55 protein-coding genes and 2 tRNA genes (1 of these 57 cut by a window edge) are annotated in these 56,665 nt (G+C 49.6%); 23 read left to right on the top strand and 34 right to left on the bottom strand.

Translation table 11 applies throughout. The annotated features are described in order from the left end of the window. Nucleotides 1-534, bottom strand: partial view of a sensor histidine kinase gene (locus ACQKLP_RS23995; RefSeq protein ID WP_427325579.1) — the 5' portion only. The gene continues 1,287 nt to the left of window position 1, outside the view; 534 of the gene's 1,821 nt are visible here — the first part of the coding sequence; it begins with the start codon at nt 532-534; the stop codon falls past the left edge of the window. 237 nt (nt 535-771) lie between these two features. On the opposite strand from ACQKLP_RS23995, the gene ACQKLP_RS23990 reads away from it, so the two are divergent. Together ACQKLP_RS23990 and ACQKLP_RS23985 are read left to right on the top strand one after the other, a co-directional pair. Next, a complete protein-coding gene (locus ACQKLP_RS23990) occupies nt 772-1,470 on the top strand; it encodes a hypothetical protein (RefSeq protein ID WP_427325577.1) in 699 nt (232 codons plus the stop codon). A gap of 69 nt (nt 1,471-1,539) precedes the next feature. Continuing rightward, nucleotides 1,540-2,535: a glycosyltransferase family 61 protein gene (locus ACQKLP_RS23985; RefSeq protein WP_427325575.1), complete on the top strand. Its 996-nt coding sequence runs from the start codon at nt 1,540-1,542 to the stop codon at nt 2,533-2,535. Nucleotides 2,536-2,651: 116 nt separating this feature from the next. Here the strand turns inward: ACQKLP_RS23985 and ACQKLP_RS23980 are convergent, their stop codons facing one another. The 8 genes from ACQKLP_RS23980 to ACQKLP_RS23945 form a co-directional block, all read right to left on the bottom strand. Further along, nucleotides 2,652-3,269 carry a DUF4291 domain-containing protein gene (locus tag ACQKLP_RS23980; protein WP_427325573.1) on the bottom strand — a complete coding sequence of 206 codons (618 nt, stop codon included), beginning with the start codon at nt 3,267-3,269 and terminating at the stop codon, nt 2,652-2,654. Between the two features lie 124 nt (nt 3,270-3,393). Then, nucleotides 3,394-4,287, bottom strand: coding sequence for an AraC family transcriptional regulator (locus tag ACQKLP_RS23975; RefSeq protein WP_427325572.1), 894 nt, complete (start codon nt 4,285-4,287; stop codon nt 3,394-3,396). Nucleotides 4,288-4,373: 86 nt separating this feature from the next. After that, complete coding sequence (locus tag ACQKLP_RS23970) at nt 4,374-5,618, bottom strand: NAD(P)/FAD-dependent oxidoreductase (RefSeq protein ID WP_427325570.1); 1,245 nt, start codon at nt 5,616-5,618, stop codon at nt 4,374-4,376. Between the two features lie 9 nt (nt 5,619-5,627). Next, nucleotides 5,628-6,632 (bottom strand): 4-hydroxyproline epimerase, encoded by a 1,005-nt coding sequence (locus ACQKLP_RS23965; RefSeq protein WP_427325568.1) that lies wholly within the window; start codon nt 6,630-6,632, stop codon nt 5,628-5,630. Continuing rightward, nucleotides 6,629-8,164 (bottom strand): aldehyde dehydrogenase (NADP(+)), encoded by a 1,536-nt coding sequence (locus tag ACQKLP_RS23960; RefSeq protein ID WP_427325566.1) that lies wholly within the window; start codon nt 8,162-8,164, stop codon nt 6,629-6,631. Before ACQKLP_RS23960 ends, ACQKLP_RS23965 begins: the two co-directional genes overlap by 4 nt. Then, complete coding sequence (locus ACQKLP_RS23955) at nt 8,148-9,080, bottom strand: dihydrodipicolinate synthase family protein (RefSeq protein ID WP_427325564.1); 933 nt, start codon at nt 9,078-9,080, stop codon at nt 8,148-8,150. Before ACQKLP_RS23955 ends, ACQKLP_RS23960 begins: the two co-directional genes overlap by 17 nt. A 150-nt stretch (nt 9,081-9,230) precedes the next feature. Further along, complete coding sequence (locus ACQKLP_RS23950; RefSeq protein WP_427325562.1) at nt 9,231-10,859, bottom strand: sodium/sugar symporter; 1,629 nt, start codon at nt 10,857-10,859, stop codon at nt 9,231-9,233. Between the two features lie 34 nt (nt 10,860-10,893). Beyond that, complete coding sequence (locus tag ACQKLP_RS23945; protein ID WP_427325560.1) at nt 10,894-11,781, bottom strand: inositol oxygenase family protein; 888 nt, start codon at nt 11,779-11,781, stop codon at nt 10,894-10,896. 112 nt (nt 11,782-11,893) lie between these two features. Between ACQKLP_RS23945 and ACQKLP_RS23940 the strand changes: the two genes are divergently transcribed. Next, nucleotides 11,894-12,913 (top strand): LacI family DNA-binding transcriptional regulator, encoded by a 1,020-nt coding sequence (locus ACQKLP_RS23940; RefSeq protein ID WP_427325558.1) that lies wholly within the window; start codon nt 11,894-11,896, stop codon nt 12,911-12,913. Between the two features lie 12 nt (nt 12,914-12,925). On the opposite strand, the gene ACQKLP_RS23935 is transcribed toward ACQKLP_RS23940, so the two are convergent. From ACQKLP_RS23935 to ACQKLP_RS23915, 5 genes are all read right to left on the bottom strand, one after another. Next, nucleotides 12,926-14,065: a Wadjet anti-phage system protein JetD domain-containing protein gene (locus ACQKLP_RS23935; RefSeq protein ID WP_427325556.1), complete on the bottom strand. Its 1,140-nt coding sequence runs from the start codon at nt 14,063-14,065 to the stop codon at nt 12,926-12,928. A gap of 5 nt (nt 14,066-14,070) precedes the next feature. Continuing rightward, on the bottom strand, nt 14,071-17,475 hold the full coding sequence (locus tag ACQKLP_RS23930; RefSeq protein WP_427325554.1) for an ATP-binding protein: 3,405 nt from the start codon (nt 17,473-17,475) through the stop codon (nt 14,071-14,073). Between the two features lie 14 nt (nt 17,476-17,489). Beyond that, nucleotides 17,490-18,113: a DUF4194 domain-containing protein gene (locus ACQKLP_RS23925; protein WP_427325553.1), complete on the bottom strand. Its 624-nt coding sequence runs from the start codon at nt 18,111-18,113 to the stop codon at nt 17,490-17,492. Nucleotides 18,114-18,116: 3 nt separating this feature from the next. Then, nucleotides 18,117-19,583, bottom strand: a complete 1,467-nt coding sequence (locus ACQKLP_RS23920; RefSeq protein ID WP_427325552.1) for a DUF3375 domain-containing protein — start codon at nt 19,581-19,583, stop codon at nt 18,117-18,119. Between the two features lie 149 nt (nt 19,584-19,732). Next, nucleotides 19,733-20,701 (bottom strand): hypothetical protein, encoded by a 969-nt coding sequence (locus ACQKLP_RS23915; protein WP_427325551.1) that lies wholly within the window; start codon nt 20,699-20,701, stop codon nt 19,733-19,735. Between the two features lie 362 nt (nt 20,702-21,063). Between ACQKLP_RS23915 and ACQKLP_RS23910 the strand changes: the two genes are divergently transcribed. The 9 genes from ACQKLP_RS23910 (at nt 21,064) to ACQKLP_RS23870 (ending at nt 27,704) form a co-directional block, all read left to right on the top strand. Next, nucleotides 21,064-21,213 (top strand): hypothetical protein, encoded by a 150-nt coding sequence (locus tag ACQKLP_RS23910; RefSeq protein ID WP_427325550.1) that lies wholly within the window; start codon nt 21,064-21,066, stop codon nt 21,211-21,213. A 106-nt stretch (nt 21,214-21,319) separates the two neighbouring features. Next, the gene (locus tag ACQKLP_RS23905) at nt 21,320-22,999 is read left to right on the top strand and encodes a tetratricopeptide repeat-containing sensor histidine kinase (RefSeq protein WP_427325548.1); all 1,680 of its coding nucleotides are present in this window, start codon (nt 21,320-21,322) and stop codon (nt 22,997-22,999) included. Next, complete coding sequence (locus tag ACQKLP_RS23900; protein WP_427325547.1) at nt 22,996-23,661, top strand: response regulator; 666 nt, start codon at nt 22,996-22,998, stop codon at nt 23,659-23,661. Before ACQKLP_RS23905 ends, ACQKLP_RS23900 begins: the two co-directional genes overlap by 4 nt. A 98-nt stretch (nt 23,662-23,759) precedes the next feature. Next, entirely contained in the window at nt 23,760-23,969 is a 210-nt protein-coding gene (locus ACQKLP_RS23895) for a hypothetical protein (protein WP_427325546.1), read from the top strand. Between the two features lie 295 nt (nt 23,970-24,264). Continuing rightward, nucleotides 24,265-24,672 (top strand): HNH endonuclease, encoded by a 408-nt coding sequence (locus tag ACQKLP_RS23890; RefSeq protein ID WP_427325544.1) that lies wholly within the window; start codon nt 24,265-24,267, stop codon nt 24,670-24,672. 6 nt (nt 24,673-24,678) lie between these two features. Beyond that, on the top strand, nt 24,679-25,245 hold the full coding sequence (locus tag ACQKLP_RS23885) for a hypothetical protein (RefSeq protein WP_427325542.1): 567 nt from the start codon (nt 24,679-24,681) through the stop codon (nt 25,243-25,245). Nucleotides 25,246-25,255: 10 nt separating this feature from the next. Then, nucleotides 25,256-26,248: a DUF4407 domain-containing protein gene (locus ACQKLP_RS23880; protein WP_427325541.1), complete on the top strand. Its 993-nt coding sequence runs from the start codon at nt 25,256-25,258 to the stop codon at nt 26,246-26,248. A gap of 39 nt (nt 26,249-26,287) precedes the next feature. Then, entirely contained in the window at nt 26,288-27,382 is a 1,095-nt protein-coding gene (locus tag ACQKLP_RS23875) for a type I restriction endonuclease (protein ID WP_427325539.1), read from the top strand. Between the two features lie 55 nt (nt 27,383-27,437). Further along, on the top strand, nt 27,438-27,704 hold the full coding sequence (locus ACQKLP_RS23870; protein ID WP_427325537.1) for a DUF3892 domain-containing protein: 267 nt from the start codon (nt 27,438-27,440) through the stop codon (nt 27,702-27,704). 1,123 nt (nt 27,705-28,827) lie between these two features. Here ACQKLP_RS23870 and ACQKLP_RS23865 read toward each other — a convergent pair. The 10 genes from ACQKLP_RS23865 to ACQKLP_RS23820 all read right to left on the bottom strand — a co-directional run bounded on the left by ACQKLP_RS23865 (nt 28,828) and on the right by ACQKLP_RS23820 (nt 40,541). After that, nucleotides 28,828-30,240, bottom strand: a complete 1,413-nt coding sequence (locus ACQKLP_RS23865) for a hypothetical protein (RefSeq protein WP_427325536.1) — start codon at nt 30,238-30,240, stop codon at nt 28,828-28,830. A gap of 70 nt (nt 30,241-30,310) precedes the next feature. Continuing rightward, nucleotides 30,311-31,969, bottom strand: a complete 1,659-nt coding sequence (locus ACQKLP_RS23860) for a RagB/SusD family nutrient uptake outer membrane protein (protein WP_427325534.1) — start codon at nt 31,967-31,969, stop codon at nt 30,311-30,313. Nucleotides 31,970-31,972: 3 nt separating this feature from the next. Then, a complete protein-coding gene (locus ACQKLP_RS23855) occupies nt 31,973-33,250 on the bottom strand; it encodes a 6-bladed beta-propeller (RefSeq protein ID WP_427325532.1) in 1,278 nt (425 codons plus the stop codon). Beyond that, the gene (locus ACQKLP_RS23850) at nt 33,247-33,777 is read right to left on the bottom strand and encodes a hypothetical protein (protein ID WP_427325530.1); all 531 of its coding nucleotides are present in this window, start codon (nt 33,775-33,777) and stop codon (nt 33,247-33,249) included. Before ACQKLP_RS23850 ends, ACQKLP_RS23855 begins: the two co-directional genes overlap by 4 nt. Nucleotides 33,778-33,787: 10 nt before the next feature. Then, entirely contained in the window at nt 33,788-34,891 is a 1,104-nt protein-coding gene (locus ACQKLP_RS23845) for a BF3164 family lipoprotein (protein WP_427325528.1), read from the bottom strand. Between the two features lie 102 nt (nt 34,892-34,993). Then, nucleotides 34,994-35,254: a hypothetical protein gene (locus ACQKLP_RS23840; protein WP_427325526.1), complete on the bottom strand. Its 261-nt coding sequence runs from the start codon at nt 35,252-35,254 to the stop codon at nt 34,994-34,996. Nucleotides 35,255-35,265: 11 nt separating this feature from the next. Further along, nucleotides 35,266-35,487, bottom strand: a complete 222-nt coding sequence (locus ACQKLP_RS23835) for a hypothetical protein (RefSeq protein ID WP_427325524.1) — start codon at nt 35,485-35,487, stop codon at nt 35,266-35,268. Nucleotides 35,488-35,626: 139 nt separating this feature from the next. Next, nucleotides 35,627-37,414, bottom strand: a complete 1,788-nt coding sequence (locus ACQKLP_RS23830; RefSeq protein WP_427325522.1) for an O-antigen ligase family protein — start codon at nt 37,412-37,414, stop codon at nt 35,627-35,629. A 10-nt stretch (nt 37,415-37,424) separates the two neighbouring features. Next, complete coding sequence (locus tag ACQKLP_RS23825; RefSeq protein WP_427325520.1) at nt 37,425-40,145, bottom strand: outer membrane beta-barrel protein; 2,721 nt, start codon at nt 40,143-40,145, stop codon at nt 37,425-37,427. Between the two features lie 144 nt (nt 40,146-40,289). Then, entirely contained in the window at nt 40,290-40,541 is a 252-nt protein-coding gene (locus ACQKLP_RS23820; protein WP_427325519.1) for an HTH domain-containing protein, read from the bottom strand. An 833-nt stretch (nt 40,542-41,374) separates the two neighbouring features. On the opposite strand from ACQKLP_RS23820, the gene ACQKLP_RS23815 reads away from it, so the two are divergent. Continuing rightward, nucleotides 41,375-43,729, top strand: a complete 2,355-nt coding sequence (locus ACQKLP_RS23815) for a hypothetical protein (RefSeq protein WP_427325517.1) — start codon at nt 41,375-41,377, stop codon at nt 43,727-43,729. An 11-nt stretch (nt 43,730-43,740) separates the two neighbouring features. Here ACQKLP_RS23815 and ACQKLP_RS23810 read toward each other — a convergent pair whose 3' ends face one another. From ACQKLP_RS23810 to ACQKLP_RS23795, 4 genes are all read right to left on the bottom strand, one after another. Further along, complete coding sequence (locus tag ACQKLP_RS23810; protein ID WP_427325516.1) at nt 43,741-44,988, bottom strand: hypothetical protein; 1,248 nt, start codon at nt 44,986-44,988, stop codon at nt 43,741-43,743. 96 nt (nt 44,989-45,084) lie between these two features. Continuing rightward, nucleotides 45,085-45,747, bottom strand: coding sequence for a hypothetical protein (locus ACQKLP_RS23805; RefSeq protein WP_427325514.1), 663 nt, complete (start codon nt 45,745-45,747; stop codon nt 45,085-45,087). Next, nucleotides 45,722-46,615, bottom strand: coding sequence for a DUF4747 family protein (locus ACQKLP_RS23800; RefSeq protein WP_427325512.1), 894 nt, complete (start codon nt 46,613-46,615; stop codon nt 45,722-45,724). The genes ACQKLP_RS23805 and ACQKLP_RS23800 overlap by 26 nt, the downstream gene beginning before the upstream one ends. A gap of 169 nt (nt 46,616-46,784) precedes the next feature. Beyond that, nucleotides 46,785-47,057: a helix-turn-helix domain-containing protein gene (locus ACQKLP_RS23795; protein WP_427325510.1), complete on the bottom strand. Its 273-nt coding sequence runs from the start codon at nt 47,055-47,057 to the stop codon at nt 46,785-46,787. Nucleotides 47,058-47,426: 369 nt separating this feature from the next. Here ACQKLP_RS23795 and ACQKLP_RS23790 point away from each other — a divergent pair, with 369 nt between their 5' ends. The 3 genes from ACQKLP_RS23790 to ACQKLP_RS23780 all read left to right on the top strand — a co-directional run bounded on the left by ACQKLP_RS23790 (nt 47,427) and on the right by ACQKLP_RS23780 (nt 49,678). Continuing rightward, nucleotides 47,427-47,741: a hypothetical protein gene (locus ACQKLP_RS23790; protein WP_427325508.1), complete on the top strand. Its 315-nt coding sequence runs from the start codon at nt 47,427-47,429 to the stop codon at nt 47,739-47,741. Then, the gene (locus ACQKLP_RS23785; RefSeq protein ID WP_427325506.1) at nt 47,722-47,970 is read left to right on the top strand and encodes a hypothetical protein; all 249 of its coding nucleotides are present in this window, start codon (nt 47,722-47,724) and stop codon (nt 47,968-47,970) included. The genes ACQKLP_RS23790 and ACQKLP_RS23785 overlap by 20 nt, the downstream gene beginning before the upstream one ends. A gap of 430 nt (nt 47,971-48,400) precedes the next feature. Next, a complete protein-coding gene (locus tag ACQKLP_RS23780; protein ID WP_427325504.1) occupies nt 48,401-49,678 on the top strand; it encodes a recombinase family protein in 1,278 nt (425 codons plus the stop codon). A gap of 296 nt (nt 49,679-49,974) precedes the next feature. Here ACQKLP_RS23780 and ACQKLP_RS23775 read toward each other — a convergent pair. Beyond that, a tRNA-Asp gene (locus ACQKLP_RS23775) sits at nt 49,975-50,048 on the bottom strand. Between the two features lie 62 nt (nt 50,049-50,110). Here ACQKLP_RS23775 and ACQKLP_RS23770 point away from each other — a divergent pair. After that, entirely contained in the window at nt 50,111-51,034 is a 924-nt protein-coding gene (locus ACQKLP_RS23770; protein WP_427325502.1) for a glutamate--tRNA ligase family protein, read from the top strand. On the opposite strand, the gene ACQKLP_RS23765 is transcribed toward ACQKLP_RS23770, so the two are convergent. Beyond that, a complete protein-coding gene (locus ACQKLP_RS23765; protein ID WP_427325500.1) occupies nt 51,027-51,647 on the bottom strand; it encodes a GyrI-like domain-containing protein in 621 nt (206 codons plus the stop codon). The two genes, ACQKLP_RS23770 and ACQKLP_RS23765, sit on opposite strands and share 8 nt — an antisense overlap. 106 nt (nt 51,648-51,753) lie before the next feature. Between ACQKLP_RS23765 and ACQKLP_RS23760 the strand changes: the two genes are divergently transcribed. Together ACQKLP_RS23760 and ACQKLP_RS23755 are read left to right on the top strand one after the other, a co-directional pair. Further along, complete coding sequence (locus ACQKLP_RS23760) at nt 51,754-52,089, top strand: YegP family protein (protein ID WP_427325498.1); 336 nt, start codon at nt 51,754-51,756, stop codon at nt 52,087-52,089. Between the two features lie 142 nt (nt 52,090-52,231). Continuing rightward, nucleotides 52,232-53,164: a Dyp-type peroxidase gene (locus tag ACQKLP_RS23755; RefSeq protein ID WP_427325496.1), complete on the top strand. Its 933-nt coding sequence runs from the start codon at nt 52,232-52,234 to the stop codon at nt 53,162-53,164. 88 nt (nt 53,165-53,252) lie between these two features. Here ACQKLP_RS23755 and ACQKLP_RS23750 read toward each other — a convergent pair. The 4 genes from ACQKLP_RS23750 to ACQKLP_RS23735 all read right to left on the bottom strand — a co-directional run bounded on the left by ACQKLP_RS23750 (nt 53,253) and on the right by ACQKLP_RS23735 (nt 55,124). Continuing rightward, nucleotides 53,253-53,375: transfer RNA gene (locus tag ACQKLP_RS23750), tRNA-Ser, on the bottom strand. Nucleotides 53,376-53,420: 45 nt separating this feature from the next. Beyond that, nucleotides 53,421-53,918: a hypothetical protein gene (locus ACQKLP_RS23745; RefSeq protein WP_427325494.1), complete on the bottom strand. Its 498-nt coding sequence runs from the start codon at nt 53,916-53,918 to the stop codon at nt 53,421-53,423. A gap of 26 nt (nt 53,919-53,944) precedes the next feature. Then, complete coding sequence (locus ACQKLP_RS23740) at nt 53,945-54,499, bottom strand: DUF4468 domain-containing protein (protein WP_427325492.1); 555 nt, start codon at nt 54,497-54,499, stop codon at nt 53,945-53,947. A 136-nt stretch (nt 54,500-54,635) separates the two neighbouring features. Then, the gene (locus ACQKLP_RS23735) at nt 54,636-55,124 is read right to left on the bottom strand and encodes a helix-turn-helix domain-containing protein (protein ID WP_427325490.1); all 489 of its coding nucleotides are present in this window, start codon (nt 55,122-55,124) and stop codon (nt 54,636-54,638) included. Between the two features lie 165 nt (nt 55,125-55,289). On the opposite strand from ACQKLP_RS23735, the gene ACQKLP_RS23730 reads away from it, so the two are divergent. From ACQKLP_RS23730 to ACQKLP_RS23715, 4 genes are all read left to right on the top strand, one after another. Then, nucleotides 55,290-55,496 carry a hypothetical protein gene (locus tag ACQKLP_RS23730; RefSeq protein WP_427325488.1) on the top strand — a complete coding sequence of 69 codons (207 nt, stop codon included), beginning with the start codon at nt 55,290-55,292 and terminating at the stop codon, nt 55,494-55,496. Nucleotides 55,497-55,499: 3 nt separating this feature from the next. Further along, nucleotides 55,500-55,721 (top strand): hypothetical protein, encoded by a 222-nt coding sequence (locus tag ACQKLP_RS23725; protein ID WP_427325486.1) that lies wholly within the window; start codon nt 55,500-55,502, stop codon nt 55,719-55,721. Continuing rightward, nucleotides 55,718-56,005, top strand: a complete 288-nt coding sequence (locus tag ACQKLP_RS23720) for a hypothetical protein (protein ID WP_427325484.1) — start codon at nt 55,718-55,720, stop codon at nt 56,003-56,005. The genes ACQKLP_RS23725 and ACQKLP_RS23720 overlap by 4 nt, the downstream gene beginning before the upstream one ends. 49 nt (nt 56,006-56,054) lie before the next feature. Next, a partial coding sequence (locus ACQKLP_RS23715; protein WP_427325482.1) for a hypothetical protein occupies nt 56,055-56,665 on the top strand: 611 nt, incomplete at its 3' end.

Genomic DNA, 56,665 nt, shown 5'->3' with positions numbered 1-56,665 from the left:
GATGAAATCGTCTTCGTGCTGTGTTTCGAGGTGATATTCAATGGCGGCGACTTCCATGCGCAGGCGCATCACGGCGTTGCCGGTTACCCGGAGATAATAGGTGGTGCGTTTTGCCGGCGGCGCGTGCATGGGTAAAAGGGGCATGTTGGACTGGATGATGCGCCCGTCGCCCGCAGCGCCCGAACGGTAGCGGACGTTACTGAATTGCCCGGGAATGGTTTCATGGTAAAGATCGATCTCCTGCAGTCCTGCCGAAGCGATGGAAAGATACAGCGTTTCATCCACCGGGTTCTCGACGTCGAACTTCACCCACCATGCCGAGGAAGTGGCGCCGGGAATGGCTACCGCATCCGCAGACCGCCTGAAATCCCCGCTGCGCGCCACTACGTCGCCGATCGTGAGCTGCTTCCCCGGATCTTCCAGCAGCAAAGGATACGCGATCTTTTGCGGCGGGATTCCCGGGCGCGGTGCGTCCGAAAAAACGGGGTGGAAAAAAAGCAATCCCGGCAGGAGGAAAAATAAGCTGCGCAACATGTTGAGGCAAAATTACGATTGGTGTGTACAGGGGCTATAGGTATTGCTACCCATAAGTTGCAAAGGTAAGCCGGGCGGGAAGGAAAAGGAAATACTTGTATCGTGTTGAAAATCAATTATTAATGGCTCAAGGTGGATTTCGGGCCTGGCCGCCGTCGGACCCGGATTGACGGCTAATGATTATCTTGCCGGAAATTCGATCTCCCTGTGCCTGAATTCAAAGTAAATCCTCCCGCCATGCAAGCCATGGCCCGGAAAATGTCTCTCCGGTTTATCGGCATCCTGTCGGTAGCGTTATTGTTTGCTTTCTGTATGATGTACTTCACGGACCATGCCGCCGATCCGGAAGTATTCCGGACAGAGCTGGTCATATTTCCCGTGTTGGCGGTAGCGATGGTCGTCTGGCACCGGATGCGGCTGAAAAAAGCGCTGGCGCCCATGGCGTCGCTGACGATCGTCATCACCGACACGATGATCATCCGCGAGATGGACGGGATGGAGATGCAGGGGATTTATCACCGCGAAATCCAGTCGATCAGCAAAATGAAGCAGGGGCATTTCGTGGTCCGTGGAAAATCTGCTACCGATACGCTGTACATACCTAATTACCTCGAGAACCTCCCTGAACTGGAATCGGCGCTCCAGGCACTGCATCCCATCGATGCCGGCGCACCTGTGAAGACGATGCAGGCGGGCGCGCTGGGGATCATGGCGCTGCTCTTCGTATCGATGATGGGGACGGTTGTACTGTCCGATCCCTGGCTGGCGGTGCCCTGCGCCATCGTTTTCGTGGCCGTGGGCATCCGGGGGATCAATTGGATCAGGAAAAATAAAAACATCCCTGAAAAGACGCGGAAACGAGCGTGGTGGATGCTGTTGCTGATCGTGATGTTGCTATTGAATATGGTGACACGCATCTGGCTCCTCAAATCATAACTTATTATGATATGATTCTTTGGCCGTACCAGCCGGCAGTCGTATTTTTACGGTATGGAAACCATCAGCATGCTGAAACAATCCCGCCCTGCCGGGACCATTACTGTTACCCGGAAAATCCCCCGCAACTACGATGAAAAAGACCGGGCGTTGTTCGAAGGCGCGTTCACCCTGGAAATCCCCCAGCGGAAAACCCTCGTGCTCCGCAACGCCTCCGTTATCAAGCACGCGGTTTTTAACCCGTCGGAATTCCGTTTTGCCAACGATTACACCCACATCCGCCCGTTTTCCAGGTTTTCGCAGTTCAAGAAACTGTATTTGTATGCCCTGCCCGGCAAGCGTGTGGAAAAAGCCATCTGGATCACCGACGAATGGAGCGCGGAGTATTACCACTGGCTGTCTGACGCTCTCACGCGGCTCCTGGCGGTAGAAGGATTGAAAAGCTCGCACGTGGTGTTGCTGCCGGAGCGTTACCGCGAGAAGCCGTACGTGGAAGCATCGCTGCGCATGCTCGGTTTCCGGTGGGAGTACTACAGCATCCGCCGCATCGTTCGTACAAAGGAAATGGTACTGCCTGCGCACACCGCTCCCACGGGTCATTTCAGCGAGTCGGCCATCAATAGTCTGCGCAACCGGTTTGTGCAACCGGGAGCAACACCGTTCCGGAAAATTTTCATCAGCCGGAAAAAAGCCATCCGCCGCAGGATCCTCAACGAAGCCGAAGTAACCGTCCTCATGGACAAACACGGATATGAAGTGCATTATTTCGAAGATTACGATTTCGCCACGCAAATCCGTTTGATGTCAGAAACGAAAATTCTGTTGGGCCTCCACGGCGCAGGGCTCACCAATATGCTGTTCATGCAACCGGGTACCAAACTGCTGGAAATCCGCAACGAAGGCGAATCGCACCTCAACTGTTTCTTCAACCAGGCCTCTGCCCTGGATATCGAATATTACTACATGCTAAGCCAGGCCACCAGCGCGGAAACACATACGGCCGATTTTACGGTAGACGTTGATAAGCTCGAAGCGGCGATGATGGCGATGGAGAACGATGTGTGATGAAAAGCATGCGCTGCCTTGCCTGGCGGAACCATTGCGAACGCCGATCGGAGTAAGGGAATAATTAATCAGAAATAATCGTTGAAGCCTGTGCCGCCGCACGGGCTTCTTCATTTTCAGAACGCGCCGATGATGGATTTTGTGGCCGGCGGCAAATCGTACGGCATTTCTGCGGGAAGCATGGCCGCAGCAGCTTCCGCTTGCCCGGCCGTCAGCGTTTCCCGGATAGTCTGGCAATACGCCGTAATATCTTCCACCCCCACGATCCATTCATTGACATACGAACGCACGGCCGAGCCGGACAGCCCGATCTGGATGGAGCGGTACGAAAGTTCTTGGAGGTGGATGTTTTTCTCGGGGTCCCATTGCACGCGGACTTCCGTATGCTTCACCAGCGATTGCCATTGCTCATGGTCGCGGTGAACATTGGCGTCGAAGTGCGACAGGCAGGCGTTTTCCAGCGCGCGCTCGAAGCCGCTTCTTTTGAGCCGGATGGCGAGGATGCGCTCCTGGTTTTCTTTGGTGGCCCATCCGGAGCGGTACATCATCCATAGGAAAGACGGTTTGATCCACGTCATGCGCTCCACTTTGAACGGGGAAACGAAGGTCTGGTGGCGAACGGCAGCCTGCGCGATGGCCGGGTTGTAAGCCTGGTAAACGGTGATGGTAGATTCGTCGAACCGGGCGCGGATTTGTCTGGATGGGATGGTTGGGTTGATAATGTTGATGTTCATGTTGTGTTGGTTTGCAGGAGTAGGGTTAATCAAATTTATATCGCGGCAAAGATAGGGCGTATTTCGATGGGCAGGTGCGGGGATGAGTGCGCTTCGTCAGCGGGAACGGCGTTTTCGTCAGAATTTATAGTCCCTGGTACGTATTGACGGATTGGAATTCGGCGAGGTAGGCGCGCGGCGAACGGCCTTTCACGCTTTTGAACACCCGGTTGAAATTGGTGATGCTGTTGAAGCCCGCCTTGTAAGCCGCTTCGGAGATGCCGTCGGGGTTCACGGTCTGGGTGAGGCTTTTGCAGGCTTCGTTGATGCGCACTTCGTTGAGGAACGTCACGAAACTGCGGCCCGTATGTCTTTTGAAATATCTGCAGAACGCCTGCGGCGTCATGTAGGCAACGGCCGCTACTTCGTCGAGCGTAACGTGGGTATGATAGCGCTGCATGACGAAATGGAGGATCCTCCCCAGCCGCATCCCCTCGCTTTCAGACAGGTCCGCAGAATAATCCGCAGGGCACAGCCGCTCGGTGTGCCGCAGGTTTTGCAGCGAGGTGAATACGTCGAGAAAGCGATGCAACGCATCGAGCCCAACGGCATCGTGCACCGATTTTATCAGCTTCGGCAATTCCGGGCAGTGCGCAATGTCGGTCTTAAAACCATGCTGGTTCGCCTGGAGCCAGGTTTTCAGCATTTTCATTTCCGGCAGGTTGAAAAGCCCGCCAATCGTGCCTTTGATGTTAAAGTACAACGACGATGCCTTGATGGATTTTCCACTGTCTGCCGCAAAAAATTCAGGATTGCTTTTGAACAGGTGGGGCAGGTTGCTGCCGATAAGGAAAACATCGCCGGCTTTGAAGGCATGCATATTGTTCCCGGCCAGCAGCATGCCTTCGCCCCGTTCCACGAGCGTGAGCTGGTACTCGTCGTGCCGGTGGAGGTGCGGATAAAAATGCGGCTGCTCGATCCGCTCTGCGATCACGCTTTTGTTATCTGGATAGAGTATGGTGAATGGTAATACTTTCATAGCCGGAATGCGTCCCTTAATTTACGCTTTTTACCCCATCCCTGGATTTGCAAACCCCATTCAGGTTAAAATCCGGTAAATTATGGTCAAAATCGGTCGGGCGAGAAGGCGGAAAGATCGATGTCGGCGGGTTGTTCCGAGATCAATCGACTGACAATCAATCCCGTAGCCGGGCCGAGGCTCAGCCCCATCATGCCGTGGCCCGTTGCCAGCACGAGGTTTTTCAGTTTTCTGCTAAACCCGATGTAAGGCAGCCCGTCGGGCGAAGAAGGCCTGAATCCATGCCAGACATCCGCGGCAGCGGGCATTTTCACGTTCAGGTTGGGGAAATAAGCGGGGATGGAAGACACGATGCCTTCCACGCGTTTCATGTTTATTTTGTCGTTCATCCGCCCGAGCTCCATCGTTCCCCCGAAGCGGATACGGCCGTCCATCGGCGTAATGGCCACCCTTGCTTCGCAAAGCAGCGCCGGCACTTCCACGATCCCGTTAGGGTTTTGCTGTAAAAAAGAGTAACCTTTTCCCGGCATGAGCGAAACGCCGATGCCCATGGTTTTCGCCACCTCCGGCGACCACGACCCGGCCGCCAGTACGAACCGGTCGGCCGTAAACTTCCTTCCACCTGCCAGTACCGATTTCAACACGCCCTTTTCCATTTCCACGCCGTCGACTTCGTGGTGTTTCAGGATGGTAACGCCATTTTCCGTGAGGTGTTTTTGCAGCGCGTCCATGAGCGTCATGGGCGTGAGGTGGCTGTCGCAGCGGTAATGAACGGCGCCCAGTACGTCCAGTTCGAGCCCGGGCTGGAGGGCTTTGCATTCCGCGGGGTTCAGCACGGCCATGTCCAAACCCAATGCCCTGGCGTCTTCCACGAGGTGCGATTCCTCTTCTCCGGTTTTTTCCGTTTTGAAGAATGCGAGAATGCCCCGGTGCCGCAACCCCATATCGAAACCGGGTTGCGCCGCGAGCTCGGTATACAGCCGGTGGCTCAGCAGCGACAGGTCGCGAAGGGGTGCGGCGGAACGTTTCACATGCTTCACATTCGCATGTCTCATAAATTGTAACCCCCAGCCGATCAGCTCCCGGCTGAACGACGGTCTCACGTAAAAAGGACTTTTGCTGTCGAACATCCAGCGGATGCCGCGGTTGATCATGCCGGGCGAAGCCAGCGGCACGAAGTGGCTGGGCACGATCATGCCGGCGTTGCCGTAGGAGCAGTTGCCGGTAATGTCTCCCTTGTCGAGCACGGTAACGCGGTGGCCGTCTTTGTGGAGATAATACGCCGAGCACAGCCCAACGATGCCTCCGCCGATGATAACGATATCTGCCATGGATTTGACTTAAATAACCTGAAAACCGAATGCGTAAGGGTCGTCTGCCTCGTCGATCCGGATGTTGTTGTACCCGTAAACCCGTGCCCAGCCTTCGATGCTGGGGATGATGGCGGGTTTGCCGGCGAGCTCGGTGACAGCTTCCACGCGGCCGGTAAATTTGCTGCCGATGAAACTTTCGTGGATGAAGGGCTCACCTTGCCGGAGTTTCCCTTTTGCAAACCATTGCGCCATCCGGGCGGATGTGCCGGTGCCGCAGGGCGACCGGTCGATCGCTTTGTCGCCGTAGAAAACGGCGTTGCGGCCGGAAGATGCGGGGTCGATGGGCGCGCCGGTCCACTGGATATGGCTGCAACCATTGATGGTTGCGTCTTGCGGATGCACGAATGTGTGCGCGTCGTTGATCCGCTTGCGGATCACCTGGCTCCAGGACACGAGTTGAGCGGCGGTATGATGTTCCAGCCCGCGGAAATTTTCCTGCGGGTCGATGATGGCGTAGAAGTTGCCGCCATAGGCCACGTCGAAGCGGAGCATGCCCAGGTCCGGGCATTCCACCTGCAAGTTTTCGGCGGCGAGGTAGGAGGGAACGTTGCGGAGTTTAACGGATTTCACTTTCCTGCCTTCCTGCTGGTATTCGATGATGATGAGGCCGGCGGGCGCTTCCATGCGCACGGTGCCGGGGATTTTCGGCGTCAGCAACCCTTCCTCGATGGCGATGGTGATGGTGCCGATTGTACCGTGGCCGCACATGGGTAGGCAGCCGCTCGTTTCGATGAAAAGCACGGCCACATCGTTCGCGGGGTCGTGCGGCGGGTAGAGGATGCTGCCCGACATCATGTCGTGACCGCGGGGCTCAAACATGAGCCCCGTCCTGATCCAGTCGAATTCCCGGAGGAAATGCTGGCGTTTCTCGCTCATGCTGTTCCCTTGCAACAGCGGGCCGCCGCCGGCCACGAGGCGAACGGGGTTGCCACAGGTATGCGCGTCTACACAAAAGAATGTTTTCGATATCATTTTCTTGCACAGGTTAAGTCGGTGATACGAATAATATTGAGCGGATTGGCGGACTTCAGTTCGTCGGGCAACAGCTCATCCGGCCAGTTCTGCCAGGCCTGCGGGCGAACGAACCGCGCCACGGCGCCCTGGCCCACGGAGGTGAAGCGGCTGTCTGTGCTCGCGGGGAAAGGGCCGCCATGCTGCATGGCGGCGCAAACTTCCACGCCGGTGGGAACGCCGTTGAAAACGATCCTCCCGGCGAGGTCCGCCAGTTGCTGAACGAGGTTTTCATGTGCGGGCAGCTCGTCCGGTTCCGCAATGATGGTGACCGTCAGTTGCCCGCCGAGCGCCGCGGCGGCGGATCGCAGTTCGTGCACATCCTCCGCCACCACGATCATCGCGAACGGCCCGAATACTTCTTCCTGTAAATGCGGGTTGGAAAGGAAATCCCCGGCGCTGACCTGCACAAGCCGCGCGCGCGTGGGAAAATGGACCGTTCCGGAAGCGGGAGCGCCTTCGGCGAGGAGCGTCACACCATTCGCCGCGGTCATTGCTTTAGCAAGTTGATGATAATGGTGATGGATGCTCGCGGTGAGCATGGGCAAGGGCGTGGTTTCGCGGATGGCATCGGCCAGCGCGGTGGTGAAAGTCTGGAGGGAAGACGACCGCAAAGCGAGGATGAGCCCGGGTTTGGTGCAGAATTGCCCGCCGCCCAGCGTGATCGACCCGGCGAGTTGGGTGGCGATTTCCGCAGCGCGTTTTTCCAGCGCAGCGGGTAAAAGCAAAACAGGATTGATGCTGCCCATCTCCGCGAAAACCGGGATGGGAACGGCGCGTTCGGCTGCGAGCTTTTGCAATGCCAGTCCGCCTTTCAGCGAACCTGTAAACGCGACCGCTTTTGTGGCCGGATGTTTCACCAGAGCTGCGCCAACTGCATGTCCGTCATCGAACAATATGGAAAAAACGCCTTCCGGCATGCCGCATTTTTCAATGGCGGACCGGATGGAAGCGGCTACCAGCGCGCCGGTGCCGGGGTGCGCGGGATGTGCTTTCACGATCACGGGGCAACCGGCCGCCAAGGCGGAAGCCGTATCACCGCCGGCCACGGAGAATGCCAGCGGAAAGTTGCTGGCCCCGAAAACCACGACCGGCCCCAGCGGCACGAGCATTTTACGGATATCCGGCGGGCCGGTATGGATCACGGGCTGCACCCAGGAACCTTCTTCCACGAGCGCAGCGAAAAGCCGCAGCTGGGTAGTAGTGCGCACGAGCTCGTTGCGCAGGCGCGTGAGCGGAAGCCCGCTTTCCGCCGAAGCCCTTTCCGTTATCACATCTCCGCCGGATTCGATTGCTTCGGCGATCGTACGGAGGAAACGGGCTTTTTCATCTTTCCCGGCGCGGCGGAACGTTTCGAAAGCGGTAACGGCGGCTTGCATCGCGGCATCCACATCCGCAGAAGTTGCGCGGAAGAAATTGCCTTCGAGTAACTCGCCGGAGGCCGGGTTTACGGCCTGGAACGGATGAAGGCCGTTGCTATTGGGCGTTTGCATGGATGTTGAGATAGTCAGGTAAAATGGGGCGTGTTGCCAATGCGGTATCGATGACTTGCTGAACGGTTTCGCGTTCCTTGCCTTGCAGCTGTAGCCTGGGGGCGCGCACGTATTCCGTGCCTATGCCGGTGCTGGCGGCGGCCAGTTTGATGTATTGGACGAGGCGGGGATGGATGTCCAGCTCCAGGAGCGGCATAAACCAGCGGTAGATTTTCAGTGCGGTGGCGATATCTCCCGATTTGACGAGCCTGAATATGGCCACGGTTTCGCGGGGGAAAGCGTCTACCAGTCCTGCCACCCAGCCGTCTGCGCCGAGCACGAGGCTTTCGAGGGCGAGGGGGTCTACGCCGGTGAGGATTTTATACCGGTCGCCGAAGCGGTTGATCATGCGGGTAATGTTGATGACATCGCGCGAAGATTCTTTCACCGCCTGGATGTTTTGATAAGGCAACAGCGCTTCGAACATTTCGAGCGTGATGAAAATCTTATAGTCCACCGGGTTGTTGTACAGCATGATCGGCAGGCTGGTGGCGGATGCTACGGCCTTAAAGAAAGCGAGCGTTTCGGCATTGTCTGCGTAATACCGCATGGGCGGCAGGAGCATCAGCCCGTCTGCGCCCCAGGATTCGGCGTCGGCTGCCAGTGCGGTGGCGGCGCTGGTGGTTTGTTCGGCGATGTTGACGAGGATGGGGAAACCCTTCGGCAAAAAGTCCCGCGCGGCCATATACAGCTGCTTTTTCTCTTCGTTGGTAAGCGTGCTGGCTTCACCGAGGGAACCGCCGATGATGATGCCGTCTACACCCGCATCGAGTTGCGCGGCGAGATTGATTTTCCACATGTCGATGTCCAGTTCGTCGGACGGAGTGAAGGGAGTCAGGAGGGCGGGGAAAACGCCGTTCCAGTTAAACTTGCGCATAGACCATTGTTTGGTCCAAAGGTAGGGGAGGCCGTGGGCGCGGATGTTACGGGATTTAACATGAAGTTGACGGATTTTGACCGGTTTGCGGATGCGGAAGGCGTATCCGGTGAAAATCGGCCGGATACGACATTCAAATAATGACGATTGTTACCAGAACACCGTATACAAAGCCGCCAGTATTCCGATGATAATGACCGCGCCCACCTTGAAGCCGGTGGTGGTGCGGAACATGGAGCGGTCGATTTCGATGGGCGTTTCCGTTTCCTGCCGGGGTTGCGCCAGGCTGATGATCACCATCACAGCGATGAGCAGGCAGAAGGTGATAGACATCCGGTCGAGGAAAGGGAAATCCGGGAATGCCCCGCCCGTCCATTTGGGGAGGAATTTCAGGACCGTGGAAATGGGAATGGTGAGCAAGGCGCCGGCGAGCGCCGCGGAAGCGGTGGTGCGTTTCCAGAAGAATCCCAGGAGGAATATAGCCAGCACGCCCGGCGAAATAAACCCGACGTATTCCTGGATGAACTGGTACGCCTGGTCGAGGGAACGCAGGGCGGGCGTCACCAGCGCGGCGATGCCCATGGAAACGATCACCGCCCATTTGCCGGCGCGCACCAGTTGCCTTTCGGTCGCGTTTTTATGGAAGAATTTCTGGTAAATGTCCAGGGAGAAGATGGTGGAAATACTATTGGCCTTTCCGGCGAGCGAAGCCACGATGGCGGCCGTCAGCGCAGCGAACGCCACGCCTTTGAGGCCCGGCGGCAGCAGGTTCATGAGGGTGGGATAAGCGTGGTCGGGCTTCACGTGGCCGGCGGCATCGGTCATCTCCTGCTGGAACATACCGTTTTTATGCAGCACGAACATCACGATGCCCGGCAGTACTGCGATCACGGGCACGAGGAGCTTCAGGAAGGCGGCGAAGAGAATGCCGTTGCGGGCGGTTTTCAGGTCGGCCCCCAGCGCCCGCTGCGTGATATACTGATTGCATCCCCAATAGGCCAGGTTGTTGATCCACATGCCGCCGATCAGTACAGACAGGCCGGGAAGCTCCTTGTAATAGGGGTTGCTTTCGTCGAAGATCATGTGGAAATGCGTGGGAGCTTCCCGGCGCAACACTCCCAATCCCTGGAGGATATTGCCGTCATAACCGAACTTTTCCGACAATAATGACAGCGCCAGGTAAGTAGTCACCAATCCACCGACGATCAATACCAGCACCTGTATCACATCCGTATAACCGATCACTTTCATCCCGCCCAGCGTTACGATGATCGCAAAAACGCTCAGTCCCGCGATGCACCATTCGAATGAAATCGTCGAAATGGAAGTGATGGCCAACGCGCCGAGATAGATGATGGACGTGAGGTTCACGAAAACATACACCAGCAGCCAGAATACCGCCATGACGGTGCTGACCTTGTCGTTATACCGCTTCGCGAGGAATTGCGGCATGGTGTAGATCTTGTTTTTCAGGTAAATGGGGATGAGCACTACCGCCACGATGATCAGCGTGGCCGCCGCCATCCATTCATAAGTGGAAATGGCCAGCCCCAGCGCGAATCCCGAGCCCGACATCCCGATGAAATGCTCCGCCGAAATGTTGGACGCGATCAGGGATGCCCCGATCGCCCACCAGGTCAGCGATCCTTCCGCGAGGAAGAAATCTTTCGAACTGGCGGCGGCGGAACGTTTTTTCCGGTAGATGTACAATCCGTATGCGGCAACGATAATAAAATAGATAAAGAAAACTACATAGTCGGCGAACTGCAGTTTATTCATACGCGTGGAATGGGTTTGGTTGTTGCGGCAGGCATCAGAATTTCAGGTTGGCGGGCAGGTATTTGGCCACCAGGTCTTCGTAATAGGGCCGCAGCTGTTTCCAATCCGGCGGTACGGGGTTTTTCGAATAAAGATCGTATGGATTAAAGAGTTTTACCCAACGGAGCATTTCGCGGTCGTGGCCGTCCAGCAGATCGCTGTACGCGCCTTCGCGGTGCCAGGCGTAGAAGGAGTGGTACCGCAGCATGTAGAGGCCCTGCTCCGGCAGATAGTCTTTCATCATCTGGTACACATATTCGTCGTGCCCCCACGACATGTCCACATTCCGCAGCCCGCAGCCTTTTTCGTAAATGCCGGTGGGCGACTGGAAGCGTTCGTCGTGGTAGTCTGGGTTATTCTTGAAGAATTCCGGGTATACGATTTTGTCGGAATAGGCGCATCCCACGGGGAAAGTATCGCCTACCACGGCCCATTGCGGCTCGCCGAAGAGGCAGAGTACCTTGCCCATGTCGTGCATGAGGCCTACGAGTACCATCCAGTCGGGATGACCGTCGGCGCGGATGGCTTCTGAGGTCTGAAGCAGGTGCTGGAACTGGTCGAGATCGGTGTCCGGGTCGGAATCGTCCACCAGTTCATTGAGGAAGTCGAACGCTTTCCAGACGGGCATTTCCTTCTTATCGAACTTGAGGTAATCGGCGCGTTTCTGCTGCACGAAATCGTAGGTCTGGTAAGTATGGTTGAGCCGGTAGAACTCGCGGACGGTGTCCCGTTCCGGGGTGTCGTAATTCCGGTATTGGTCGGTCGTTTTATCTTTGGCGATGCTGTCCGGGTCGGGATACCGGTTGAGGACGGCGTCTTCCCATTCATCGAGGCTGTTCAGGGGATTGATTTCCGAGGGTTTGAACGGTTGCTGGTTACCCATGGCAAAATTTTTTGTAGTTTGAGAGATGTGGAATCCATCCATAATTTCGGTTATTTTTAAGTGGTTGGGTACGTTTCCACTTTCTTTATTTACGAAACCGGTTTCGTAGAAGATGCAGCAGATCACCATAAAAGCCCTGGCCCGGGAGCTCCAGCTTTCGGTTTCGACGATTTCAAAAGCGTTGCGGGACAGCCATGAGATCAGCGAAGCCACCAAGCGGCGGGTGCTGCAGCTGGCCGCGCGGCTGGATTATAAGCCGAACCCTTATGCGAGCAGTCTCCGCGGGCGGAAGAGCCGGAACATCGGCATCGTGATCCCCGAGGTGGCGGATAGTTTTTTTTCGCTGGCGATCAACGGGATTGCGGCGGTGGCGAAGGAAAAGGGGTACCATTCCATCATTTGCCTGACGCATGAAGATTATAAAGACGAACAGGCCATCCTGAAGGATTTTCAGAGCGGTCGGGTAGACGGGGTGCTGATGTCCGTTTCCGGGACTACGGAAAACGGTGCGCATATCCGGGCGTTGATGGACCAGGGTGTTCCCGTGGTGCTGTTCGACCGTGTGCTGCCGGATGTTCCTGCGCCGAAGGTGGTTACAGACGATGCCGCCAGTGCGGGCAATGCCACGCGCTTGCTGTTGAAGAACGGCTGCCGGCAGGTGGCGTTCCTGGGGCTTTCGCCGCAACTGTCTATCAGTGCAGACCGGCTTTCCGGCTACGAAAGCGCCCTCCGCGAAGCCGGCCATCGCCCGCTGGCGAAGAACGTGCTTTGCTGCGATGCCGATGCGCGCCGGAACCTCTTGGCGATCAAGCGGCTCCTGCGCCGGAAAGACCGTCCGGACGGCATTGTGGCTGCGGTGGAGAAGCTGGCGCCGCTGGTGTACCAGGCTTGCAACGAATTGTCGCTGCGCATCCCGCAGGATGTAAAAGTGATCTGCTTTTCGAACCTGGAGATCGCGGGGATGTTGCAGCCTTCGCTGTCGACGGTGACGCAGCCGGCGTTCGAGATGGGAGCGAAAGCGGCGGGATTGCTCATTAAGCTCATGGCGGGGAAGCGGGTGGAAATGGAGGTGGTGGTGGGATCGGGGGTTGTGGGGAGGGGGAGTAGTGAGGGAGGAGGACTGAACCAATAGCCCCGGCGTAATTTAATATCTCGAAGTAACTTCACGTATATACGACAACTTTAGTTTCTCCTGTTCAATTCTGCCCTGCATCAACATTAAACGGTTAAAAGCTGTAAGCTCTGCTTGTGTAAGATTAACAGGCGGGGCTTTTTTGTATTTACCCGGCAGGCGTTCTACTTCCTGTTCATGAATCTCGAAGGTTGCACTGTCCATGAACACACTTTTGGCGTGGGTGTAGTCTTTGCGAAAGATACCCAACATGTTATACCCGTCTTCATCCATATCGCTCCAATAATATAAAGTGGTATAATGCAGCATGGGGATTTCGCTCAGACCCCTTATCGCATAGCCTTCGGAGCAGATGGCGATCGCATTGGGTCTTGGAGGGAGCATAAATAATGTGGTCTCATTTTCCACGACCCATATTTCCTGTATAGGCCAGTCCATGCGCTGTAGTGATTCTCGCGATAGGCCGATAACCTCCATGTGGGGTAGATGGCGTTGTTGCAAAGAGGTGTCCAGCCAGCGGACGGGGTAGAGGAACGGTTTCTGGCGCAGCCCCAATGCTTCTTCAAGACTATTGCTTTCTAGTTTTCGGATACTCGGGTGCAGGTGGTTTACTAACGAAAGTACTGTTGACTCGAATTGTTTGATGAATTTGGTGTGAACGGGAACTGGCAGGCTGCGTAGGAAATGTGCATGCAAATCATTTTGGCGAAGGTAGTCCACCACCCCGCAAATTCCTGTCCAATTACCCTCCAATTCCATTACTTTCATTGGCCGGCCGGAAAGCCAGGAACGGATGGCCGGATTCCATTCAGTAAGTAACCGCAATTGTTCCATGAACCTGGATACCTCCTTTTCTTTCTTAAGCAGCGCCAGGTAGTCTTTGCTGGATTCAACAAAGATACTGGAGGGCCAGCGTTGTTTTCCCAGTTTTTTACTGCTCCAATCTTCCCATTGGATCGTCCATCCATACACACCGTCCTTCTTTTCAAACCGCTGGAAGCAGTTGATGGATTTTTCCAGGGCTTCCCAAGTCTCCGGCTTTTTTAGGCCGCTCCGGAGGAAGATAGGGGTGAATTCCCTTTCTTCGATCAGCTGCTGAAGATAGTTGTTATAGTGTTTTTCCAGCTGGGAAAGGTATATTTTGTCCTGCATAGCCGTTAATTGGATGTTGCTGCTGGATGTTTCAATTTGTCTTTCAGTTCTTTCATCGTCATATTGTACAACGTGCTGTGGCGATGGCCAACCCGCTGAACAAGGTGGACGTGGGCGATAAAATCCTGAACGATCTGGATTTTATCGCTGGGGGTTACTACCAGCAGCTGGAGATGCAGCTCGCGGCAAAGCTCCATCAGATAGGTCGCTTTTTCTTCGTCCTGGTTGCTGAAGCTTTCATCTACGGCGATGAAGCGGAGGCTCCTAGAATTCTTACCTTCACGGGTAATACCGAATTGATAGGCAATAGCACTGCAAAGAATGGTGTACGTGAGCTGCGCCTTTTCGCCGCCTGATAATTGCCCCATCTGCTTGTACGTTTTTTTTAGCTCGTTGTTCCCACGGAACCGTTCGTCGGCCCAGAACTCAAACCAGTTCCGGACATCCAATACCTTTCTTCTATAACTTTCGTCTTTGTCCAGCTCATTAATGAGGGGCTGTACTTTTTCGGTAAAATGCATGGCTTTTGCTTCAAAGCTCTCCTGGCCCCAATTTGCTGCCTGTGGAAGTGCTTCGAGCAATTTCTGGCGGAATTCCCGGATTTCCGTGCCTGCCCCCAACACTCTTTTGCCCAGTTGTATATAGGTGTCGGGGAGCCGGTTGAAATTGATGGCGCCCAAAGATTCGTTCAACCGCTTCACACTGGTATCGATATCCCGCTCCCATTTGTCCAGCGCTTCTTTGAGCCCGGCAATCTTGTGCGTGATCGTTATATTTATAAATGACTCGAAATCCTTTCTGTATTTTGGGAGGTTCTCCGTGGCCAGTTTTTCCAGCCATTCCATGTATTCAGCGGCATAAGCAGGATCGTCGGGCAACTGTTGTACATCTCCGCCCCAATCGGGGTATTTTGTGAGTATTTCGGGGGAAGGACGTTTTATCTTCCCGATCTGGTGCATCACTTGCCTTTCAGCTTTGGATAGCTGCTCCTGGATGGCGTCTTTCTCAAGTTCTCTCGCTTGTTTAAATGCATCGTAACAACGTCCAAGATTCGTCATATCGGTATCTCCCAATACGGCGTTGTATTGTTGTTGGAAAGACAGCAGTCTGTCTTTGTCGTCTACCGTCAGGATTTCCAGGATTGGCTGCAGAGAGCTGGCGTCTTGTTCATATTGGTCTTTCCGCATTTGCAGCTGCGCAATTTCCCCGATCAACCTTTCGTTTACATTATCCGCCTCCAGACGCGATTGCTGGATCTGTTGCAGCTGCTTTTTCAGCGCATCCAGGGCCTCGTTACTTTGGCGCAATGCCTCCGTTTGTTTTTTCAGGGTTTGAATACTGGCGGTCACGGCTTTAATGTTCAGCGAATCAAATGTTGCATGCTCGTCGATTCGCTGGCTGTGATAAAATTGTGCAGACAGCCTTTTATTTTTATTCGCACATCTGTTGATGATTTCTTCTGCCGCACCGATTACCTCCACTGCAGCGGACCTTTTCTTCAGCAGGGCTTCTTTTTTGTTTTCGTTGTTCCATCCCAGCACGTAACGGCTGGGGTCGTTCCGGTCTGGCCGGTCATCCTTTTCATGGCGTTTCCCGTTTTTGATGAGGCCGTTGAGCGTAATGGCATTTTCATACCGTTCTAAGTACTTTTCATCTTCGAGGCAGTTGGTGCGGAACGCACGGATGGTTTCCTGTTCCAGCCAATCGGACAGCTCATGTTCGGGATGGAATTCCAGTTTTTCAGGCACCGTATTTTCCTCGATATGTTGCCGTAAAGGAGTTTCCAGTACATGCGTGTACACTAGTCTGGCCTTAAGATGGTGATTATTGACGTACTTATTTACTTTTTTGTAGTACTTGTCTGGTACCAGCAATCGGAGGGCAAAGTTGCGAAGTAATTTTTCCAGTGCGGGTTGCCAAATCATTTCGTCTTCTCTGACCTGCATCAGCTCCCCTGCAAAGGGCAGTTTTTCGATATCTATGCTCAGCTCGTCGCAAATCTGCTTTCGCAGTTTGATGAGATGATAGTCGATATTGTTTTTGCTTTGTTGCAGGCTGTTTAATTGTTGCTCCAGTTGGTCCCTTTCCTCCTGTGCGGCGCGCTTCCTGTTTTTGGCTTCAAAGTCATCTTCTTCATTGAGGCGCTTGTCGTTCTCGAGTGTACGCAGTTTTGTATTGTTTTCTTTTTTGATCTGTTGGTAAGTTTCCCTGTTTTCGGGAATGGTGACGGACAATTTTAGGTCTTCGCACCATTTGCTGAATTCGTTAAGCGCTTGTTGGGTGGATTGGAGCTCTTTTTCCTTTTCCGCGATTTCCGCTTCGAGCGCCTTTAGGCGTTGACCGGCTTTATTGTTTTGGATCTGGAAATTGACGTCCTGTTCTTCCTGCTGGAATTTCTGAATCGATAACTTGATACTTGCCTGCTTTTCCCGCTGCAGCTTGAGCTGTTCATTCACTTCGCTGATGGCTGTTTTCAGCAATTCGCTTTGCGTATAGTTTTTCCAGACCAGCGCGGTTTCGAGCAGCCGTTTTATTTCATCGGTTTTAAGGTTCAATTCCTGGAACCGCTCATATTGTTCTTTAAGGGCAGTCAGCATACCGATCTGCGCCTCGGATTTCTCGATATTGCGCTGTGCATCCAGCAGGGTGACCAGTTGTTTTTTGAGGGCGTCGAACTCCTCTTCCGTATTCCTGGGTTCCAGCATATTCTGGCGGATGAATTCATCCAGGTTGCCCAACACTTTAATCCCTACGGTTTGGTTGAAAAGTTGAAGGGCCTGCAGGCTTTGCATGCCAAGCACTTCCACCATCCGCTGCGCATATTTACTGGCGGCATCAAACCATTCTACCTGTTTCCGTGCGCCTTTATTGTATCGCTGATCTAAGTTTCTTTTCCAGTTTCCGCCGAGGTCGAATGGTTTGAAGTCATTTTCGATCAGCAGTGCCTTATGGGCCAGGCCGAAGTATTTCTTCATTTCGCCATGCAGATAGTGGCGCACCTGGAAGAGTGTTACTTCCTGACCGGTTTCATTGGCGAAATGGACCAGGAGAATGCTATAGGCGCTGGCCTTGTCTTCCCGCAAATACTCCGTTTTTGAAGTGCCGCTTAACTCGTTATTGATGGTGCCGAATCCTCCCAACACATAGCTGTCTTCCGTCCGGTCTCCCTTTTTTTCGCTTCCGCTGCTCTGGTTGTAAAAGCGGTATCGTTTTTCCGGTACGATCAATGTCAGCAAGGCGTCTACGAATGTCGTCTTGCCGCTGCCATTCGCGCCGGTCAGCAAGCTGGTTTCACCCATGGGGCGAATGGTATGTATGGTTCCGTCAAATGTTCCCCAGTTCAATATCTCCATGTATTGCAGACGGAATCCGTTCTTCTCGTTGTCTGTACTAAAAACGTCTAGCTGCATCGAATAACATTGGGTTAATTATTGTTAAACATTTCGTCATTCTCCGGCATGCCGGTATGTTGTTGCTTGATCTGTTGCAGTTGCTGGTAAAATTCGTCCAGTTCTTCTGCGCCTATTCTTGCTTTGATGATTTTGCAGATCCTAAAACGTTGTTCGTCGGGGATTTCATGTTGTTCTTCCTGGTGGAGGAAGCCATACTCTTCCGCCTTTTCGATGAGCCGGTCTATTTCTTTCATAAATTTCACCCGGCTGACGGGCTCCCTGAAAAACAGCTCCGCATATTCCTTGATTTCCCGTCTTTTCCTGATCAGCTCACGGGTTGTGGATTCTCCTGTTTCAAATTCGGCCATCATTTCCCGTAGCAAAACGAGCATGATACTTTCTTCATAGCCGAGGGCGCGGCGATGGATCCAGCTGAAGCCGATGTTATCGTCTTCCGAAAAATTGTGGGAGAGGTAAGCATAGCCATCTTCCTCATCCAGCGTCATTTTAAGTCCGATGGAAGGCAAAAACGTCTGAATTTCATGTTTATGCATGAGTAATTTTTCCCAGTTGCTTTTTTCGAAGTATTCAAGTGGTCCTTTCAGTAGCCGGATAAACACGGGCGTGAAGGGATGTATATGGTTGTTCGGGTTCATTTTTTAGAGATTGAATAACAGGAACGGGATTTCCACGAATTTTGTCTGTTCTTTATTCAGTGGTATCAGCTCGGTGATGGAATCCAATACATTGGCTTTGCCCGGCTTTTCTCGAAGGAACCTGAAGTATCCCACCACTTCCGCAAGCCCATGTTCCAGGGGAGTTGTTTCCAATACTTCCTTCAGGGACGCCGATTTCCGGTCTTTTAAAGCCAGTTCTACTTTGTTCCATAAATATTTTTTATCAATGAGGGTTGTGTTGAGCAACCTGTCGAACCGCTCCGGATCTGATATTTTCTCGGTAGCAACAAATGGCTGGGTTACGGCTGGCGGAGTTTTTTTAGGAGCGAGCTGCAATTTCCTGTCCATAACCATTTTGATATCCGGTCCCTCCGGGATTTTTATTCCGCAGTTGATGTCCGGAACATACATGAGGTCAAAGATCAATTCTTTGATACCGGACAATTGCTGCCTTAGCCGCCTGTGTTTGGCAATTTCCTTTTCGGTAATAATCCTGCTCAGTTTGTCGGCCATTTTATCATTAGCATCGTACACGGAGCGGCCTTGTTGGAGGAGCAGCGATTTTACGTTCTGGATAAAGGTATCATCTGCGTGGATTTCTCTTTCTTTCAGCATTATCAATAACTCATCTGTAAGGGTCTTCCATTCTTCCTGGCCCGCGCGGGAAATGAGAAAATCCCAGAAAGCATAAAAGCTTTTGCCCTGGCTGCTGTTGCGCAGGGCGTCGTAAGCTTCGAAAGCATAGCCAAGGATGGCGCCTTTGTGCTGTTCGGTACGGGTGTGATGTTCTACAATGGATCGGTGGATTTGTTTGAAATTATCCTCCACTTCCCGGAAGTCGCTGATCAGTTCGTAGCAGAGGCGGGAGAATAGGTCGAGACGCTCCTGTACCTGGGCGTTATTATAGCTGTCAGGAGCGATACCCAGTTCAATGGCTTTGATTTCCTTATCGATTTCGGCTCTTTTGTCTTTTAGTATTTCCAGCCGTTTCCTGGCATCGTCTTCGGAGTGCTCCACGATATCGCGGAGCGAGTTGAATAACAGCTTGAAACGGCTTTCGGTGCCTACGTGCTGTCTGTTCTGCAGGCTGGCGATCCATTGAAACAGTCTTTCGGTATGGGCGCTGAGCTGATATTGAATGGCGCCGTCCGAATCGATAAGGTCTTGCAATATTCTTTTTTGTACCCAGTTGAGGATGTATTTCCGGCTTCTGATTTCTTCATTTTCGCCAAAAAGAATATTGGCCTCCGCCAGGTCTTCGTTTCCTTCGGATTGGATGAGCAGGAAGTCCGCTACTTTCTGGACGAGTGAGGCTTCGTCGATCAGCATTTGGTTTTCTTCCTTGAATGCGCTGTAAAGCAGGGGTAAGACCCATTTTGAGTTTTGCAGCCTTAATATCAGGAAAGCTGGGTTGGTGGCTATAATATGAGATACATCCTCGCTATTCATCCTGGTGCAGGGTTTTTGTGCGTAGCTAGTTATTAATCAAGATAGTAATATATGCCTTTTCGGCAAAAAAACGTAAACCCGGCCCGTGCGAAGCCTGGGCCGGATAGGTGCATATTCCGAATGGAGGCCGATGTTTCCAATTGCAATTTTTACTTTGAAGCAGCATTTGATATTATGTATTTATTTAACATATAAGTGGAGAGAAGTTTGAGCTTTCGTTCGAAGTTCACCGGATGTTCGCCATCGGCGGTAAAGTATTCGATTTTTCCATCGATTTTGGAATACCAGACTTTGCCTAACGACTGGATCGTGATGGTATCCGGCCGCGTGATTTTCCTGAAGTTTTTCAGTTTCACGGAGTCCAACGCAATGACCCGTGCGTTTTCGATCTTTTCGTTACAGGCGATGGGCTCGTAGTGGTCTTCCTTCCAATACATACAGCCACCGTTCAAGTCCAATGGCTGGTTGGTATCTTTCCACCACCAGGTAGCGGCGGTACCCATTGCCAGCGATAATATGGCGGCAATGGCCAACCTTTTTGCGGATTTGCTTTTTGTATTTTCTTTTACAATGGGGCTGTTTTCCGCGTTTACTCTACCCTCCAATGGCATTGGAATTTCCGGAATTTCCGGTTTTGAAGCTGGGGGGATAAGCTCTTTTGACAATGAGGTTGTCATAAAATGGGCTTCCACTATCTGTTTGTCAAGTACTGGTTCAGGCTCATTTGTTGCCGGTGCCTTAACATTTACTGCGGAATAATCTTTTCCGGGCGTGAAGGGTCTGCCTGGGAAGTCTATCAGCCATGCCAATAGCTCAACATGCTTCTCGTCAGGTTTCTCCGATTTTCCCTTTATGAAGTTTACCAACGGTCTGAACTTGTCCGTTTCACAGCGCTGAACAACCGTCAGGATGGTTTTGGCTTCGTTTAGGTCTCCGCAGAATTGCCGGATGGTCTTCTCGTCCAATTTGCTGACAGATTGTGTGCATCGCAACTCACAATCTTCTTTGATTTTCGCGGGCGTCAGATACTTAAGCCCGTAAGGCAGCGCATTATCCTTCTTTTTTCGCTCATACGCGGCCAAAACCATGTGCTGGTAGTCGATAAAAAATGTCGCCATAAGTGAAATTATATACTGAATTATCGGAATTGATCCGGCATTTCCGGAATTACAATAGGAATATCAGGAATTACAGGAATCATTGGAATTGTTTGCTAATCAGCCTTTTATGTCGCTTTACCTTTGTTTTGCAATCGGGTAAGACCTCAATAGCTAAGAGGTTTTCTGTACAGGCCCGGTTCACCCGCGGGTTAAGAAAGCGGATGCCGATAACCGGCTTGGGAAGCGATTAAAAGCTTCCGCGATCCACGCCCGCACTCCTTCCCAAAAAAAACAAGAAGCGCTTCTTGACTGACTCTAAACCGCTGCCGGATGCCCCGGCAACCGGCAGCCCTTTTTTTTACCCACAAACATTTAAAACAATGATTCACATTATATTAGGCTTCTTCCTGGCATTGCTCTGCCCCAGCCATTCCAACAACGGTAATAACAACAACAACAATGGCGAACAGGTTACTACTTTCGGAGATACCGGTGGCGAAACCGGGACCATCACCCCCAAAAAGCCCTGACGCTTAATTTTGGTGAGGCAAGAGTTTTCTTGCCTCATTTTTTTTATCTGCCAGGAATAGTTCCCTGGAACGGGAGAATTCAATATTTTTAATAGAAATAACCTTAGTGCGCCCCCTACACTTCATCCTGCCTATACTACTCGGTGGCATTTTTGCCTGTTCATCCAACCAGGAAGCCCCGCAACCCGTATCCGCCCCTACGCTGGATAAAGGGGTAGCTCTCTTTAATATCGATAACGACTCGGCGTTTTATTATTTCAATCTCGTTGCCACCACCGCCGGTAACGACAGTCTTGATGTTGCGATGGCCTATACTTACATGGGCATCATCCAGGCTTATGAGGGAGATCAATACGGCGGACAGGAAAGCCTGCTGAAGTCCCTTGCTTTTTTGCACGAGGATAAACCTGAAGATTACGACTGTCTGAGCGCAGACTACCATGAGTTAGGCAACATCTGCCTGAATCTCAAAGACTATGACGCGGCGCTCGGTTACTTTCAAAAGGCATTCAAATATATAAAACATCCGGGCGACGAAGCCATTGCCAATAATAGCATCGCCCTTATTTACCAGAAGAAGGGCGACTATGACAAGGCCGCCGCGTTGTACAAATCGCTGCTAACCAAGAGCAAGGATAAGTCAAAGGAGTTTGCGCGCATCTTGTCCAACTACGCCAAAACCAAGTGGCTGAGGGATTCTACGTATCCTGCCGGGCCAGAGTTGCAATATGCATTACATATCCGCCGCGACTCCAACGACACTCGGGGGCTGAATGCCAGTTACGCCCATTTGTCCGATTTCCATACCGCTTCCTCGCCCGATTCAGCCCTTTACTATGCAGAGAAAAGATATGAAGCGGCCCAGGAAATGAAAAGTCCGGACGACCAGGTAGAGGCGCTTTCCAAACTCATTACATTAAGCCCTGCTAACGCCTTAAAAACATATTTCAATCGCTATCAATTTCTTACCGACAGCCTGCAAACGGCCAAGAACGCGGCGAAAAACCAATTTGCCCTCATCCGGTTCGAAACAGAGAAAAGCAAAGCAGACAACCTGCAATTGCAGAAAGACAATGCCCAGCGGAAAACCCAGCTGGTGGCGCTTTGGTTTGTCGTAGCCGTTATCCTTCTTTTGTCCCTTTTCATCGTGGTTACGCTTGCGCGCCGGTCGCGGCGGCGCCGGCAGCAGATTGAGGCCGAATCCCGGCAAGAAATTCAAGCGGACCGGTTGAAAACTTCCCAGCGCGTGCACGACGTGGTGGCCAACGGCTTATACCGCGTCATGGCGGAGCTGGAGCACAAGGAGCCCTTCGATAAGGAGGAGCTGATCGACAAGATCGAAGCACTATATGAACAATCCCGCGATATTTCTTATGAAAGCCCCGGGGCGCAGGGGATTCCATTCCACGAGAGATTGGATGATCTGCTGCAATCCTTCGGGTCGGATCAAATCAAAGTTGCCATCTTTGGGAACGGCCCGGGGCTCTGGGGGCAGGTCGATGCAAAAATTCAACAGGAAATAGTACATATTCTGCAGGAATTGTTGGTAAATATGAAGAAGCACAGCCAGGCCCGCTCCGCGATGATCAAGTTCAGTCAGCAGGATGGCCGGGTATGGGTGCTTTATTCCGATGACGGCATCGGGATTTCTCCGCAAATTAGTTACGGGAACGGATTGAGGAGTACGGGAAACCGTATTGAGAAGAATGGTGGCAAAATTACATTTGATCGTCCTGAAAAAGGGACAAGGATCCATATTTCGTTTCCAATAGCTCAAACTGTATGATTACAAAAGTACTGATCGCCGAAGACCATGAAAGCGCCAATATTTCGGTGCGGAAAACACTGGAAGATCTGGGCATCACCGATACGGCATACGTCTATTATTGTGATGACGCCCTGAACAGGATCGAGCATAGCCAAAAGGCAGGAGAACCCTTCGATCTCCTGATCACAGACCTGTATTTTGAACCGGACAATAATAAACAGGTGCTATCCGGCGGAATAGCGCTCGTAGCTGCTGCGAAAAAAGTGCAGCCGGGCCTGAAGGTGCTTGTTTTTTCGGCAGAAAGCAGACCGGCGGTGATAGAACAGCTTTTTAGACTGGAAGACATAGACGGGTTCGTTCGCAAGGCCCGCAACGATGCCCGAGAACTGAAAGAAGCTATCCATGAGCTAGCCAGGCACCGTCGGTATTTTCCCCGGAATGCCGGCCATCCGGCAGACAAAAAGAATGCCTATTCCTTTTCGGAATTCGATATCACTATCCTTACATTGCTGGCGCAGGGGATGCTGCAAAAAGACATTCCCGCCCATCTCCAGCGAAATGGAATAAAACCCGCTGGCCTGAGCAGTATCGAGAAGCGGCTTAACCAGATGAAAGAGGCTTTCGGTTTTACGAAAAATGAACAGCTGGTCCTGCATTGCAAGGAGCTCGGCGCAATCTGAACATCGCTGAAAAATTTCATCAAATTCAGTGAATTACGGTTTCCCATAAAATCAGGCAAGACAGCAGGTATACTTTTGATTCATAAAACAACTACGCTATGAAGCAGAAGTATTACGTAAACAACAATCCTCAGCCAAATGGCGATTACGAGGTACATGTTGCCACCTGCAAATTTTTTACTTTAATGTACAATGTCACCTACCTGGGGGAGTTCGATACCTGCCGCGAAGCGGTTCGTGAGGCAAAGAAGCGTTATCAGCGAACGAACGGGTGCTATTATTGCTGCCATCCCTGCCACACTTCCTAAGTAAAGCGAACATCCATTTGTAACCCGCATTGAACCAGTCAGGCTATGAAAATTCTCCTGTTCGCCTGGTTGCTCTCTTCCCATGTTAACTGCAGCCAGGTTACGGTATACGTTTGCGAAAGCAAGAGTGCCACAAAATATCATTATAAATCTAATTGCCGGGGATTGAGCAATTGTAAGCATAAGATCGTCAGCATGCCCCTCGATAAAGCTTCGAAAACACGGAGCCTTTGCAAGTGGGAGGATTAAACCGGCAGTAACCGAAACCGTATTTCAATCATTTTATTCCTGTGTTATGACCTCAACTCCCAATCATCCCCCGTTGAAATATTTACAGTTCGAAGGGGATCAGTCCTATCGCCGGTTTATCCAGCTGGACATTCCGGAAAAGCCGCCACTATCTGCTCCGCGGGAACCGGCATCAGCGGAAGCGAAATCCCACGGCAGTTATGGTGCGCTTCTTTTTCACCCCAACTGGAAAGCGCGACGCAGGGAAATCCTTCAGCGTGATATGCACCGCTGCGTGCATTGCCGCAGCGATCAGGACCTGCAAGTGCATCATCGCCAGTATCACTTTCTGGCGGGCGAACAGAAGTACCGGCTGCCCTGGGACTACCCGGGCCATTTACTCATCACTTTGTGCGAAACCTGTCATAGTAAGGGGCACAGCAGGTATAGAGTGCCAACAATCATCATCAAATAAAACACCATGGGCTTATTCGATATTTTCAACCGGCAGCGGCCGAACGGGCATAGCCATGCTTTGGCGATAGACAGCGTTATCCCTGATATTCCGGAATCCACTTTTATAGAAAAGGAAGCGCCGGAGAATGAGGAGGCGGAGGAGAAAGCGGCTACGCCGCAGATCGGGGGGATTCACCTGTTGTACGAGTTTCTCGACAAGAATTTCGAAACGAAAGGTTATAACGATGCGCTGATCAACCCAGACACCACGCATCTGGACCAAAACGTGATCGCGTTGAAGAACGACCTGGAGCGGTCGATCCGGAAGGTGAAGACATTTTATGAAGACTTCATCCGGCAGATCGATTTCCATATCACCAGCAGGAGCAGGAGCGGAATGATAGATACGGTGGAAGAGCTTACGGTAAAGAAAGAGATCGCCGAGAGCCATATCGGCCAGGTAAAGGAGATCGAAGAGCAGGCAAAGAAGAACGAAGGGGTAGGGCATGGCATCATCATAAGTTACACCCGGGGATTCCGGAACGGCCTGGCGGCTATTTCCAGTCATATGATCCTGAATAAAAGCTTTTAAACCAACATTTATGAAACATCTATGGATTCGTTTCGGCTGTTTCCTGATCGGGTACAATTACAGCATCCTCCGGAATTGCAGCGAGGCGGCTTTCAAGTCCGTTAAGAAATTCACGGCGGCGATGCTGATCGTTTGTATCCTGTGGTTTTTTATCGGTTTTACATTCGCGCACCGCTACCTTTCGCTGGGGCTGCCGGGGTGCTTGCTGGCAGGGACATTGTCGACGGTGATTATTGTACAGGTGGAGAAGCAGATCGTGTTATCTATCAACCCAAGCCGATTGCTGCTGATATTCAGGGGATGCCTGGCTTTCATGATGTCTATCCTCGGGGCTGTGATCATCGATCAGATATTATTTGAAAAGGACATAGAAATCGAGAAGATCTCCTACGTCTCGGAGAAAGTGGATAAGATTCTACCCTCAAAGACGGAAGAATTAAGAAGACAGATTGCCGCGATAGACACCGTCATCAACCAGAAAGAAACAGAGAAGGAGAGTTATGTAGAGGAAATTACCAAGCGCCCTACGATATCCGTGACATCTTCCAGCTCTGCGGTGAGAACTGTACCGGTGCATGCTGTAACCTCCGCCGGGAAAGATACTACGATTCTTAAAAGAGTCAATGAGGGTAGTGTTTCGACAATATTGGTGCCTAACCCAAAGATTGCATTGACATATGCGCTGGATTCCACCATCGGCGCTATGCGGCAGCAATGTAACCAGAAGGAAAACGAGTTGTTACATATGAAACCTGCGCTGGAAAAAGAGATGAAGGAAAGTACGGGGTTCCTGGACGAGCTCACGATCATGGCGCGGATGTTATCGGCATCGCATGTGGCAATGGCATTCTGGTTCCTATGGATTCTATTCTTCCTTTTTATCGAAATGTTGGTGCTGTTCAGTAAGATGGGAGACAGGGCTAACGACTACGAGAAAGCCGTGCTCCACCATATGAATATCCAAATGCGGCGGCTGGATGCCCTGGGAAGAGGCTTCAAATAGCGTTCAAGTTTTATCATACACTTTTAACTACCGATTTATATGGATTTTAAAGATGAAATCAAGCTTTTCGGTGACAAAGTCGAAAAGCTGAAATCCCAGATTCAAACAGAAGAAGCAACAAAGAATGCTTTTATCATGCCTTTTATCAAAGTGCTGGGATACGATGTGTTCGACCCCTTTGAGGTGATGCCGGAATTCGTCGCGGATATCGGGATCAAAAAAGGTGAGAAGGTCGACTATGCGATTCTGAAGGAAGGACAGCCTTCCATACTCATCGAATGTAAGCACTGGGGCGAAAGCCTCGACCCTCATAACTCCCAGCTCTTCCGATACTTTCATACAACGAAGGCGAAATTCGGCCTGCTGTCGAACGGGATCGTGTACCGTTTTTATACCGACCTGATGGAGCCGAACAAGATGGACGAAAAGCCGTTTTTCGAATTCAACGTGACGGATATAAAAGATAATCAGGTTGAAGAGCTGAAGAAGTTCCATAAGTCGTATTTCAACATCGAGAGTATACAAAATACCGCCAGCGACCTAAAATATATGAACGAGCTGAAAATACTGATGGTGGAGGAATTCCAGAACCCTTCTGAAGGATTGGTAAAGTTATTCGCCAAACAGATCTACCGGGGGATGCTAACTTCCAAAGTCGTGGAGCAATTGGGCGGGCTCACCAGAAAGTCGATCCAACAATATATCAACGACTTGATCACCGAAAGGCTCACCTCCGCATTAAAGAAAGAAAGTGAACCAGAACAGACTGCCGCGGACAGGGATGTAACTGCCGTTGCTGCGGAAAAGGGCCTATTGATCGAGACTACCGACGAAGAGAAAGAAGGGTATATGATCGTAAAAACCATCCTTCGCAAACACATCAATCCGGCAAGGGTAGCTCATCGGGATGCACAATCCTACTTCGCCATACTGCTGGACGACAATAACCGGAAAACGATCTGCCGTTTGTACATGCATGGCTCCCGCAAATACATTGGCACCTTCGATGAACAGAAGAAGGAAACGAAGACTGAGATATTTACAGTGGACGATATTTTCAATTTCGAAGAAGTATTGCATAAAACAGTGGAATGGTATGATATGGACCGTGTACCGATGGCGACGAATGGATAGGTTGTCTTCTATTGGCATAAAATAAATTTCATCATAACTACTAAAAATTAGATTTATGGCAGATCTCCAGATTACCTGTATTAACAAAACGCCACGTAACGATTCGCATGAGGGTATCACGCATGTTGGCGGCCCAACATGGAAGCTGACCAGGGGCGAGGCGATAGCGCATATTGAGAAAAGGACACACTCCTTCTATACGCTGGTTCGCGGCAACAGGGCAGAAGTGGGCGTGGTGGAAGGCGCTAACGGGAAGTATTTGAGAACGTACGCAGACGGTAAATGGAACGATAATTTATTGGCGTTGCCCGAATGCCGGTAAGTTATACGGCTGTGACAATAGGGATATGATTTAGAAGGTGCCAGTTTTGGCACCTTATTTTTTGTAGGGTCGAGTTGCAGAAAGGAAACGGTATTTGGGAGAATGAATGGGAATTCTTTCCACGTGTTTGTTATCCGGATGTAGAAATTGTAGGCAACACGGTTAAGCCATGGTGGTTAATCGAAAGGAAACGGAATTGAAACGCAAAGAAAATGCTGGGGCAGGAATGAAGAGGTGGACTTGATGCGGAGACTATGTGAGGACGTGATGGGGAATAGGAAGCAGAAACTTGTAACGGTGGTGTGGTTGCTCTCCCTGACTGCAGGATGGCGCTGTTCAGCGGGTTTACGATACTGCCCTGGCGTTGGATGTCGATGTCCGGATGATGGTTTTCAAAAGCAGAGCTTCCTGCAGGTTACATATTATCCAATGGCGATTACTGTTCGATTAAATAGTTACTAAGGTAACATTGATAAGGGCTGGAGGATTTCAAACCTACTTAGCATCATCAGATCAATGGTGCCAGATGAGACATTCGGTTGCCATTACCAGCGCCTTAGAATTTGACTTGATCCGTTTACTTCAATATGGATCATTATAAGCAAAAGGGAATTCAACAAAAAAAAACTTGCCTAGCGCGGATCTCCTCTAAATCGTGCGGGCCGGGAGGGAAAATTATCGAACTTTACTCTCCAGATCTGACCAAAAACAAAAAAGGGGACAATCACTTTTTACATGATTTGTCCCCTTCTGCGGGCTGGGAGGGACAATTATCGAACTTTTCAGCTTGACATGTCATTCTATTATGCGATATTATATTATTCATATTTATCATGTCTAAAAATACATGGCAGTTATAGTCGCGAGTCCACTTTTTCACTCTCCAGCACCAATAAACAGGCAACTGCATGCACGTGTAAGCCAATGAAGAAAAGGTCTTGCAACACACTTCCCCCAAAGGCGAATATCGTTTAAGGAATTACTGTTTGAGGAAAAAGTGCTGTATCCTGGATGACGCTTTTTTCCCATGCGCATTCAACAATTCCGTAGCAAATAAAGCACGGGTTAACACGAGGGGCAGCATCCGCACCGGTTTTACCCGAGGCATTTCAACCCTCTCGCATCATCTCCATACCTGTTGACCCTCCCTATATTCAAACGGCCGTTCAAGGCGGCCATCTCCGTGCTTGTCGACCAGGCGGTAGATACCACCTGCCGGGGCTTCCACTTCCGGCAGCACGGCATCCCGCTCACAGCGGACGTCAGTTAGAGCCAGCCATTCTCCTTCCGCTCCCAGGTAATAAAGGGTGTAGGCCCTTCCCTTTTCCACCCACGCCCTGGCACCCGTATTGAGTTTCGTGAGCTTCATCTTCACGAGGCGGCGCGTGTCCGGCGAGAATACCTGTTGCCGACCGGAAGAATCCCAGACAAACGGCCGGCCGGCCAGCCGAAGCCCTTTCCCTTCGGGCCATGCAGTGCAATACAGCACATCCTTCCCCATTTGCCGGAAAGCAACCGCTCCCCCGGCATTCACCTTTCCCCAATACACCGGCTGCCATTCACCGTAATTAAAAGCGCAGATGTAGGCCAACTTACGGTGCATGGGCCCGGGCATGACGGTTTCGATATCACCAGCGCCCGTATGGTCCGCCGTCGCATCTTCCCAGTAATCATGTGCGATAGCGGGCAACATAAAAGAATCCTTTTCAATAAGCGGCCGGATCGAATCCCGCCAAATGTTCACTGGCAGGAAGCCCAGCCGGAACACCTTGGCGGCGTGCACCAGTTGATGCCGGGGGATCGCGCCCATTTTACCATTACTGTCTAATGCCGCAACCTCCGCGTGGCCACCGTTTCTGCTCCCCCAGCAGGGTACGATATCCAATGCTGCGGGAATCCCAAAACTGCGCAATATATACACCCCCGTATACGCCCCGAAATAGCAATTGCCTTTCCGGACGCATTTCATCAACGGGAAAGACAGGGACCCGTTGCCTCCCATCCCTGCATCCTCATACGTGAACCAGTTGTTAGCCATATCCATCAGCACGATCGCATGTTGCGTAGGGTTTTCTCCAAACCAGCCCAGCCCGAATCGCCGGGACGCCAATACCTTTTTCAGATAATCGTTATGTGCTTCGATGAAATATTCCCGCCATGCACCGGGCTCCTCACGGAATACTTTATATGCCAGCAGGTAATTATGAAGCGTACGCCGGTCGGCCTTCCGGTTCCATGCCCATTTCCGCATATACAAGTCGTAGCTTTCGATGTGCGATTTGAGTATCTCGTTCGTCACGATACCGGCGTCGGGCACCTGCTTTCTGGTGAGCGCAAGATGCCTGCCCGCAATCAATTCTGCAATGGAAACTTCGCCTTCCATACGGTCCCAATCCAGGACTACCGGCTCCCCGGAAATTTCGTCGCGGAAGTCGTTCACTTCACTGTACTGGCTTGCCAGATGCTCCTTAAAAAACAGCGCGGCTTCCTTTTTCAGGGAATCTTCCGGCCGTACGGAATATTCCCCGACCAGCAAGTCGATATCAAGCCCCGGACGGACACTGCAGGCCGTCCAAAATGCAACTGCCGCAACCGCGATCGCCCATTTAACGAGGCTCCCCCGCCAAAGGCGGTACCGGCAACAAAAAACGGCTTCCCGGCAGCCACCCCGTTTTGTAAACTTCCCCGGGCCCCCTGAGTATCTTAAAACTTCTTCCATCCGCTGAGATTTTTATTGCGTCCACGCTTTTATCCAGTTCCTTCACCGCCGGCCCTCCTTTCCATAATGCCCAACGGATCAAAGACCAATAACGGTCATTCTCGAAAAACAATTCCACCCGCCTTTCGTCCTGATAAATGTCCCAAACCACTGGCAAAGGCGTGTCCATGCTTAGCGCCGGCAACCCGCCGTGAAGCGTGCGGGTTTTATTCATATAGCCGATGGCCTGCCGGCTGTCGCCAGCCTGGCAGCTGGCCTCCGCAAGATTCAGGTACACTTCTCCCAGCCGTATCAACGGCAGAAAATGGTCGGTACCATCCGTGTACCATACTTTTTTGGTCTCGTACAGCAGTTTCCGGACGTAATAACCCGTCGGCGTGATGTCGTTCCCGTCTACACGTGCCCGTGTATTGAGATTGCCGCTATCCCTCGTAAATACGGTGCTGTTGAAGTAGCGCGATGAATCATGCACGATGCTCGCATAAAAACGACGGTCCCGGTTCGCGTATAAAACCGCCATGGCATCGTCGAGCCCGGGCCGGAATGCTTTGTACCGGCTGGTTTCATTCCACCGCTTCGCCACGCCATCGGTATCCACGGCCAGATAAGCGTCCGTAAGGTCCTGCGTGGGGTATCGTTTCGACCATCCATCGAACCGGTCCTGCAACAACGGGCCGTACCCTTCCCGCATTTTCGAGTTGGCCTGGTTGACGACCAGGTCTTGCATCAGCGTTTGCTGGAAGCTGGTATAGGCGCGTAGCCTGCAAATGCCGAAAATCGTCTCGCGGCTATTGCGGCTACCGTCGAAACTGTTAAACAGCCCGGCATAGTCCTGATCAAGGCTGTAAGCGCCTTCCGAGAGTATTTCCTTCCCGGTTTGCAAGGCAAGTGCCAGGTACGCGTTTTTTTCGTCGGGTAAACAGGCGGCGGCCTGTAAGGCCGCACGAAGTATCATAGCCTTTGCGGCGGTTTTGTTTGCCCGGACGGCATTCCGTTCCTCCGGAAGATGTACCATGCTCCGCCGGAAGGCGTCTATCGTAAACCGGTAAGTTGCGGACAGTGAGGCCCGGTTCCCGGCGGGGTGGAAAAGTGGCCCCTCACCATTGGCAGCGGCCGTCACGAAGCCACCGTACCGCTGCACCATGGCGTAATACAACATTGCCTTCAGGAACTCCAGCTCCGCCAGCAACCGGAGGCGGAAGGGGCCGCCGATGCTGATATGCTGCCCAATTACCTGCTGCAATTGCCTGCAAACCCGGATCTTCCCGGCCTGTTCCCAATCCCGCGCATAAACGGTATCGATAGCGGCGCGCCCAAAGGGGTTATACAGGTTATCCGTGCGTTCATCCGTTTTACAGGCGTCGTAGTACAGGGGGATCAGCACCTCATGGTAAGCAGCGTACACAAGGGCGTCCATTAGTACGCTATCGCTTTCCATCGCCTCGGCAATGCTTTCCGCATGCTTCCGGGCCGCTGGCTGCAGGCATCCATACAGTATCAGCAACATGGCCGCCAAAACAGTAATTCCTTTCAGGGAGGATTTCATGTGCTATTCCTTGAGTTTCATGCTTACCAAAACCGGATTGCTTTTCCTGGTCTGCTTCTTAAAGTATTCCTTCAATACCGGCGGATACTGCGGATGCTTGTTTTTTGTCTTTTCCTTTGCATTGAACATATCCAGCGATGACACATAGGAATAGATCCGCCCGCCGTGATGGTAGACGCCGTTAATCATCAGGCCGTCCCTCGGGTCGAATGCAGGCAGAAAACTGCATCCTGCATCGGGCGCCAGCCGCTCCAATGACACCAGTTGACGGCTCAGCGTATCATACACGAAATTATAGATGCTGTTCGCCCCTGTACTCAGGTAAGAGAGGTAATACGGCGATTCTCCCTTGAAAAACAGTTTCCGTTTGTTGTAAAAGATCTTGCTGATGCTGATGATCGTGCCCACGGGCCTGGCGGCGGCCTTCACGCTGTCGAGCAACCGCGTATCCTTCATTTGCAGCACGCTTTGCGGATATGCGGTATTCATGGGGAATACCACCTGGTAAACAGGCACCGCGGTATCTTTCGAAATGCGGTACATCAGGTTCTCAACCGCCGTAGCCATGTAGGTAACCCCGTCTTGCACGATAAACCCCGAAAAATCCCCCCCGGCGTTCACCACTTTGCCGAACAGGTAGCAGAACGCCATTTTCGCGCGTTGGTTATAGGGAAGCAACCGCTTGTACAATGCGTCTCCCTTATATATTTCCGCCAGGTAGAAAATGCTGTCTTTCGGCTGGGCGCCCTTCCCGAACTGGCAGTTGTTCAAACGCAGCGAATACCCCTGCCCGAGCGGCAAATGCCCTTGCGGGTAGACATAATTCCGGAGCCGCGGAGCCGGGATCGCCTGTCCCGACAGGGAGTAATAGGCCAGGCTTTTCCTAGCCTCATCGTATTGATGGATGTAATAGACCTGGATGACCTGGCCGGAGCGGTCGTACTTTATTTCGGGCATCGTATTGGCCGGCCATTTCACCTTCCCGGCAAACCGGCCGTTCGGGCGGAAGAAAAGCGTGGAGCGGGTGTCCATGTCGGCAATTACGAAGCTGCTGTCTGTGACGATAAGCTTACCGATGTCGCCAAACAGGCTTTCCTTCGTGGTTTCCAGCGGGATGTATGTGACGTCGCTGAAAAAATCGGAGATATTGCCGCCGTACGCCTGGGAAGGGTCGATCCGCAACACAGGGGGCTTGCCCGATTGGGCATTTGCGTTCATGAAGATGGACATGGCGGCAGCGGCGGCCATAAGGATCCGCCGGAGATGGTTGATGCGCCTCATTTTACATGTAATATGCCGATGCTGTCGTATACGCGCATCGACTGTTGTGATGAAAACGGGTTTTCCGCTGCCAGGATGTTGTTACCCGCATCGGTCAGGATCACATTGGTGGCATCGGTCACCAGGATGCCCGGGTTCAGTTTTTCGATCGCCCTGTCCTTATCCGTAATCAGGTATTGATTGGCGGCCAGTTGCAACTTGTATTTGTTCAGATAGTATTTTACCAATACCGTATCTCTTCCCAATACAAAAAAATGGTACGCCGTACTGTCTTCAACAGCTCCCCTTCCTTCCCTGCATTTGTTCAGGAAATCGAGGAGCGGCACTACGCAAGACGAGCATTCGCCGTTAAAGGAGTAAAAGACATTGTACTTCAATTTCCGGAGCTCTCCCGGCGGCAGCTTCAGCGTTCCGGATACGGGGGGCGGGATTTCCGTACCCGTCGGCTCCTTATTTTCCGGCCGGCTGTGGCCGCAGGCCGTGAAAACGCCGAGCAAAACGCAACAGGCCATTAATTTCAGATTCATGGTTCGATGTTTATGGCAAGGCGTACCGCATCAGTTTTGCGGGAGCGCCGAATTTGCTGACGGTGGTGCCGTAGAGAAACTTCTCATCGGGCGAAATGGAGATGTTGTATAAATACTCTTTCACGTTGTACTGCCGGACCAGGTTACCGTCCCAGTCGAACTGCAGGATAGCCACAGGCCGCTCTACCCGCGTGGCGTTGAGGTTGATGCCCTGTACGCCGAGGTACAGCAGATACACATGCCGGTCTGTACATGCGCCGGGGTAATAGGCACGATAATATTCCGCGTCCTTGAAGTAAACGGAGGAATCGCTGTGCTGCTCGTATTCGGGCCGTATGTTGTCCGGCCCTGTCAGGCGCTTGACGACCTTGTCCTTATGGCGGTAAATCACGATTTGGTCGCGGTAGTTATCCACGACCCACATCAGATCCCGGTCCGGGTTGATCAGTATTTCCCCGCCGGAAACGTTCGATGTAAAGAAAGTCGGTTTCATCAGGCTGTCGATCCGCATGCATCCTTCCTCGCTGGCATTTGCCACCGGCAGGAACAAAACGGGAGTTTTGCTGCCGGGGTTCATGGGGCTTTTCCCCGGCTTCAGGAAATACGAGTTGAACAACACCAATGTATCGTTGCCGTACAGCGCCGGGGCTTTGACGAAAGAGGGCAGGTTATAATGGATGCCCTGGTAATCGCTGCCGGCCAGCATGGAATCGATATTAAACTTCGAAACGCGTTGTTTGGTAATATCGTGGATGGTAAAGTAGTTGTCGGCGGGATTGGGGTACCGGATCGCGCAGCTCACGAATGCGGCGCTGTCTTCCCCCCGCCGGGCGATCTGCCGGACGAGCCTTCCGTTGCGGAAGTTGACCACATCCACAAAATAGGTATCGGATTCCCAATAGGTGACCATCGCCAGGGAATCACGGACGATGTTGTACTGTAATGGCCTTCCGCCCGGGAGGCCGAGCGGCACTTCCTCCCCAGAAAGGCTTTTCGTTTCCGGAAAATCCTTCCGGGTGAAATAGATCGTTTTGTCTTTCCCTCCCGGCCGGCAAGCGGATAAACCGCCAGCAGCCAAAAGTGCGACCAGGATACTTTTTGTCAGTAATTGCATAAATAGTTATTCAAAAAATCCGTTGCATTCAAAAACAGGCGCAGTGCCGCCCGGCGGCCGTTTGTGGCCCCCAGGCAGCACAGTGCCTTCGTCCGGCCGGTGCTATTCCGTTCTGTTCACACAAACTTTCGCGTTCTCGCAGGAAACGGTGAACCCGCCTTCCGTCCGCGAACATCTTTCGTTTGCCATCGGCTTGCAGGAAAAGATGGTAACGGACATCCCAAATTTCGTTCCCTTAACGACGCACATGTTACAATCGGAACCGCCGCCATCGCCTTCATCATCTTCCACGAACGAGGAGAGGCTCACCAGCATAACGGCCGCAGATACAGGCGCGATCATCCATTTCAAATACTTTTTCATAGCTATCGGGTTTAACATTTTTTAGCATTGGCGCAGCTAACGGTCACCGTTACTTCGCCCCATTGTTCTGTATCCACTTTTTCGGAAAACGAGCAGTTTTCGTTCGCCATCGATTTACAGGAAAACACGACTTTCTTGTTCCTGTCGGTAACGCGGCACTGGTTGCAGGCGTCGGCGCCGCCTTCATCGTCTTCAACGAAAGAAGACATGCTCGCAACCATGATAGTCGCCATAATAGGGGCAATTGCCCATCTCAGGAATTTCTTCATTACAATGAATTTTCTTTTGGGTGCAAAAAATATTTTATCGGAATAAATTTAGCGCCGCCCAATGCCTGAAATGGTCAGTGCACTTACCTATAAAAATCATTTTTTACTTCTGTTGGCCGAGCGTTCTCCTGGCCGCTTCCAGCACATCGTACACTTCGGCGGATTGTACCTTCACTGGCATCCGGAGAATATCCTGCGCCACCTTTCGCGCGTTCAGCGTGTCTCTCATGGCTTCGTACGTCTTTAGCAGCTCGTAACGGGGCATAAACCTGTTGGGCAGGAACTGGCATATCCAAATCCGATGCCGTAGAGCCGTGTCAAATTGGCCAAGCTGCGCATATGCAGCCGCTGTTGCCTCCATTGTTTTGCGGCTGGTGAAATACGCTTTCGCGCGCTCGAGGACGATGACGGCATCTTTGCAGCGGGCACTGTCGCGCGAGAGCCATTGGCCATAGTCTGTGAGGAATTTCCCGTTGTTCCGTAACACAGGGTACAAAGCAGCATATTCGCTGCCGGTTTCCGTATCCGGCAACTCCACACCAGCCACCTGACCCCACCGGCATACCGCGCTTAGCTCCCGGGCGCCACGGCAAAAGGCGGCCACCAGGACCATCACGGCCACCGCAACATACAATCGCAGGAATTTAACCGGTACGACCAAATGCAGGCGCGGAAGCAGCCTGTTCTCCCGCAGGGCAACGGACAGCACGCAACAGATCATAAATATGAGGGTAATCGCGTTTACATGGAAGGGATAGGAAGTAAGCCCGCTAGCCAACACCGCCACCACCGTTAGTTTCACGGCATTCAGCAGCGCGTTGTGCTTAACCGATTTCGCCGTAAATACCGCGATCATCATCGCTACAAAAATGAAAAGCCCCACGAGGCCCGTCTCTTCGAAGATCTGCAGGAATTCATTAAACAATATGTAGCTTTCCCCTGCACTCATCACGAATGCAGCCGGCGGCTCAGGGTTTTCCCGGAAATAGGCGGCCTGCCAGCATGGATAATACCAGCTGAAACGCCCCGGCCCGGTCCCCCACCACCAATGGTCCGCCCAATGCGCTCCAGCCACCTGCAGTTTCAGCAGCCTTCCCGTTGCGCTCATTCTTTTAATCCCGAACAGGGCATATGCCCCGCCCGCTACTGCAGCCGTGCCGGCCAGGATGAGGCCCCAAGTTGCCAACGAAGGCCAGGTTTTCAATACCCGGGCCAGATTCTCCCTGTAATAGCCACACAATCCCGCCGCCATTGTAGCCGCCAGCGCTATGCAGGCCGTACGGCTTCCGGTGACGCACATCAGGCCAATGGCAACGGACGATATTATAAGTGCAACCGTCTTCCCCAACTTTCCGTCCACATATCTGCGTACCAGCCATATCGCCAGGGGCAGCTGAATCACCAGGTAGCAGCCGAAAACGCCCGAATTCTGCAAGGAGCCCTGGAGCAGCCGCGAAGCGCTTTGCCCCGTAAGTACCGCATCGTACAGCTGCATACAGCCTAAACTTAGTTGCACGATGAATACCATCACGAATATGGCAACAATGATTTCCTGCCCGGCAGACCAGAACATGCCCATGGCCAACAGGCCGCATGCGGCAATAGCCCAGCCATGCTCGTTCGAAAATGAATATTTGCCGCCAGACAGGAGCAACAGGCCCAGTGCTATGAGCATGCCCGGCACAATCGCATAAAGCCGGTTGCTGCCTCCGCCGGGCATCGCAAGGCCCAATACCGCAGCGACAACTGGCAGAACAAATATCAGCTTGTACTGCTCGTTCATCCCCAATTCGTAATTGAAGGAAAATCGATAGTAAAAAACAAAAAACAGGAAGGCGAGCCCAATGCTGCCCACCACGAGGAATGTAGTGACGCGACTTTTCGCATTCATAAAAACGGTGTCAATCGCCGTGCCTTCCAAATTTCCTTGGATAGTACGACAGGGTTATCATAAAATATTGCTGCAGCACGTTGCTGGTAACGAATGTCTGGGTATTGCCCGTTACCGTGTTCACGATCCCCTTGTTCTGCCGCAGCAGGTCGAGCGCAGCGTATTTTATCTCCCCGCGCTTGCCCTTGAGGAAGCGATAGGTAAGGCTGGCGTTCCAGCGTACGAACGTGACGGCGTCCATTCCGCGGACGGTGCTCGAGTTAAAGGAAAGATGCGTATTCCAATACAGGTTCGCCGGTATCTGAAGCACCCCATCGAGCAACGAATAACTGTTGATGCTGCGGAAACGGCTGTGATTGAAGCCTTGTTGCTCGCTGTTGTACAGCGCCCATCCCTGTTCCGCTTTGAGCGACAGCCGGCTGCCCTGCCGGTAACTGACTTGCGCCGTCATCTGGTGACTGGTACTGTGGCTTAGATTGAGCACATGTTGCTGGTATTGCGGATATCGGCCGGTGGTAACCACGTAACGGGCGCCCAGTTCCACGGTTTGCCCGCGCAACTCGATCGATTTCTTCAAGCTAATGTTGCCCCCTGCAGACCGGTAACCGTTCAGGTTCACCGTGTATATGGAACGTATGCCGGCACTGTCGTAAAAAGTGCTGTCGCCGATTGCCCTTGTAATTTGGGTCAGGCTGACAGTGGCGTCGATCAGCAAGGGATCCCGCCCTTTCCTCGTCGCAAAATGATAGCCGGCCGAAAGCGTCTTCTTGAACTGCGGCTGCAAACGTGGATTGCCCTTCGGGATGAACCATAAATCGGCGCTGTCTGCCAATGGCGCCAGTTCGTTGATGGCAGGATATCCGGCGAGCGTAGCAAAGTTCAGGCTGTATTTCGACTCGTAGCTACCGAACTGATGATTATTGAAGACAACCGACGCCGCTGGCAGGAAGCGCGCGTACCGGTACGACAAATCCTGCGATTGTTGCCAGGCCTCGCTTTCAAATCCATAAAATTGTTGCTGAAGGTTGGCGGAAATGTCGATCCATTTACTGTAGCGGTTGGTCAATTCCCGTGTGATCATTTTGGAGAACTGCAACGCCGGCTTGAAATCGGAGGTCTGCACCTGGCGGTAGTTCGTCAGGAAAGGGTTTACCTGGTATCTACCGGTAGCGGCTTCCTTGTCCAGCACGCGGTCGTCGTTCTCCACGCTGTTTAATGACAATGATACCGATATCCCGAAATTGATCCCGCCCAACTGTGCGTGATTGAAGATCAGCCTGCGGAGGCCGCCGTAGCTGGCGTTCAGCGTATGTGAGAAGCTGCGACTGTTCTGACGGTCGTAGCGTCGGTCGAAAATCCGGTTTTCCGCTGGCGCTGCTATAGATTGAAACTCCGAGAGGGCATGGGCTTGCCCTTCCTGCTCGTCGTACGTAAACTGGTAGCCGGCCGTAAAGCCCCTCGGCGCGCGTTTTCGGTTTCGCTGGCCGGAAATATTGTTTTCCTCGTAGTTGGTATAACTGATGCCTGTGGCCGCCCGCTTTTTGTGGGCGGTGTTATCACGGCGGGAAACACTGCTGCTCAGCATCCCTGTCCCGGACTGCTCCTGCGCTGTCTGACTTTCCGTTATCGTTTCGTTATCGACAAGCGCCGCCTCGGCGTTGACCTCCCACTTATACTTGTTCGTGCTGCGGTCATAGTTGGCGTTTAATTTCTGTGTTGTTTGCCGGTTGTTCGCCGTCCCGCGGGATCGTGCAGATAATTCGGTGGCCTTGTCAAGAAACGTTCTGGTCAAGCTTTCATCAGCATTCCGGGTCTGGACATTGTTCACGAAATAGTTCGTGCTCAACCGGCTGTCCAGAAGGTTGGCGGTGCCTGGGAAAAAGTCGTAAATAAACTTCATTCCCGCGGCCATGGGCCTGTTCAGGCCTTTCATATTAAAATCGCTCTGATAGCTTTCTCCAGGCCCTTCTCCCTGGTAACCGCTGTTCCTGATCAGCACATCCGTATTGGCGGCTATTTTGTTGATATTATTCAATGCGCCCACCGCACTTACCTGTATGTGGCGGTTAAAGCCACTTAGCATGCCGTCTGCAGCATACCGGTTGTCTGTTCCCAGGCCGCCGCCCGCTTTGCCAAATTGGCCGGATTGGCTGTTTTCCTTGAGCTTGATGTTGGCGAACATGGTGGAGTCCATCGGGTTTTTCTCATCGCGCTGTTGATACACCTGAATTTTGTCCAGTGCCGTTTTCGGAATATTATGCGTGGCGATTGCAGGGTCTGTGCTACCCATAAATGCCTTTCCCTCCACCAAAACCTGCTGGATCTTCTTCCCGTTGTAAGTGATATCGCCATCGCCCCAAACGGTAAAACCGGGGAGCTTCCGGATCAGGTCTTCGGCGGTGGCGTTACTGTCGAGGCGGAAGGCGTCCGCGTTAAACTCCAGGGTATCTCCGTTCATTCTGACCGGCGACGCGGCGGTTACGACGATTTCCCGCAGGGCGCCTTTGCCCTGGTGCATGTACAAAGTTCCCAGGTCGAGCTCTTTGGCGCCTGCGTCCAGGGTCAATTGCTTTACGAAAGGCACGTACCCTATGTGCGTGACAACAAGCTTAAGCGGCTTGCCTGCCGGGAGTGCGGCTAATTTGAATTCGCCCAGGTTATCGGGCATCGTATATCTAAGCAGCATCGAATCGGGAGCATGATAAATGGCTACCGTAGCGCTTGTAAGCATATAGTTATATACTGAATCCTTCACCCTGCCCCTTAGTTGTCCAGCCTGTGGCGCATCGGCATGTTGCGCCGATGCAGCCGGGATCAATCCTGCCATCGGCAGGAGCAAAAGGAAAAGCCAACTGGCAAATTTCGCCTGCATCAATCAATGGATGTTCTCTTCTTCGAATGGAGTGAATTCAGCACTGAAATGCCCTTTTACTTTGTAATAGTAACTTTTACGCTTGCGGCAATAATCGATTGGAGCTCCCAGCCGCTTGAGCAGTTGGATATACCGGTGAACCTGCCTTTCACAGATATTCAGTTTTTGCGCGAGCTCTTTCGGCGTTCCGGTGGACGTCCGCCCGATGCTCTGGCTTATCTTTTTCAAATGATAAATGACCTTATAGGCATGCATATCGGGAATTTATGGCGGTATGGGGGAATAACCCATCAAAATGGCCTGTCGGGAAGCTTCCCTGCTGACGATAAATTTGATTGGGTGTTATGCCGGGCAACATGCGGTATTCGTTTTTTCGAGGGTTACGGTAATTCGGGTTTTCGATTTACTCAGGGTTCATTCACTGCTTCCAATTGCCGAGACTGACTACGTTACATTCCAAAGATATTTTTATACCCAGGGGTTAACCACAATTATTTTGCTGATTATCGATGGTTTATTGATTGTCGGTGAGAATATCAGGGGATGGCCTAGCCAATGCGTAGATTGATAATAAAGTAACGCACCTTGCGCGGGTCTCTTCTAAATCGTGCGGGTTTGTAGGAACGATTATCGAACTTTTCAACGTAACCTTTTGATCGGTTATCGAACCGAAAACATCAACCCGCTGTATTGTAAAGGTCATTGAAAACAGAAGGGAACTCGACTAAATACTCGACTTAAAACAGAAAACCCGCGCCAAGCGCGGGTCTCTGAGATGATTTGCGGACTGGGAGGGACAATTATCGAACTTTTGATCTAAAATTACCCAGATTATATTGTTGATTTATATTATAATAAATACAAATGGACCTTATATAAGACACTCTTCCCAAAAGCAGAGGTCGAATTCAACCATATCAATTAATTATTTTTTATCATAAATTTTCAATCAAACATTTCTATTTGGGCCGGATAAATTAAACTTTCACGTAAAAAATACGTTTACCTCCTGAGTCATTATCGCATCAAAAATGTATAACTTTAGCATATCCGGCAAATATTCATATATAGTAAATTTATAATTTATAATGAACGACTTAACCCGAAATTACATAAAGTGGATTAAGGATTTCGACGAAATTCAATTTGATAAGGTTGTTGAAACCTATATTAAAAACGTGTGGAATATTGAGGACTTGGTTCTTACAGATGGAACTAATGATGGCGGTAATGATATCAGAATATTTCAAGATAATACCAAGCTAAAGATTCAAATCCAAGTTACAATTCAAGAAAGAGGGATTGAGGGAAAAATAGAAAAAGAAGTAAAAAATGCAGTAGCCAACGTCGAAAGTTTTGACTATCAAAACACATTGTATTTCTTCTATTCACATCCAATTTCTGAAGAAAAAGTAAACGAACTTGAATTAGCTGCATTTTCAAAACATAAAATAAGATTGCAGATAATTGATCCCAAAAAAATCGCTGCGGCTGCTAAAAGATTTCCAGAAATCTCAGATGTAATTAGGGTTCAATACGGATTAGATCCAATAAAAGATGATAACGTTTCTGAAAATGACAGGATGTTGTATGACTTTATTTCATTTGGTAGTCGTACGGCAGAAATAAAAAATCAGATCATTAAGTTTTTTATCATTCATAAAATATACCAGCAAGACATAGTTGACAGAGCTTCAATAATTTCACTATGCTGCGAACATTTTGGGAATAGTGATAGTCGTTTTTTTGGGAGGATCTTCGAATCTTTAATAGACAGCGGCGTACTAATCGCAAGTTCAACAAAGAACGGGGAGTTTATCTTGGCAAAGGACGAAGTAAGCCGAATTGATGCATTAAAAGCTCAGTTTCTGTTGCAAGAGCAAAAGTTGGACGCAGACATCAAGATGTTACTTGAAAAATTCGGTGTTCAGACAGACTTTTCGGCTCAAGTGATTGACCAAATCCGAATCTTGTTTGAAAGTAACTTCAATGTGGACAAACAAGAAATACTAGATAAAGCATATAATCTAGAGGAAGGAGAAACACTAACAAGCTTTAAAAAATTCTTCAATTACATAAAAAGAATTGCTTCTGGGAGTTCAGAAAAGGCAAAATTGCTTTGCAAGAGATTACTAGAGACTTGTCGGGAAAATGATATATTACAAAGGCTTAGTGCTGGCAAGCTATTTTCTAGTTTCACTAACCCAGACATAATTAGAAACTATGTAAATCAGGCTGAAAGAATTGTTTTCGTTGATACTCAAATTGCGCTATATGCACTTTGCTACTATTTTGAACAATCAGATTATCCAAATCCTTTTTATCAATCGGTAAAAGACTTGCTGACTATTAAAATTAAGCAAAACGGCATTTCACTTCAGTTTTATCACAATTATGTAAATGAAGTAGCATATCATTTAAAAGAAGCTCTATTGCTCATTCCATATGAAGAAAGTGGCCTTTTAGATGGGCTAGGTGGATCAAACAACGTTTTTTTTAACTACTATCTTTATCTCAAATCGGAGGATTTGTTACCAGATAATATTGATTCATTAAGCGAGTTCATATATGATGGTTTTGAGTTAAAAGAAAGCGACGCCTTCCACAAGCGGTTTTTCAATATTGCAGATGGACTCTTGCAAGAAAGATTAAAAAGCATAGGTATCGAAACGTACTCCTACGCTCTTCATGGGCAAGCGGATGAATTTGAAGCATCTAAGCAGGTAATTAGGGATTGCTTACTTGAAAAGGAAAAAGAACGTCCTGATCCGACTATCAACAACGATGCTAACATGCTTTCGATATTATTTGATGAAGAGGTATCTGTAAATGAGCCAATTTTTGTTTCCTGGGATCAGATAATGTTTGCTGCGAGGAAAAGGTATTATGAATATTACCCAGGGAGTAGATTATGGCATTGGTTTACACCCAACCAATTTATTACACATATCTCACTATTAAATTTTTCCATTAACTCTTCGACAATAACGAGAGAAATTTTATCTCTTTTTGATAACGACTTTTCCTTATATAGGAAAAGCCATCAACTTCTCGATACTATAAGTAAAATTGTAAATGTTCGAAATGAAACGGGAAGGAAATATATAAAAGTCATTAAAGAACTTAAACGAGATTACATTTTTGAAGTTGACAGAGAACTGGAAATGGGAGAAATGATTACTGAGCAAGTTTATCCAATTGAAGATTTAATCGTTAGCCTAACTAAACATTACACCTTTGAAGACAAATTTTATAACTTAGAACAGTTTAAGATTTTATTTACTCTAGATAACATTTTTGACAAGGTCCGAGATTACTTTGAGAATGAAATGGTCTTCTATAAAACGCACAAGAAAAATACTAAAGATTACATAAATAGAATGAACGAACTGATCAAAGAGGCTGTATTAATTACAACAGACGAAAACACTGAACCTAGCTAAATATTTAAATACTAGATTTCGTCATTGGGACTTTCAATATCACTCCTATTATTACTGTTTATAATTTCAAATTCCCGTATATAGCAAATTTTCGAATCAGAAATTAAATACTTTTTATAATTCAAATACATACTAAACAATAAGCTCGGTACTAGACGGCTATTCTGTTGTAATTTAATTGTTCCTACTATTTGAAAAAATGAAGTTGTTGAAATAAACAACGGTAGTTGCTTTTTAGAATACTTGGTTAGGAGATTGCGATCAGTTGTATCTGAAAGTATGGTTTTATCGTTCACCAAGCAAATTTTCGTTATAAACTTCGCACCTATCAATTTCTTAGTCAATTCGAGATCTACTAAGTTTAAGCTCCCATTTAAAATAGATTCTTCTGCTTTATTTAGCTGTTCAATAGCTTTTGATAGAGCTGAATTACGTTTTGTTTGTTTATTACTGATAATATATTTTGATTCTATTAATAATGCAGCTTCCGAACCGCAGATAACAAAATCAGTGAACTCATTACCATCTGATTTGACTGGACCGACAAAGAATTCCTTCTCTGGTGCAAAAAATCGAGCCAAATAATTCATAATGGAAAATTCTTGATAATATCCATGCTTTCCATCTCCTTCAAAATCCTTAAGATGAAATACACCCTTGTTTTGCTCCCATTTTTCGCGCCACTCCTCTTCATATTCTGGAGATATTAATATTAATTTTTCAACAGATGAATGATCTTGATTTAATATTTTAATTGGGAATCCTATAATCGGGGTTTCCGGATGATAGTTACCGTCGGGATCATTCTTGATGCCTCTATAGAGTTCATCGTTATACACCTTAAATAACCAGGACTCTAAAGTGTAACTGGGCAATGCTGTTTTTAGAAGGACGGAAAAAATGGGATGGGTAAGTTCATTGAATAAAACTACCCTGACTTCTGAAGACCTTGCTAATTCAATTGCTATTTGATCAAAATCGTGCAAATTAGGGTCTGGATTACTAAATTCCTGCCAAGAAACATAAAATGGGTTATTGGGAATGTCATGGACATATAAAGTACAGCTTCTAGATTTTGCATGAGGATTTCGTAGTACTACTTCAAGTATACATCCGGTAATAATACTGTTTAATAGAGAGGCCTCAAGTTTTATTAATATTACAACAATCCCATCTTTATCTTTCTCTATCCAGAATCCCTGTAGCAATCCTTGCAAGATCCCCAATGTTGCGTCACTAGGCATGTAAAAGTCGGGCATAAACAAGATTTTTTTTGGTATAAGTCATTTTTGAGCGGAATACAGCATTGGGTTGAGTAAAGTAAATTTGATCAAGTAGAAGCTGTTGTTTGGATTCTATATATTCGAATCTATTTCATTGGATTTCACATCCTTGAGGCTGTCTAAATGCGTTTTGTTAATGTTATAATGATATAATTGGGAAAAATTAAAAACATTCACTATTAGTTGAATGATAACAATTATAGAAGTGATAAACCCCAATAGCAATATTGATAAAATAGCCCAATTTACTAGCAGAATTAGGTAATCTGTACTTTTAAATATCACTTTTTTATGCAGATCGATCCATGTAATAATGTGAATTAGATAAGCCATTATGAGGACAAATGCCTGTATTAAGATATTGCTGGCAAAGGACGCGCTTGCAAGTTGATATAAGCTAAATATCGAATCCTTTCTAGGTCCAGATATTTTTTTGATCAACTCTGGCTGCGTAAAACCAATCAAAATAGAGTATCCCCCAATTGTAAATCCAAGGATGCCAGGGAGTAAAGAAATTAGTAAATCTTTTATTTCGATTATTAGTAAAAAAGGGGGAATTCTACATAAAATTAATATTGACAATAATATGATCCAAAGCCAGAATGCGGCTTTAAAAAGGGTTGGTTTTAGCGGATTAGTGTAAAGCTGCGATATTTTAACAATACCGCGGATATTCATAATTAAACTTTGTAATAACTCTTCTCCACTTTTATAATTTCGATTCGCGGAACTCATTTATTACAGTTTTATAGAGGTTAACAATTCTATTTTCGAATGTCGTAATAAAATTTAATCGGTTCGGCGAAAACTTGGTTTTAATTTTTTCCTTTTTGCCATTGGATACAATTGTAGCTTCCGCCTCACCATTGGATTTCGCTGTAAGTAAGGCACCTTTAAGTATTTTACTTTTATTTACTTCAATTGAATTTTGCTCCTTTCTTGAAGCCTTAATTTCCATTTCGCCAACATTAGATGATTTTAAATCATCCTCGATAAACTCCTGCAATTCTTTGCTAAAATCATTATTTGAGTAATTGATTTTCACCCATATTTTCTCAATTTGCTGAGCATCTAAGATTCGCTGGATGGTTGAGTCATCGGTCTCAACATCTACCTGAACTACATATCTCCCATGTAAAAGAGTTCCAAACCCGTTTTGAAGAAATTTTCTAACCGAATATGGATTTATGTAATTGGCACTTGAAAATTGATAGCAAAAACGATGGACTAATGGAATAAATACATATTCTGTAATTCTCGCATTTGCTGCATATTGATCTGGTATTTTAAAAGAATTATCTAATGATTTCTTAGCTTTATTAAACCACCTTTTGTTATTAATATTTGTAACTTCAGCAATTTGCCCCCAGAAAAGAGGTTCTCTTCCCTTAATTTCCTGCTCAACGCGGGAAATCAACACACATTCTTTTTGTCTACTTGATTTTCCTTGAATTGCTGCATCATAAAACTCTCTAAACAATTGAGAATACTCAGTGGGTGTTAATTCAACTTCAGAGGAAATTTTTCTAATCTTTAAATTGACAATATAGAATTTGTAGGTAGATTTCTTTTCATCACTAGATGTGGAATGCAATTTGGCCATAAATAAAGGGTTAGGTATATAAATTTATATGTTCCTAATTTTGAGTTGGAGTGTATTATGGGGTTTTATGGGAATGTAATATATTATTTTGAAGGGATTAATTCATAAGTTGAATAAATATAATATTATTTGGTTTGGTTAGTTTCAAAAACTAACTATTGAATTATTTCTACCCACGAAAAACTGGTGCATTGAAAAATTCAAAGAAGTTTGTATCAAGAGCATCAATTACCCTCACCAGCGTATCCAATTGAATAAACGTATCCCCACGCTCATACCTCCCAAACTGGCTAGTACCCATATCATGCTTATAAGCGAAATCTTCATAACTGGAATACCCCTTCGCAATCCGGAGTTCCCGGATGCGGGCGCCCACCAGGCGGGCCATTTCTCTTTGACGATCTTCGGGTTGACTGGATTTTGCCTTTACCTTCTCTGACATACTGTAAATCTGCTCTTTCCTACCGAATTGCACCAGATTCAATTAGGTCGGCACTAATTAGGTAGATTCAAAAATTCCCCATATATTGCAGTAATAAGGAAAAAATTCACATGATATGAATACATCGTAATTTTTACATTTGCAATCCATAATATAACCAAGCGAATTTGCTTTTACACTCGCGCCTGAAACTACGACCTTCTGACCGTACGAGAGTATAAGGTAAATCGCCTGCATCATACTGGTGTGGGCGTTCTTATCTCGTACGGGGTGTCGTAGCCCTCAGGCCGGTAGGAACTAACCCACGCCATTTTTTTGTTCGTTAGTTCCCAGGCACCCCATTTTCTCACCCATTCATTTCCACTATTTATGAAAGTCAAGTTGACCGACCAGCTAGGCTACTGCCTCTCCAAGCACTATTTTTTCTTCTACGCCCACAGCCAGCTCGCCCGAAGATTCAAAGAAGAGGTCTGTAAGGAACTCGGCTGGAGCGACCAGACCTTTACACGTAGCCTCGCCTATTCAAGGCTAATTCGAAAGCCGGAAGAAGATATCATCTTTAAAATCGCGTTCTCCTTAATGCACGAAATGCAGGTATTTACCGAGCAAATCATCAAAGAACGGAAAGACGAAAACACAGCCATCAATACCTTAATCCTTGGTTATGACAAACTTAATCATTAAAAACCGCGAGGAATTGGAGTTAGTGATGACCGAAATGTTCAAGTTGCTGCAAGAAGTCAACCCTTCAATCAAAGGAGCCTTCCTCACCCTCCATTTCGAAGCAATCAGTCCGTTAGTATATCCCGGCATCCCAATCAGTTATGAGTCAATTACCCTCAAATCAACTTTATGGAATTCGGTAACCTATGCCGTTTCTCCCCCAAAAGACGCAACGAAAAGGGCAAATTGATCCGAACCGGGTTAGGGCACGATTTGAAAACATTTACGCACTATTTGAAAATGTTTGAAAATGTTTGGAAATGATTGAAAACGTTCGATAATTCCAGTTGAAGACTATGATCAAAAAGATGAATTACCGTGAAAAGCCGGGAAGTTTCAGGACAATCCAGGCAAAACCCGGAACAGACTATTTAAGAAGGGGCATATTGCTAGAAAAATGCCATGAACCCAAAAATCCCGCACGCCGACTGGACTGAATCCCTCCGCCAAAATCCCTCCTTCGGTCATTTGACAGATGATCAGAAGGAGGGACTAATTGATAGTATAAAACTCTTGACCAAAATCCTATTGGCTTTACCCAAAAAGAATACGGTGGTAAATCTCCCTAAGGAGTCCGTCAAAGCCGCCGCCTAATAGGTTTTACTTAAAACTGAAAGAACATGTCATCTCTAAACTCCTTCTCAAAGTTTGCAAAGCCCTCCAGAAGCAGTGCCCCCGCCGTCTTGGTGAACAATAGCATCGCCTACACACGGGTTTCTTCCAAAGAGCAATACGAACACAACATGAGCCTATCCACGCAAAAGGCGCTGATTGACCGGGAGGCCGCCAATCTTAAAATTCCCATCGTGGAATACTTTGGCGGCACCTACGAAAGCGCCAAGACCGACGGCCGAAAGGAATTCCAACGGATGCTGGACTATATCGCGGTCAATAAAGGGCGGATTAAATACCTGTTCGTTTACTCTTTCGATCGGTTCTCCCGGACGGGCGGCGCCGCGATCAAGCTAAAGGACGATCTTTTGGAGCAATATGGGATTCATGTCATTTCAGTCACCCAGCCCATTGACACCTCCAATCCCAACGGATCCTTCCAACAGGATATCCACCTAATTTTCAGCAAACACGATAACGTAGTCCGCCGACAGCGTACCATTATCAACATGCGGCAGAAGTTTGAGGCCGGCATATGGGTAACGCTGCCGCCTCAGGGCTACGAGATAGTGCGGTCGGGTGGAGAGCGGAAGATCCGTGTGAATGATATCGGTAGGAAGATCCGCAAAGCGTTCGTGTGGAAAGCCGAAGGAATGAAAAATGAAGAAATTGTCACCCGCCTGCGGGCGATGGGCGTAAAGATGTACAAGCAACAGCTCACGAAAATCCTGCAAAACCCTTTCTACTGCGGTATCATCAATCACAGTCTGCTGGACGGAAAGGTGGTAGAAGGGAAACACGAAAAGCTGATTTCCCAGGAGTTGTTCTTAAAGATCAACGGGATCAATGAAAAGGCTCAAGGCTACGGAGTGCCCCACAAAAAAGAAGAAGCAGCCTTGCCCTTGAAGAACTTCATCCGCTGCGGAGAATGTGGAATCCCCTTCACTGGGTACGTCGTAAAGGCGAAAAACCTTTGGTACTATAAATGCAACAGGGTCGGTTGCCGTTGTAACCGTAGCGCCAAACTAATGCATGATGACTTCATAAAACTGTTGGAAGCGCTTTCCGTAGATGAAAACTGCATCCCGTATGTAGAACAGGCGCTAATCGAGGCGTACCACGAATCAACCGCCGGGAATAGGGAACAAGAGAAAATCTTACACCGAACGTCTGAAAGAAGTGGACAAGAAGATAGATGCCATCGAAGAGAAGTATTACGCCCTGAGCGAAATGACCAAAGAAACCTTCCAAAAACTCGCCTTCCGATACGCAAAAGAAAGGGATGAAATCAGCCTCGAACTCGGAAAATGTCAGGTAACAATATCGAACCTGGAAGAGAAGGTAAAATCGGTCGTTGAATTTAGCTCCAGACTGCCTACCACATGGCTTTCCAGCGAAATCGAGCAGAAAGAAAAACTACAAAAACTCATCTTCCCAACCGGAATTTTCTACGACCGCAAAAAACAGGGTTATCGAACCGAAAACATCAATCCCCTATTCGTCCGTATCGCCCAACTACAGCGGGTTCTGGCTAAAAACGAAAAAGGGGACAATCACTTTTTACATGATTTGTCCCCTTCTGCGGACCGGACGGGACTCGAACCCGCGACCTCCGCCGTGACAGGGCGGCATTCTAACCGACTGAACTACCGATCCATTCCGTTAACCGGGTTGCAAATATAGCGACAAGTCCCGTAATTTTACAAATCATTTTTTTTATGCCGCTTTCCGACACTTCCCACATCGCCCAGGCACCCCGCCTCACCCGACTGGCCCCCACGCCCAGCGGATTCCTGCATGTGGGCAACCTGCTGTCGTTCGCCGCCACCATCGCACTGGCAGACCGCCTCCAGGCGAAGGTCCTCCTCCGTATCGACGATCTCGACCGCGACCGTCTCCGCCCCGCGTACCTCCAGGACATTTTCGACACCCTCCACCACATGCACATCCCCTGGCACCAGGGCCCCCACGATCCGGAAGATTTCACCCGCAACTGGTCCCAATCCCTGCGGATGGCACGCTACGCCGAATTCCTGGAAACCCTCCGCGCAGGCGGCCACATCTTCGCCTGCGATTGCTCGCGCGCGCAACTGGTAGACGGCAACTACCCCGGCACCTGCCGCCATAAAAATATCCCGCTCGATCAGCCAGGCGTAGCCTGGCGGCTCATCACCGACCCGGATGCGATCATTCCCATGCAGTCCATCGGGAAGTTGCGCCCACCCATGCGGCTGCCGTCTTCCATGTACGACTTCGTAGTACGCAAGAAAAACGGAGAGCCCGCGTACCAGCTGGCTTCCGTGGCCGACGATCTTCAATTCGGCGTAAACCTGGTGGTGAGGGGCGAAGACCTCCTGCCTTCGACCCTCGGCCAACTCTATCTTGCGTCGCTGTTGCCGCCCAATCCGTTCCCGCAGACCGTTTTCTGGCATCACCCCCTGCTGGAAGGCCCCTCAGGCCACAAACTCTCCAAATCCGCCGGAGACACTTCCATCCGGTTCATGCGAGAGCAGGGCATGTCGCCCGCGGAAATCTGTACCGCCACCGCCCGTTTGATCGAACCCGGCGCAGGGCCGCAAAATGTACCGGAACTCGGAAATTGGCTCCTGCAGCGGGAAGGAGCGGATGAGCGGATTATCTGACCGGCTCCCGCAAAATCGTTTTCAATTTTTCCTGGGCGGTTTTCCGGAAATCGGAAAGGTAGATTTCGTGATGTAACCCGTTGTGGGAAAGGTTTTGGGCAACCATGTACTCGTGCATCACTTGCAGCGACTCTCCTTCACGGCTAAACGGCCCTTTATGCAGCATCTGGAGCGATTTTCCTTCATGCATGCGGAACAATCGTACGTCTTTCGCCTTTTCCACCCCTTTTTTCTCCGCCGCAGCAATACCGGCGGCAACATCTTCTTCCGTTACGAAATCGGGAAGCCGGATGAGCAACCGGTACGACCATTCGCTCCGCGGCACCCTGGCCGGCGCATCGGCCATCGTAAGGCCGGGATAGGCGTCCATGTCGAACCACCACTGTGCCTCGAGCTTGGCTACGGTAAAATCGTTTTCGCGCGCTTTGCAGCGGAATTTAATGGCGTAGGCCACCGGATAGAGCGTGGCAATATTGGCGGCGAACGCTTCGCCGGAAGGGTCGCCGGAACCGGTCAGGGAAAGGTAGTGCGCCGGGCCGATGTCCACGATTTCCGGTTTGGAAGCGGCGCTGTAATAGGTTTTGTACTTTTTTGCAAGGTCCATTTTTTCCATGGGGACTAATTTTGATGCAAATAAAATAATGGGGTGAGACAACCCTATGTCAGTAGTAATGGTAGTTTATTTTTATTAACTTTCGAATCAACTAAAACAACATCCTATGAGTAAATTTGTCATCACCAAAAGATCGAACGGAGAATTTCAGTTCAATCTGAAAGCCGGTAACGGCGAAGTTATCCTCACCAGCGAAGGATATTCTACTAAAGCAGCCTGTCAGAACGGCATCGATTCCGTTCGCAACAACGCCCGGCAAGACGAGCGTTTCGAGCGGAAAACGAACGCCGGCGGAAAATTCTACTTCAACCTGAAAGCCGCCAACGGCCAGATCATCGGCACCAGCCAGCAATATTCCTCGGAAGCGAGCCGCGACGGCGGGATAGATTCGGTGAAGAAAAATGCGCCCGATGGTGAGGTTGACGATCAGTCGGCAGCATAAAACAATATCTGGATTTTCCACCTAAAGGGCTTGTTTACGGACAGGCCTTTTTTGTGCCTGGATTTTGCTGTTTCCCGGCGGGAGGTTCAATTTAAATCGCCATACTTTCGTACATTCATTTTCGCATAATCCGGAATTGGCCATGACCATACACACGCAAAATGTTACCGACTACCCCAACAATAATACCTGGTTCCTGGTTTGGAACTTCAGGGAAAACGCTCCGGCGGAAAAAGTGACGGCCGTTTTCCAAAGGGTTTGTGCCCTGGTGATCAATCTTAACAACTCCGCCCTCGACCGTTTCCCGGATGCAAAAGCAAGTTGCGTGCTGGGGATCGGGTACGACGCATGGCTGAAACTGGCGTTGCCAAAGCCTTTGCCCCGCGAACTGCGGAATTTTGAAGCCATCAGCGGCGGTAAACATACTGCCGTGTCAACGAAAGGCGACCTGCATTTTCATATCCGGGCGGATGAGAAAAGCCTCGCCTACGACATGGCTTCGGCTATTTCCGCGCATATGAAAGAGGTCGCAGAATGCGCCGTGGAAGTGCAGGGCTTCCGGTATTGGGACAGCCGGTCTATCCTGGGATTTGTGGACGGAACGGAGAATCCGCATGGTGCGGACCGTGAATTTTTTGCGGTAGTAGGAGATGAGGATGCCGGTTACAAGGGTGGAAGTTATCTTTTCGTGCAAAAATACCTGCATCAGCTCGATGCATGGAAATCGCTTTCGGTGGAAGAGCAGGAAAAAGTGATCGGCCGTTCGAAGCAAGACGACATTGAAATGAGCGATGAGGTAAAACCCGCCAATTCCCATATCGCGCTGGCCAATATCGGCGACGATTTCAAGGTCGTTCGGGATAATATGCCTTTCGGAAATGTGGCCACCAACGAAATGGGAACTTATTTCATTTGCTATGCCAGCACTTTTTCGACGGTTGAGCGGATGCTGAAGAATATGTTCATCGGTAATCCTCCAGGCAACTACGACCGGATACTGGATTTCAGTACGGCACAAACAGGCACTTTGTTTTTCGTGCCTTCGCTGGATATGTTGGACGGGTTCGGGGGATGATGAATCAAAACCGGCATGGGGGGATTGCAGGAAAAGCCCCAAATCAAAAAATGCCCAAAGACCGAAGTCAATGAGCATTTAAAGCTTGCGGAGGAGAAGGGATTCGAACCCTTGATTTTTTCGCCAGACCTCCGAAAAGTTGTAACTAACTGGTTTTGTTGATGTAAAGAACGTCGATTTTACTTTATATGATCTATGTTTTTACTCCTTCGTTGACCCTCCCGTTGAGGGCGCAAACTTGTTTGTGTAAAGTTTACTACCTCTTCAGTCCAAAATTTAACCTAATCCCGCCGCCCGCGCCTCTCAATGAATGGCCTCCAGCAAAAACCTCAACAACCTTGTACTGATATCCAACATAGCCACCAGCACCAAAAACAGTTTTTTCATTAAACACGTGATGGTTAGAGCCTTGATTTACGTAGTCGTATTTCTCTCCTCCGCTAGCAACTATCTGCACATTAACCCCTTTCCACACAAATCGACTATATCCCAAGTCGATACTATAAAAAAAATCTTTAATACCGGCAAAGCCCGGAGGGTACACCCTGTTATCATGTCGGTCGGCCTTACCTTCTTTGTCGGTAAATTGATATGTAGCTCCTATATGAAACCGATTTTTATTGAGTTCGAAGAACAGGTCTGTGTTTAAACACTTTTCGGTGTGAAAGCCTACAGACACTCCAAGGCCTTTGGTCTCAGATTGTGCAAAAACGAATATAGGGGAGAAAAGAAGTACAAATAATACTGTTTTCATAGTTTAGCATACCTGTTTTTGTGAACTTAAAAAGAGTCTTTGGTTTTCATCTTCTCGTTAAAAGCTGCCAGAATTAATTGCGCTTCTGACATGGCGTAGTTTTTAACACTATAAAATACCTTGTCTTCAGTCTTTTTTGCGTCGCCTGGGAATCGTCTCATGTATATTGGTTGATTTAGATCGCCATACTCTGTTCCTACTGAGGGGCCGTATGCTGAAGTCAATTCCCTACCCGAATGCCTAAAATCTGAAATTACCATGCGATATTTACCATCCCGAACATCAATCGACATAACGTACGCAATAGTTCCGAAAGGACTTTTAGGAAATGACATCATCGCTTTACCGATGATTTTACCGGCTTCTTTATCATGCATGTCTACGACAGCCTTTGCAGAGCCATATGATTTTGATACCCATTCGAAAGCTCGAACAAATAGTTCATCTTTCTTGTCGGCGGATGTTTCAGTTAACGTAAATTCAAACGGGGTGGGATAATTCTGCTTCACAATCTTGCCCCCTGGAGCACAACCCGAAATGATTGTCAAAAAAAGGTAAACAGTTAATCGAATGTACTTCATGGTATTTTTAACTTTATATACGCATATCCAATGCGCACTGCGATATTATGTTTGTTGAACCTACTACCTATTACACTGTGTTAACCTCCAAAACTGTACGACATGAGCCGCAAGAAAAAAGGAAGGAAAACCAGCTCTACAGCAGCTTTAAGCCCTTCTTTATCTCTCGAATTTTATCTTCAACGTCCGCTTTTGATCGGTCAAGCTCCTGCGATAACTTGCTCCCTAGGATCGTTATGCCCTTTTCGGATTTTGCCAGCTGATCAACTTTCAAATTTAACTCTGCAATTCTTTCCGCGTTGACTGATTCAATCGCCTCCATTCTAATGAGTTGAGCGATAACGAACTGGCGAAAGTTCTCCAGAAGCTCCTCTTGAGCAGCAACCAGTTTTTTTAATGCCGCTTTTTCAGGATCAGTAGCGGTTTCCTCTCGCAGCAAACCCGGATTACGCTCAAGCTCCTCAATCGCGTTCTTTATGACATGTGCGGTTTTTTCTCGAGGTGCCGCACCATTTTCCCAGTTGTGTATCGTTCGTTTATCAACCTTTAAATAATTAGCAAGTTCTTCCTGTGTAAGGAGTAACGTATTTCTTTTTTCGATAATGTACTTGCTGAAGTCCTTCATATTAAAATTGGTTCAATAAAACCAACAAAAGTTTAACAAACTTTCAACTGAAATTACATTGAAATTTCAATGAAGTTTCGTCTATTTGTACTGTAATCGCACGGCAAAGCTACACCGGCGTTACTGAATAATTACACGTGAAAGTACGCAAAAATCATAATACGTATGATTCCTGAAGACAAGAAAGAAGAATTTAAGGAACTCCTCCAGCAGGTGAACGTGTCGGAGATCTGCCGCCGCCTTAACCTGCGCAATGCCTCGGTGAATGAATCCCTGAACGGACGGCGCCGGAATCATACGGTTTTGAAGGCTGTGGTGAGAGAGGCGCGCCGGATCGTGGCCAAACAGAACGCTGAAATCCAAAACCTCTGACCGATGGATTCTAAACGAATTGACAGACTCGAAGCAAACATATTGGCGCTCCGGAAGATCGCTGACCTGCTGCTGGTAGAGGTGCAGGCCGAGAAATCGGCCGCACCCGCCCGGCGGCGCAGGAACTCGACACTGGAGGAAGACGCCGCGAACCTCCGTATGCGCCTGATGTGCGGCATCCGGAAGCCTGAAACAGCCAAAACCCGTAAAAAGAAACGTGCATGATCCAGATTATCGACTACATCATCGGCGCCGAAGGTGCCAGCCTGTTCATCGCGTGGGACTGGAAAGGCGTTCCGCAGGAAGATATGGAGTTGGCCGCCGACGTGCTCATGGAACTCCTCCTGCAGGCCGGATACATCTGCGATTACCACCACCACGGCGATGCCGATGTAGCGTTCTACGTTGATGGCTTCAAAAACTGGGTAGATCTCCCGTCATTCCTGCGCGACGAGGTCAGCAACCAGATGTGCATCAACCTAATCCAGGAGCAATTCAAACAAGTATAAACAGCCTCTTCCGGAGGTAATTCCAAACCTTAATTCTACCAATACAATTATGGAAAATTACACCCTCCCTACGGGGAAAGTCCTCGTATTGCGTTCATGTAAGCCCGACATGTCCAGCCACAGCAATTTCGTATGGGCGACCTCCGGGCCGGTTTCATGCCCCGACTGGCGCGACAATAAAGAGTGCGGCAACGGCTTGCACGGCTGGTTATGGGCCCAGGGCAACTTCGGTCTGAAATATAAAGAGCCAGGAGCGAAATGGCTTGCATTGGAGGTAGAGGAAAAGGACATCCGTCAACTGGATGGTAAAGTAAAATTCCCTTCCTGCACCGTGCTTGTCACCGGGACTTTCCGTGAAGCGTACGATTTCGTTATGAAGCATTTCTGGCTGAAGCATGCGGCCGAACTCGCCGTGCAGGTTGTACAGGATCCCAACGCAAAATATTCTGACCAGGACGAGGTAAGCGTAGTTACCACTCTCGCCCGTGCATCCGCATCCGCTGCTGGCAAGAACGGCCACGCATCCGCTGCTGGCGAGTACGGCCACGCATCCGCTGCTGGCAAGAACGGCCACGCATCCGCTGCTGGCGAGTACGGCCACGCATCCGCTGCTGGCTACAACGGCCACGCATCCGCTGCTGGCTACAACGGCCACGCATC

Origin of the sequence: Chitinophaga sp. NPDC101104, assembly GCF_050277495.1 — a bacterium.
Classification (GTDB): Bacteria; Bacteroidota; Bacteroidia; order Chitinophagales; family Chitinophagaceae; genus Chitinophaga.
Note: the sequence above shows the minus strand (reverse complement) of the source record. Positions and strands in the feature narration are given on the sequence as shown.

What these genes read in the sequence shown, in the direction of transcription:
- ACQKLP_RS23990 (WP_427325577.1), top strand. Translation starts at nt 772, where the DNA reads ATGCAAGCCATGGCCCGGAAAATGTCTCTCCGGTTTATCGGCATCCTG.
- ACQKLP_RS23985 (WP_427325575.1), top strand. Translation starts at nt 1,540, where the DNA reads ATGCTGAAACAATCCCGCCCTGCCGGGACCATTACTGTTACCCGGAAA.
- ACQKLP_RS23980 (WP_427325573.1), bottom strand. Translation starts at nt 3,269, where the DNA reads ATGAACATCAACATTATCAACCCAACCATCCCATCCAGACAAATCCGC.
- ACQKLP_RS23975 (WP_427325572.1), bottom strand. Translation starts at nt 4,287, where the DNA reads ATGAAAGTATTACCATTCACCATACTCTATCCAGATAACAAAAGCGTG.
- ACQKLP_RS23970 (WP_427325570.1), bottom strand. Translation starts at nt 5,618, where the DNA reads ATGGCAGATATCGTTATCATCGGCGGAGGCATCGTTGGGCTGTGCTCG.
- ACQKLP_RS23965 (WP_427325568.1), bottom strand. Translation starts at nt 6,632, where the DNA reads ATGATATCGAAAACATTCTTTTGTGTAGACGCGCATACCTGTGGCAAC.
- ACQKLP_RS23960 (WP_427325566.1), bottom strand. Translation starts at nt 8,164, where the DNA reads ATGCAAACGCCCAATAGCAACGGCCTTCATCCGTTCCAGGCCGTAAAC.
- ACQKLP_RS23955 (WP_427325564.1), bottom strand. Translation starts at nt 9,080, where the DNA reads ATGCGCAAGTTTAACTGGAACGGCGTTTTCCCCGCCCTCCTGACTCCC.
- ACQKLP_RS23950 (WP_427325562.1), bottom strand. Translation starts at nt 10,859, where the DNA reads ATGAATAAACTGCAGTTCGCCGACTATGTAGTTTTCTTTATCTATTTT.
- ACQKLP_RS23945 (WP_427325560.1), bottom strand. Translation starts at nt 11,781, where the DNA reads ATGGGTAACCAGCAACCGTTCAAACCCTCGGAAATCAATCCCCTGAAC.
- ACQKLP_RS23940 (WP_427325558.1), top strand. Translation starts at nt 11,894, where the DNA reads ATGCAGCAGATCACCATAAAAGCCCTGGCCCGGGAGCTCCAGCTTTCG.
- ACQKLP_RS23935 (WP_427325556.1), bottom strand. Translation starts at nt 14,065, where the DNA reads ATGCAGGACAAAATATACCTTTCCCAGCTGGAAAAACACTATAACAAC.
- ACQKLP_RS23930 (WP_427325554.1), bottom strand. Translation starts at nt 17,475, where the DNA reads ATGCAGCTAGACGTTTTTAGTACAGACAACGAGAAGAACGGATTCCGT.
- ACQKLP_RS23925 (WP_427325553.1), bottom strand. Translation starts at nt 18,113, where the DNA reads ATGAACCCGAACAACCATATACATCCCTTCACGCCCGTGTTTATCCGG.
- ACQKLP_RS23920 (WP_427325552.1), bottom strand. Translation starts at nt 19,583, where the DNA reads ATGAATAGCGAGGATGTATCTCATATTATAGCCACCAACCCAGCTTTC.
- ACQKLP_RS23915 (WP_427325551.1), bottom strand. Translation starts at nt 20,701, where the DNA reads ATGGCGACATTTTTTATCGACTACCAGCACATGGTTTTGGCCGCGTAT.
- ACQKLP_RS23910 (WP_427325550.1), top strand. Translation starts at nt 21,064, where the DNA reads ATGATTCACATTATATTAGGCTTCTTCCTGGCATTGCTCTGCCCCAGC.
- ACQKLP_RS23900 (WP_427325547.1), top strand. Translation starts at nt 22,996, where the DNA reads ATGATTACAAAAGTACTGATCGCCGAAGACCATGAAAGCGCCAATATT.
- ACQKLP_RS23895 (WP_427325546.1), top strand. Translation starts at nt 23,760, where the DNA reads ATGAAGCAGAAGTATTACGTAAACAACAATCCTCAGCCAAATGGCGAT.
- ACQKLP_RS23890 (WP_427325544.1), top strand. Translation starts at nt 24,265, where the DNA reads ATGACCTCAACTCCCAATCATCCCCCGTTGAAATATTTACAGTTCGAA.
- ACQKLP_RS23885 (WP_427325542.1), top strand. Translation starts at nt 24,679, where the DNA reads ATGGGCTTATTCGATATTTTCAACCGGCAGCGGCCGAACGGGCATAGC.
- ACQKLP_RS23880 (WP_427325541.1), top strand. Translation starts at nt 25,256, where the DNA reads ATGAAACATCTATGGATTCGTTTCGGCTGTTTCCTGATCGGGTACAAT.
- ACQKLP_RS23875 (WP_427325539.1), top strand. Translation starts at nt 26,288, where the DNA reads ATGGATTTTAAAGATGAAATCAAGCTTTTCGGTGACAAAGTCGAAAAG.
- ACQKLP_RS23870 (WP_427325537.1), top strand. Translation starts at nt 27,438, where the DNA reads ATGGCAGATCTCCAGATTACCTGTATTAACAAAACGCCACGTAACGAT.
- ACQKLP_RS23860 (WP_427325534.1), bottom strand. Translation starts at nt 31,969, where the DNA reads ATGAAATCCTCCCTGAAAGGAATTACTGTTTTGGCGGCCATGTTGCTG.
- ACQKLP_RS23855 (WP_427325532.1), bottom strand. Translation starts at nt 33,250, where the DNA reads ATGAGGCGCATCAACCATCTCCGGCGGATCCTTATGGCCGCCGCTGCC.
- ACQKLP_RS23850 (WP_427325530.1), bottom strand. Translation starts at nt 33,777, where the DNA reads ATGAATCTGAAATTAATGGCCTGTTGCGTTTTGCTCGGCGTTTTCACG.
- ACQKLP_RS23845 (WP_427325528.1), bottom strand. Translation starts at nt 34,891, where the DNA reads ATGCAATTACTGACAAAAAGTATCCTGGTCGCACTTTTGGCTGCTGGC.
- ACQKLP_RS23840 (WP_427325526.1), bottom strand. Translation starts at nt 35,254, where the DNA reads ATGAAAAAGTATTTGAAATGGATGATCGCGCCTGTATCTGCGGCCGTT.
- ACQKLP_RS23835 (WP_427325524.1), bottom strand. Translation starts at nt 35,487, where the DNA reads ATGGCGACTATCATGGTTGCGAGCATGTCTTCTTTCGTTGAAGACGAT.
- ACQKLP_RS23830 (WP_427325522.1), bottom strand. Translation starts at nt 37,414, where the DNA reads ATGAATGCGAAAAGTCGCGTCACTACATTCCTCGTGGTGGGCAGCATT.
- ACQKLP_RS23825 (WP_427325520.1), bottom strand. Translation starts at nt 40,145, where the DNA reads ATGCTTACAAGCGCTACGGTAGCCATTTATCATGCTCCCGATTCGATG.
- ACQKLP_RS23820 (WP_427325519.1), bottom strand. Translation starts at nt 40,541, where the DNA reads ATGCATGCCTATAAGGTCATTTATCATTTGAAAAAGATAAGCCAGAGC.
- ACQKLP_RS23815 (WP_427325517.1), top strand. Translation starts at nt 41,375, where the DNA reads ATGAACGACTTAACCCGAAATTACATAAAGTGGATTAAGGATTTCGAC.
- ACQKLP_RS23810 (WP_427325516.1), bottom strand. Translation starts at nt 44,988, where the DNA reads ATGCCCGACTTTTACATGCCTAGTGACGCAACATTGGGGATCTTGCAA.
- ACQKLP_RS23805 (WP_427325514.1), bottom strand. Translation starts at nt 45,747, where the DNA reads ATGAGTTCCGCGAATCGAAATTATAAAAGTGGAGAAGAGTTATTACAA.
- ACQKLP_RS23800 (WP_427325512.1), bottom strand. Translation starts at nt 46,615, where the DNA reads ATGGCCAAATTGCATTCCACATCTAGTGATGAAAAGAAATCTACCTAC.
- ACQKLP_RS23795 (WP_427325510.1), bottom strand. Translation starts at nt 47,057, where the DNA reads ATGTCAGAGAAGGTAAAGGCAAAATCCAGTCAACCCGAAGATCGTCAA.
- ACQKLP_RS23790 (WP_427325508.1), top strand. Translation starts at nt 47,427, where the DNA reads ATGAAAGTCAAGTTGACCGACCAGCTAGGCTACTGCCTCTCCAAGCAC.
- ACQKLP_RS23785 (WP_427325506.1), top strand. Translation starts at nt 47,722, where the DNA reads ATGACAAACTTAATCATTAAAAACCGCGAGGAATTGGAGTTAGTGATG.
- ACQKLP_RS23780 (WP_427325504.1), top strand. Translation starts at nt 48,401, where the DNA reads ATGTCATCTCTAAACTCCTTCTCAAAGTTTGCAAAGCCCTCCAGAAGC.
- ACQKLP_RS23770 (WP_427325502.1), top strand. Translation starts at nt 50,111, where the DNA reads ATGCCGCTTTCCGACACTTCCCACATCGCCCAGGCACCCCGCCTCACC.
- ACQKLP_RS23765 (WP_427325500.1), bottom strand. Translation starts at nt 51,647, where the DNA reads ATGGAAAAAATGGACCTTGCAAAAAAGTACAAAACCTATTACAGCGCC.
- ACQKLP_RS23760 (WP_427325498.1), top strand. Translation starts at nt 51,754, where the DNA reads ATGAGTAAATTTGTCATCACCAAAAGATCGAACGGAGAATTTCAGTTC.
- ACQKLP_RS23755 (WP_427325496.1), top strand. Translation starts at nt 52,232, where the DNA reads ATGACCATACACACGCAAAATGTTACCGACTACCCCAACAATAATACC.
- ACQKLP_RS23745 (WP_427325494.1), bottom strand. Translation starts at nt 53,918, where the DNA reads ATGAAAACAGTATTATTTGTACTTCTTTTCTCCCCTATATTCGTTTTT.
- ACQKLP_RS23740 (WP_427325492.1), bottom strand. Translation starts at nt 54,499, where the DNA reads ATGAAGTACATTCGATTAACTGTTTACCTTTTTTTGACAATCATTTCG.
- ACQKLP_RS23735 (WP_427325490.1), bottom strand. Translation starts at nt 55,124, where the DNA reads ATGAAGGACTTCAGCAAGTACATTATCGAAAAAAGAAATACGTTACTC.
- ACQKLP_RS23730 (WP_427325488.1), top strand. Translation starts at nt 55,290, where the DNA reads ATGATTCCTGAAGACAAGAAAGAAGAATTTAAGGAACTCCTCCAGCAG.
- ACQKLP_RS23725 (WP_427325486.1), top strand. Translation starts at nt 55,500, where the DNA reads ATGGATTCTAAACGAATTGACAGACTCGAAGCAAACATATTGGCGCTC.
- ACQKLP_RS23720 (WP_427325484.1), top strand. Translation starts at nt 55,718, where the DNA reads ATGATCCAGATTATCGACTACATCATCGGCGCCGAAGGTGCCAGCCTG.